The sequence below is a fragment of the Arthrobacter pullicola genome, from assembly GCF_014836875.1.
Taxonomy (GTDB): domain Bacteria; phylum Actinomycetota; class Actinomycetes; order Actinomycetales; family Micrococcaceae; genus Arthrobacter_B; species Arthrobacter_B pullicola.
Genome location: NZ_JACSQC010000005.1, coordinates 1 through 56078 on the forward strand (window position 1 = coordinate 1; position 56078 = coordinate 56078).

Annotated in this window: 54 protein-coding genes and 1 tRNA gene (1 of these 55 running past the window's edge); 20 read left to right on the forward strand and 35 right to left on the reverse strand. The window is 65.5% G+C overall.

Translation table 11 applies throughout. From position 1 onward, the window contains the following. The 3 genes from aceE to H9638_RS11195 all read left to right on the forward strand — a co-directional run. A partial coding sequence (gene aceE, locus H9638_RS11185; protein ID WP_191747321.1) for a pyruvate dehydrogenase (acetyl-transferring), homodimeric type occupies window positions 1–1902 on the forward strand: 1902 nt, incomplete at its 5' end. Window positions 1903–2534: 632 nt separating this feature from the next. Continuing rightward, window positions 2535–3443: a factor-independent urate hydroxylase gene (pucL, locus tag H9638_RS11190; RefSeq protein ID WP_191747323.1), complete on the forward strand. Its 909-nt coding sequence runs from the start codon at window positions 2535–2537 to the stop codon at window positions 3441–3443. A gap of 221 nt (window positions 3444–3664) precedes the next feature. After that, window positions 3665–5182, forward strand: a complete 1518-nt coding sequence (locus H9638_RS11195; RefSeq protein WP_191747864.1) for a nucleobase:cation symporter-2 family protein — start codon at window positions 3665–3667, stop codon at window positions 5180–5182. A 101-nt stretch (window positions 5183–5283) separates the two neighbouring features. Here H9638_RS11195 and H9638_RS11200 read toward each other — a convergent pair whose 3' ends face one another. Next, window positions 5284–6039 carry an IclR family transcriptional regulator gene (locus H9638_RS11200; protein ID WP_191747326.1) on the reverse strand — a complete coding sequence of 252 codons (756 nt, stop codon included), beginning with the start codon at window positions 6037–6039 and terminating at the stop codon, window positions 5284–5286. 215 nt (window positions 6040–6254) lie between these two features. Here H9638_RS11200 and H9638_RS11205 point away from each other — a divergent pair, with 215 nt between their 5' ends. From H9638_RS11205 to H9638_RS11245, 9 genes are all read left to right on the forward strand, one after another. Continuing rightward, window positions 6255–7667, forward strand: coding sequence for an NAD(P)-dependent malic enzyme (locus H9638_RS11205; RefSeq protein ID WP_191747329.1), 1413 nt, complete (start codon window positions 6255–6257; stop codon window positions 7665–7667). A gap of 3 nt (window positions 7668–7670) precedes the next feature. After that, window positions 7671–8945 (forward strand): DUF6986 family protein, encoded by a 1275-nt coding sequence (locus H9638_RS11210; protein WP_191747331.1) that lies wholly within the window; start codon window positions 7671–7673, stop codon window positions 8943–8945. 13 nt (window positions 8946–8958) lie between these two features. Continuing rightward, a complete protein-coding gene (locus tag H9638_RS11215; RefSeq protein WP_191747333.1) occupies window positions 8959–9771 on the forward strand; it encodes a bifunctional allantoicase/(S)-ureidoglycine aminohydrolase in 813 nt (270 codons plus the stop codon). A gap of 187 nt (window positions 9772–9958) precedes the next feature. Next, window positions 9959–10759 (forward strand): hydroxypyruvate isomerase family protein, encoded by an 801-nt coding sequence (locus tag H9638_RS11220; protein ID WP_191747335.1) that lies wholly within the window; start codon window positions 9959–9961, stop codon window positions 10757–10759. 43 nt (window positions 10760–10802) lie between these two features. Further along, window positions 10803–11681 (forward strand): 2-hydroxy-3-oxopropionate reductase, encoded by an 879-nt coding sequence (locus H9638_RS11225; protein WP_191747337.1) that lies wholly within the window; start codon window positions 10803–10805, stop codon window positions 11679–11681. Window positions 11682–11768: 87 nt separating this feature from the next. After that, a complete protein-coding gene (gene gcl, locus H9638_RS11230; protein WP_191747339.1) occupies window positions 11769–13547 on the forward strand; it encodes a glyoxylate carboligase in 1779 nt (592 codons plus the stop codon). Window positions 13548–13617: 70 nt separating this feature from the next. Next, window positions 13618–14802 (forward strand): glycerate kinase, encoded by a 1185-nt coding sequence (locus H9638_RS11235; RefSeq protein WP_191747341.1) that lies wholly within the window; start codon window positions 13618–13620, stop codon window positions 14800–14802. Window positions 14803–14848: 46 nt separating this feature from the next. Continuing rightward, on the forward strand, window positions 14849–15346 hold the full coding sequence (gene bcp, locus H9638_RS11240) for a thioredoxin-dependent thiol peroxidase (protein WP_191747343.1): 498 nt from the start codon (window positions 14849–14851) through the stop codon (window positions 15344–15346). 10 nt (window positions 15347–15356) lie between these two features. Then, window positions 15357–15635 carry a putative quinol monooxygenase gene (locus H9638_RS11245; protein ID WP_191747345.1) on the forward strand — a complete coding sequence of 93 codons (279 nt, stop codon included), beginning with the start codon at window positions 15357–15359 and terminating at the stop codon, window positions 15633–15635. Between the two features lie 45 nt (window positions 15636–15680). Here the strand turns inward: H9638_RS11245 and amt are convergent, their stop codons facing one another. The 6 genes from amt to H9638_RS11275 all read right to left on the reverse strand — a co-directional run bounded on the left by amt (window position 15681) and on the right by H9638_RS11275 (window position 20997). Next, window positions 15681–17267 (reverse strand): ammonium transporter, encoded by a 1587-nt coding sequence (gene amt, locus H9638_RS11250; protein ID WP_318241857.1) that lies wholly within the window; start codon window positions 17265–17267, stop codon window positions 15681–15683. Between the two features lie 344 nt (window positions 17268–17611). Then, entirely contained in the window at window positions 17612–18838 is a 1227-nt protein-coding gene (gene fdhA, locus H9638_RS11255; RefSeq protein ID WP_191747346.1) for a formaldehyde dehydrogenase, glutathione-independent, read from the reverse strand. 532 nt (window positions 18839–19370) lie between these two features. Further along, on the reverse strand, window positions 19371–19769 hold the full coding sequence (gene trxA, locus H9638_RS11260) for a thioredoxin (RefSeq protein WP_066296175.1): 399 nt from the start codon (window positions 19767–19769) through the stop codon (window positions 19371–19373). A gap of 66 nt (window positions 19770–19835) precedes the next feature. Then, complete coding sequence (locus H9638_RS11265) at window positions 19836–20282, reverse strand: MarR family winged helix-turn-helix transcriptional regulator (RefSeq protein WP_191747347.1); 447 nt, start codon at window positions 20280–20282, stop codon at window positions 19836–19838. 160 nt (window positions 20283–20442) lie between these two features. Beyond that, window positions 20443–20524, reverse strand: a tRNA-Tyr gene (locus H9638_RS11270). A gap of 92 nt (window positions 20525–20616) precedes the next feature. Further along, complete coding sequence (locus tag H9638_RS11275; RefSeq protein ID WP_191747348.1) at window positions 20617–20997, reverse strand: hypothetical protein; 381 nt, start codon at window positions 20995–20997, stop codon at window positions 20617–20619. 136 nt (window positions 20998–21133) lie between these two features. Between H9638_RS11275 and H9638_RS11280 the strand changes: the two genes are divergently transcribed. After that, entirely contained in the window at window positions 21134–21625 is a 492-nt protein-coding gene (locus H9638_RS11280) for a YajQ family cyclic di-GMP-binding protein (protein WP_191747349.1), read from the forward strand. 84 nt (window positions 21626–21709) lie between these two features. Here the strand turns inward: H9638_RS11280 and H9638_RS11285 are convergent, their stop codons facing one another. The 4 genes from H9638_RS11285 to H9638_RS11300 all read right to left on the reverse strand — a co-directional run bounded on the left by H9638_RS11285 (window position 21710) and on the right by H9638_RS11300 (window position 24997). Continuing rightward, window positions 21710–22393: a histidine phosphatase family protein gene (locus tag H9638_RS11285; protein ID WP_191747350.1), complete on the reverse strand. Its 684-nt coding sequence runs from the start codon at window positions 22391–22393 to the stop codon at window positions 21710–21712. A 32-nt stretch (window positions 22394–22425) separates the two neighbouring features. Further along, complete coding sequence (gene htpX / locus H9638_RS11290) at window positions 22426–23298, reverse strand: zinc metalloprotease HtpX (RefSeq protein WP_191747351.1); 873 nt, start codon at window positions 23296–23298, stop codon at window positions 22426–22428. A 148-nt stretch (window positions 23299–23446) separates the two neighbouring features. Then, the gene (locus tag H9638_RS11295; protein WP_191747352.1) at window positions 23447–24718 is read right to left on the reverse strand and encodes an MFS transporter; all 1272 of its coding nucleotides are present in this window, start codon (window positions 24716–24718) and stop codon (window positions 23447–23449) included. 81 nt (window positions 24719–24799) lie between these two features. Beyond that, on the reverse strand, window positions 24800–24997 hold the full coding sequence (locus tag H9638_RS11300) for a hypothetical protein (RefSeq protein WP_225217343.1): 198 nt from the start codon (window positions 24995–24997) through the stop codon (window positions 24800–24802). A gap of 118 nt (window positions 24998–25115) precedes the next feature. On the opposite strand from H9638_RS11300, the gene H9638_RS11305 reads away from it, so the two are divergent. Continuing rightward, on the forward strand, window positions 25116–25859 hold the full coding sequence (locus tag H9638_RS11305) for an MBL fold metallo-hydrolase (protein WP_191747354.1): 744 nt from the start codon (window positions 25116–25118) through the stop codon (window positions 25857–25859). 62 nt (window positions 25860–25921) lie between these two features. Here the strand turns inward: H9638_RS11305 and H9638_RS11310 are convergent, their stop codons facing one another. Continuing rightward, the gene (locus H9638_RS11310; protein WP_318241858.1) at window positions 25922–26644 is read right to left on the reverse strand and encodes an esterase/lipase family protein; all 723 of its coding nucleotides are present in this window, start codon (window positions 26642–26644) and stop codon (window positions 25922–25924) included. 17 nt (window positions 26645–26661) lie between these two features. After that, on the reverse strand, window positions 26662–27432 hold the full coding sequence (locus tag H9638_RS11315; protein ID WP_191747356.1) for an alpha/beta fold hydrolase: 771 nt from the start codon (window positions 27430–27432) through the stop codon (window positions 26662–26664). A gap of 107 nt (window positions 27433–27539) precedes the next feature. On the opposite strand from H9638_RS11315, the gene H9638_RS11320 reads away from it, so the two are divergent. Together H9638_RS11320 and H9638_RS11325 are read left to right on the forward strand one after the other, a co-directional pair. Further along, the gene (locus tag H9638_RS11320) at window positions 27540–28013 is read left to right on the forward strand and encodes a Fur family transcriptional regulator (protein ID WP_191747358.1); all 474 of its coding nucleotides are present in this window, start codon (window positions 27540–27542) and stop codon (window positions 28011–28013) included. A gap of 39 nt (window positions 28014–28052) precedes the next feature. Further along, the gene (locus H9638_RS11325; RefSeq protein WP_191747360.1) at window positions 28053–29543 is read left to right on the forward strand and encodes a catalase; all 1491 of its coding nucleotides are present in this window, start codon (window positions 28053–28055) and stop codon (window positions 29541–29543) included. A 58-nt stretch (window positions 29544–29601) separates the two neighbouring features. On the opposite strand, the gene H9638_RS11330 is transcribed toward H9638_RS11325, so the two are convergent. The 6 genes from H9638_RS11330 to H9638_RS11355 are packed head-to-tail and all read right to left on the reverse strand — an operon-like array spanning window position 29602 to window position 34831. Continuing rightward, window positions 29602–30492, reverse strand: coding sequence for a prenyltransferase (locus tag H9638_RS11330; RefSeq protein ID WP_191747362.1), 891 nt, complete (start codon window positions 30490–30492; stop codon window positions 29602–29604). Next, a complete protein-coding gene (locus tag H9638_RS11335; RefSeq protein WP_191747364.1) occupies window positions 30489–30824 on the reverse strand; it encodes a lycopene cyclase domain-containing protein in 336 nt (111 codons plus the stop codon). The genes H9638_RS11330 and H9638_RS11335 overlap by 4 nt, the downstream gene beginning before the upstream one ends. Continuing rightward, a complete protein-coding gene (locus tag H9638_RS11340) occupies window positions 30821–31186 on the reverse strand; it encodes a lycopene cyclase domain-containing protein (protein WP_191747366.1) in 366 nt (121 codons plus the stop codon). Before H9638_RS11340 ends, H9638_RS11335 begins: the two co-directional genes overlap by 4 nt. Continuing rightward, window positions 31186–32847 carry a phytoene desaturase family protein gene (gene crtI, locus H9638_RS11345; RefSeq protein ID WP_191747368.1) on the reverse strand — a complete coding sequence of 554 codons (1662 nt, stop codon included), beginning with the start codon at window positions 32845–32847 and terminating at the stop codon, window positions 31186–31188. The genes H9638_RS11340 and crtI overlap by 1 nt, the downstream gene beginning before the upstream one ends. Continuing rightward, window positions 32844–33761: a phytoene/squalene synthase family protein gene (locus H9638_RS11350; RefSeq protein ID WP_191747371.1), complete on the reverse strand. Its 918-nt coding sequence runs from the start codon at window positions 33759–33761 to the stop codon at window positions 32844–32846. Before H9638_RS11350 ends, crtI begins: the two co-directional genes overlap by 4 nt. A gap of 2 nt (window positions 33762–33763) precedes the next feature. Further along, the gene (locus tag H9638_RS11355; protein WP_191747373.1) at window positions 33764–34831 is read right to left on the reverse strand and encodes a polyprenyl synthetase family protein; all 1068 of its coding nucleotides are present in this window, start codon (window positions 34829–34831) and stop codon (window positions 33764–33766) included. A gap of 35 nt (window positions 34832–34866) precedes the next feature. On the opposite strand from H9638_RS11355, the gene idi reads away from it, so the two are divergent. Continuing rightward, entirely contained in the window at window positions 34867–35397 is a 531-nt protein-coding gene (gene idi / locus H9638_RS11360) for an isopentenyl-diphosphate Delta-isomerase (protein ID WP_191747375.1), read from the forward strand. On the opposite strand, the gene H9638_RS11365 is transcribed toward idi, so the two are convergent. Further along, window positions 35345–36118, reverse strand: a complete 774-nt coding sequence (locus tag H9638_RS11365; RefSeq protein WP_191747377.1) for a glycosyltransferase family 2 protein — start codon at window positions 36116–36118, stop codon at window positions 35345–35347. The genes idi and H9638_RS11365 overlap by 53 nt on opposite strands. Before the next feature lie 96 nt (window positions 36119–36214). On the opposite strand from H9638_RS11365, the gene H9638_RS11370 reads away from it, so the two are divergent. Beyond that, the gene (locus tag H9638_RS11370; protein WP_191747379.1) at window positions 36215–36847 is read left to right on the forward strand and encodes a hypothetical protein; all 633 of its coding nucleotides are present in this window, start codon (window positions 36215–36217) and stop codon (window positions 36845–36847) included. Here H9638_RS11370 and H9638_RS11375 read toward each other — a convergent pair. The 11 genes from H9638_RS11375 to exaC form a co-directional block, all read right to left on the reverse strand. After that, window positions 36806–37588, reverse strand: a complete 783-nt coding sequence (locus H9638_RS11375) for an ABC transporter permease (RefSeq protein ID WP_191747381.1) — start codon at window positions 37586–37588, stop codon at window positions 36806–36808. The two genes, H9638_RS11370 and H9638_RS11375, sit on opposite strands and share 42 nt — an antisense overlap. Then, on the reverse strand, window positions 37588–38400 hold the full coding sequence (locus H9638_RS11380; RefSeq protein ID WP_191747383.1) for an ABC transporter permease: 813 nt from the start codon (window positions 38398–38400) through the stop codon (window positions 37588–37590). Before H9638_RS11380 ends, H9638_RS11375 begins: the two co-directional genes overlap by 1 nt. Further along, window positions 38397–39233 carry an ABC transporter ATP-binding protein gene (locus H9638_RS11385; protein ID WP_191747385.1) on the reverse strand — a complete coding sequence of 279 codons (837 nt, stop codon included), beginning with the start codon at window positions 39231–39233 and terminating at the stop codon, window positions 38397–38399. Before H9638_RS11385 ends, H9638_RS11380 begins: the two co-directional genes overlap by 4 nt. Continuing rightward, window positions 39234–40304 carry an ABC transporter substrate-binding protein gene (locus H9638_RS11390; RefSeq protein ID WP_191747387.1) on the reverse strand — a complete coding sequence of 357 codons (1071 nt, stop codon included), beginning with the start codon at window positions 40302–40304 and terminating at the stop codon, window positions 39234–39236. 166 nt (window positions 40305–40470) lie between these two features. Then, window positions 40471–41655, reverse strand: a complete 1185-nt coding sequence (locus H9638_RS11395) for a TerC family protein (protein WP_191747389.1) — start codon at window positions 41653–41655, stop codon at window positions 40471–40473. Window positions 41656–41837: 182 nt separating this feature from the next. Then, window positions 41838–42458 (reverse strand): nucleotidyltransferase family protein, encoded by a 621-nt coding sequence (locus tag H9638_RS11400; protein ID WP_191747391.1) that lies wholly within the window; start codon window positions 42456–42458, stop codon window positions 41838–41840. A gap of 103 nt (window positions 42459–42561) precedes the next feature. Beyond that, window positions 42562–42861, reverse strand: a complete 300-nt coding sequence (locus H9638_RS11405) for a DUF4193 domain-containing protein (RefSeq protein WP_191747393.1) — start codon at window positions 42859–42861, stop codon at window positions 42562–42564. A 196-nt stretch (window positions 42862–43057) separates the two neighbouring features. Continuing rightward, window positions 43058–43432 (reverse strand): YtxH domain-containing protein, encoded by a 375-nt coding sequence (locus H9638_RS11410; RefSeq protein WP_191747396.1) that lies wholly within the window; start codon window positions 43430–43432, stop codon window positions 43058–43060. Between the two features lie 101 nt (window positions 43433–43533). Beyond that, window positions 43534–43944 (reverse strand): DUF779 domain-containing protein, encoded by a 411-nt coding sequence (locus H9638_RS11415; protein WP_191747398.1) that lies wholly within the window; start codon window positions 43942–43944, stop codon window positions 43534–43536. Next, entirely contained in the window at window positions 43944–44954 is a 1011-nt protein-coding gene (gene adhP, locus H9638_RS11420) for an alcohol dehydrogenase AdhP (protein ID WP_191747872.1), read from the reverse strand. The genes H9638_RS11415 and adhP overlap by 1 nt, the downstream gene beginning before the upstream one ends. 53 nt (window positions 44955–45007) lie before the next feature. Then, window positions 45008–46531 carry an acetaldehyde dehydrogenase ExaC gene (exaC, locus tag H9638_RS11425; protein ID WP_191747400.1) on the reverse strand — a complete coding sequence of 508 codons (1524 nt, stop codon included), beginning with the start codon at window positions 46529–46531 and terminating at the stop codon, window positions 45008–45010. Window positions 46532–46741: 210 nt separating this feature from the next. Between exaC and H9638_RS11430 the strand changes: the two genes are divergently transcribed. Continuing rightward, a complete protein-coding gene (locus tag H9638_RS11430; protein ID WP_191747402.1) occupies window positions 46742–48484 on the forward strand; it encodes a DHA2 family efflux MFS transporter permease subunit in 1743 nt (580 codons plus the stop codon). Here H9638_RS11430 and H9638_RS11435 read toward each other — a convergent pair. Further along, a complete protein-coding gene (locus tag H9638_RS11435) occupies window positions 48481–49722 on the reverse strand; it encodes a GAF domain-containing protein (protein WP_191747404.1) in 1242 nt (413 codons plus the stop codon). The genes H9638_RS11430 and H9638_RS11435 overlap by 4 nt on opposite strands. A 361-nt stretch (window positions 49723–50083) precedes the next feature. After that, a complete protein-coding gene (locus H9638_RS11440; protein WP_191747406.1) occupies window positions 50084–51511 on the reverse strand; it encodes an FAD-dependent oxidoreductase in 1428 nt (475 codons plus the stop codon). A 172-nt stretch (window positions 51512–51683) separates the two neighbouring features. Here H9638_RS11440 and rarD point away from each other — a divergent pair, with 172 nt between their 5' ends. Continuing rightward, window positions 51684–52769 (forward strand): EamA family transporter RarD, encoded by a 1086-nt coding sequence (rarD, locus tag H9638_RS11445; protein ID WP_191747408.1) that lies wholly within the window; start codon window positions 51684–51686, stop codon window positions 52767–52769. Between the two features lie 114 nt (window positions 52770–52883). Here rarD and H9638_RS11450 read toward each other — a convergent pair whose 3' ends face one another. After that, window positions 52884–54326 carry a CAP domain-containing protein gene (locus tag H9638_RS11450; RefSeq protein WP_191747409.1) on the reverse strand — a complete coding sequence of 481 codons (1443 nt, stop codon included), beginning with the start codon at window positions 54324–54326 and terminating at the stop codon, window positions 52884–52886. A gap of 233 nt (window positions 54327–54559) precedes the next feature. Continuing rightward, a protein-coding gene (locus H9638_RS11455) for an amidohydrolase (protein ID WP_191747411.1) crosses the window boundary here: on the reverse strand, window positions 54560–56078 show its 3' portion. It continues 128 nt past the right edge of the window; 1519 of the gene's 1647 nt are visible here — the last part of the coding sequence; its start codon lies beyond the right edge, outside the window; its stop codon occupies window positions 54560–54562.

Genomic DNA, 56078 nt, shown 5'->3' on the forward strand with positions numbered 1-56078 from the left:
CCGGTGCGCGGCAACGGCAAGATCATGCAGGAACTCGAAGCGTTCTTCCGCGGTGCCGGCTGGAACGTGATCAAGGTTGTCTGGGGCCGGGAGTGGGATTCCCTGCTGGAGAAGGACAACGACGGCGCGCTGGTGGACATCATGAACTCCACCCTCGACGGCGATTACCAGACGTACAAGGCCGAGTCCGGCGGGTTCGTGCGGGAGCACTTCTTCGGCAAGACCCCGCAGACCAAGGACATGGTCGCTGACCTTTCCGACCAGGACATTTGGAACCTCAAGCGCGGCGGGCATGATTACCGCAAGGTTTACGCCGCGTACAAGGCTGCCACTGAGTTCAAGGGCAAGCCCACGGTGATCCTGGCGCACACGGTCAAGGGCTACGGCCTGGGCACGCATTTCGAGGGCCGGAACGCGACGCACCAGATGAAGAAGCTGACCTTGGCGGATCTCAAGGCGTTCCGTGACCACCTGCGGATCCCGATTACGGATGAGCAGCTCGAAGCCGATCCGTACGCCCCGCCGTACTTCCACCCCGGTGCTGATTCGCCGGAGATCAAGTACCTGCTCGAGCGCCGCCGCGAGCTCGGCGGCAACGTTCCGGAGCGCCGCGAGAAGCACGCCCCGGTGAAACTGCCCTCGGCAGACTCCTACGCCGTCGCCAAGAAGGGTTCCGGCAAGCAGATGGCGGCCACCACCATGGCCTTCGTCCGGCTGCTCAAGGACCTCATGCGGGACAAGGACTTCGGTGACCGGCTGGTCCCCATCGTGCCGGACGAATCGCGCACCTTCGGCATGGATGCCTTCTTCCCGAGCGCGAAGATCTACAACCCTGACGGCCAGAACTATCTCTCCGTTGACCGCGACCTGATGCTGGCCTACAAGGAATCTCCCGCCGGAAAGCTGATCCACCCCGGAATCAACGAGGCTGGTGCCGTGGCGGCGTTCACCGCTGCCGGCACCTCCTACGCCACCCACGGCGAGCCGCTGGTTCCGGTCTACGTGTTCTACTCGATGTTCGGCTTCCAGCGCACGGGCGACTCCTTCTGGGCGGCTGCCGACCAGCTGACCCGGGGATTTGTCATCGGGGCCACCGCCGGCCGCACCACCCTGACCGGTGAAGGCCTGCAGCATGCGGACGGGCATTCCCCGATCCTGGCCTCCACCAACCCCGCGGTGAAGACCTACGACCCGGCCTACGGCTACGAGATCGGGCACATCATGCGCCACGGCCTCGAGGAGATGTATGGCGAGGGATCCGCGGACCGGAACCTGATGTACTACCTAACGGTCTACAACGAACCCATTATCCAGCCGGCCGAGCCGGAGAACCTGGACGTGGACGGACTGCTCCGGGGGATTTACCGGGTATCCGAATCGCCGGCAGAGGGGCCAAAGTGCCAGCTTCTGGCGTCCGGTGTCTCCGTTCCCTGGGCACTGGAAGCCCAGAAGCTGCTCGCTGAGGACTGGGGAGTTTCGGCAGACGTCTGGTCGGTGACGTCCTGGACCGAGCTGCGCCGCGACGGCCTGGCCGCCGAGGAAGAAGCCTTCCTGAACCCGGATGCCCAGCCGCGCGTGCCGTTCGTGACGCAGCAGCTTGCCGGCGCTGAAGGCCCCGTCATAGCCGTCACCGACTACATGAAGGCCGTTCCGGACCAGATCCGGCAGTTCGTGCCGAACGAGTTCGCCACGCTTGGGGCCGATGGGTTCGGCTTTTCGGATACCCGTGCCGCAGCCCGCCGATACTTCAAGAACGACACCCACTCCATGGTGGTCCGCGCCCTGCAGCTGCTCGCCGTCCGCGGATCGGTGGGATCCGATGTCCCCGCGTACGCTATGGACCGCTACAAACTCCTGGACGTAAATGCCGGGACCACCGGCGGTGCCGGCGGGGACGCGTAAACCCGAAAGGCCCTTGGTCTCCGCCGCCTCTGATTCCAGTGGCGGCGGAGACTAAGGGCTCTCCGTCGTATTACTCTCCGTCGTAATGACTGCAGGAACTACTTGGCCTCGTTTCGGCGGCCGAAAGGGCGCCACTTCAGCCAGTGGAAACGCTCACTCTTCCGCCTGGCCGGCAGGAAAAAGTCCGGATCAGCGCCCCCTCCTGCCGGGAAGTAAAACTCCTGTGCCGCCACGGACTTCCGTTCCAGCGGTTTCACTGTCTTCTCCGTTTCAGGGGACATCTTGACTCACTTCCTTCCATAAAGTGGAAAAAGATTCTTGTTATACGAAAAACAGTAATCCCCGTGACTTCGGGCGGTCAAGAGGTGCCAGCCCCTGGGATCGATTCCGGAAGACTGGCCAGAAAAACCTGCAGGGGGATTTACGTTGCAAGGTGCCTCGGGTACTGTGAAGGCTACTTCGTGACCCAGGTCACGTAACCTGGGAGCAGCAGGCAGGGTTGTAATGAGCTGACATCACCCGATGTCGGCTCATTTTTTATGAGCCGATCCAAACAGTGTGTAGCTAAAGCGCTTCACACTCATTTTCAGTATGAAAACTTATTTCCATATAGCGGAAGTTTGGAGAAGGTCATGAGCAGCAAAATCATCTTGGGAGACAACCAGTTCGGCAAGGCCGAAGTGCGGGTCGTCAAGATTTCGAGGGATACCGCCCGGCACGAAATCGAAGACCTGAACGTGACCTCCCAGCTGCGGGGGGATTTTTCCGCAGCTCATCTGGAGGGCGACAACGCCCACGTCGTGCCCACCGACACGCAGAAGAACACCATCTATGCCTTCGCCCGTGAGGGCATTGGCGCCCCGGAATCACTGCTCCTGCGCCTGGGTGACCACTTCACCTCCAGCTTCGACTGGGTCACCGGCGGCCGGTGGGAAGCGGAAGCGTACAGCTGGGACCGGATCCAGGCCCATGGAACGGGGCACGACCACTCCTTCGTGCGCAACGGCCAGGAGGTCCGTACCGCGGTCCTGGTCCGCGACGGCGAGACCAACCACCTCATCGCCGGACTGCGGGACCTCACCGTCCTGAAGTCGACGGAATCGGGCTTCACCGGTTATCCGAAGGACCGGTACACCACCCTGCAGGAAACCACCGACCGCATCCTCGCCACGGACATCGCCGCCCGCTGGCGCTTCAAGACCGGAACGGATTTCAGCAAGGTCGATTTCAATAAGAGCTACAACGACGTCCGGGCGCTGCTGTTGGAGGGTTTCACCGAGAAATACTCCCACGCCCTGCAGCAGACCCTGTTCGACATGGGAACCAAGGTCCTCGAGGCGCACTCCGACATCGACGAGATCAAGTTCTCCATGCCCAACAAGCACCACTTCCTGGTGGACCTCTCCCCGTTCGGCCTGGATAACCCCAACGAGGTTTTCTTCGCTGCGGACCGCCCCTACGGGCTGATCGAAGCCACCGTCAAGCGCGAAGACGCTGCCGGCGCGGAAAACGCATGGTCCGGCATCGCTGGATTCTGCTGACGCCGGACACCCGCCAGGCAGCTCAAGCCATTCCACGGCAGTAAAAGCAGTACAGGCAGTACACGCAATAAACAGTGCCGGAGGGCACAGTCACTCCGCACCCACTCCGGAAGGGTGCACCGCCGGCAACGGCGGTGCACCCTGCAGCCTCATTTTGTTAGCCAGACCACTTCAGAAGAGACGAAGACGTCTGCCATGAACCAAGGAAGTCTGCTATGACCATGAAAATCCGCCGCAACGGCGAAACGCTGCAGCGCCGCAGCCATCAGCACTCCAGCCGTCCTGAAGACGAACGGCTCCCCCTCGGAAATACCTTCGCCTACGGCCTCCAGCATGTCCTCACCATGTACGGCGGGATTATCGCCGTTCCGCTCATCATCGGCCAGGCCGCGGGGCTCTCCTCCGCTGACATTGGAATCCTGATCGCTGCCGCGCTCTTTATGGGCGGACTGGCAACCCTGCTGCAGACGCTCGGCCTCCCCTTCTTCGGCTCGCAGCTGCCCCTGGTACAAGGGGTATCCTTCGCCAGCGTGGCCACCATGGTCGCCATTGTGTCCGGCGGTGGCGGCCTCCCGGCCGTCTTCGGCGCCGTGATCGTCTCCGCCGCGATCGGTCTCCTGATCGCACCGGTGTTCTCCCGGATCGTCCGGTTCTTCCCGCCGGTGGTCACCGGAACTGTCATCACCACCATCGGGCTGACACTTATGCCCGTCGCCGCAAACTGGGCCATGGGTGGGAACAAGACGGCCGAAGACTACGGAAGCGTGTCCAACATCGGCCTCGCCGCCGTCACTCTTGTCCTGGTCCTGCTGCTCAGCAAGGTCGGCAGCGCCACGATCTCCCGGCTGTCCATCCTGCTGGCGATGGTGATCGGCACCCTCATTGCCGTCGCCGCCGGTGTCGCAGACTTCTCCAAGGTCGGTGAGGGCCCGATTGTGGCTTTTCCGACGCCGTTCCACCTGGGAGCGCCTACGTTTGAAATCGCCGCCATTATCTCGATGCTGATCGTGGTCCTGGTGATCCTCACCGAAACCATGGCGGACATCCTGGCTGTCGGCGAGATCGTGGAGACCAAGACGGACTCCAAGCGGATCGCCGCAGGGCTGCGGGCGGACATGGCCTCCAGCCTGGTGGCCCCGGTTTTTGGTTCCTTCACCCAGAGCGCCTTCGCCCAGAACGTGGGGCTGGTGGCAGTCACCAAAATCAAGAGCCGCTACGTGGTGGCTGCCGGCGGCGTCATCCTGGTCCTGCTGGGACTGCTGCCCATCATGGGCCGCCTCATCGCCGCCGTCCCCACCGCTGTACTGGGCGGGGCCGGAATCGTCCTGTTCGGAACGGTCGCAGCCAGCGGAATCCGCACCCTGGCCAAGGTCGAGTACAAGAACAACATGAACCTGATCATCGTGGCCACCTCCATCGGGTTCGGCATGCTCCCGATTGCCGCACCGACCTTCTACGATGCCTTCCCTGCCTGGTTCGGCACGATCTTCCACTCCGGCATCAGCTCATCGGCGCTCATGGCGATCGCCCTGAATCTGCTCTTCAACCACCTCAAGGCAGGGAACTCGGAAAACTCCTCGGTCTTCGCTGCCGGCACCGGCAGGGTCATCCGCGAGGAGGACCTGCGGTGCCTGGCCGAAGGAGACCGCTATGAGAACGGCCAGCTGATCGACTGCAACGGCAACGTCGTCCCTGTCGATCCGGAGGCACCCAAACCAGCCGGGACCGCCGGGACGTAAGTCCGTCCCGCGAAAACTGCCCACGAACCAGTTGAGGCCCTGACCGTATCGATCAGGGCCTCAACTCCACTGCACCGCCTCCGCGGCTCAGTGCCTGGTGCTCAGTGCTGGTTCAGTTCCGCGGAAATGGCCTGCGCAGCCTCCCGCAGCAGGGGAACGGCCCGCTTGGCGAAGGCTTCGTCAACGCGGGAGACCGGACCGGACACGGAAATCGCGGCAGGAGTCGGGGCGCCGGGGATTGCCATCGCGAAACACCGGACACCGATCTCCTGTTCCTCCTCATCAACGGAGTAACCGCGTTCGCGGATCAGATTCAGATCCGCGAGCAGTGACTCGACATCGCCGATGCTCTTCGGGGTCGGGGTGGGCAGGCCCTTGCGCGCAGCGATCCCGCGCACTGTGTCGTCGTCGAGCTCGGCCAGGATGGCCTTGCCCATTCCGGTTGCATGCATGTACCCGCGCCGGCCCACCTCGGTGAACATCCGCATGGAGTGCAGCGAGGGGACCTGGGCCACGTAGAGGACCATGTCGGAGTCCAGGACTGCCATGTTGGCGGTCTCCCCCAGCTGGTCCACCAGGGACTTCAGCTGGGGCCGGGCCAGGGCGCCGAGCTGTTTGTTCGCTCCTTCGCCCAGCCGGATCAGGCGGGGCCCCAGGGCGTAGCGGCGGTTCGGCAGCTGCCGGATGTAGCCAAGCGTGACCAGGGTGCGCAGCAGCCGGTGGATCGTGGGGAGGGGCAGGTCAGTGGAGGCTGAAAGTTCGCTGAGGGTTACGTCTCCCCCGGCATCGGTGATGAGCTCCAGCAGCTCGAATACGCGTTCAACAGACTGCACGCCGCCCGGGGCTTTTTCGCCCATAACGCAGAACTCCTACCAGTTAAGTTTTTCGACGCTTATCCACATCGTGAAATTACTCTATCGAGCTTCCCTGCGTAGCGCAGGTTTCCTGTGAACTTACTTCCCAAGTGGGTTGTATTTCCACAGAGTAGATAATAATGTCCATAATACGAAATAACCCAGAGATCCCGAGCAGACCAAGCCCTCATCGAGGGCTCACACATGGAGGAATCCCAATGGCAAATCCCGGCCCCGGCAACTCGATCACCCTGCGGGTGGAGGCACCCTCCGGCTTCACCGCCACCAGCGAACTGGCGGCTGCCGCTGCTGCCGCCGGCGCTGCCGTCACCGCCCTGGACGTCACCGAGTCCCGCCACGAAACCATCGTCGTCGACGTCACGTGCGACACCACCGGCGATGAGCACGCCCGCCAGGTGGAGGACGCCCTCAACCGCCTGGAAGGTGTCACCGTCCGCAACGTTTCGGACCGGACGTTCCTGATGCACCTCGGCGGCAAGCTCCAGGTAACACCGAAGGTCACACTGAACAACCGCGATGATCTTTCCCGTGCCTACACGCCCGGCGTTGCCCGGGTCTGCCTGGCCATCGCGGAAAATCCCGACGCCGCCCGCAACCTGACCATAAAGCGCAACACCATCGCCGTCGTCACCGATGGGTCCGCCGTCCTGGGCCTGGGCAACATCGGGCCGGCCGCGGCACTGCCGGTCATGGAAGGCAAGGCCGCCCTGTTCAAGCAGTTCGCCAATGTGGACGCCTGGCCGGTGTGCCTGGATACGCAGGACACCGAGGAGATCATCCGGATCGTCAAGGCGCTGGCACCCGTTTACGGCGGTGTGAACCTGGAGGACATCGCGGCGCCGCGCTGCTTCGAAATCGAAAACCGGCTCCGCGAGGAACTGGACATTCCCGTCTTCCATGACGATCAGCACGGAACCGCCATCGTCACGCTGGCCGCCCTGGTCAATGCGCTGCGGGTGGTTGGCAAGGAGCTCTCCGAAGTCCGGATTGTCGTCTCCGGCGTCGGCGCGGCGGGATCAGCCATCATTGCGCTGCTCAAAGCCCAGGGTGCACAGCACATCATTGCCGCGGGCCGCTCAGGGGCCATTCACTCCGGCGTCAGCTACGACGACGATCACCGGGCCTGGATCGCCGCGAACACCAATGAGGAAGGGTTCTCCGGCACCCTGCACGAGGCCCTGACCGGCGCAGACGTCTTCATTGGCGTGAGCGCACCCCACGTCATCGGCGAAGAGCAGGTCGCCGCCATGGCGGACAAGGCCATCGTTTTCGCCATGGCCAACCCCACCCCGGAGATCGACCCCGCCGTCGCCGCCCGGCACGCCGCCGTCGTCGCCACCGGACGCAGCGACTTCCCGAACCAGATCAATAATGTCCTGGCCTTCCCCGGATTCTTCCGCGGCCTGCTGGACGCCGGAGTTTCCGACATCACTCCGGAGATGCTGGTGGCCGCCGCCCAGGCGATCGCCGACCGGGTGGCCGATGACGAGCTCAACGCCAGCTACATCATTCCGAGCGTTTTCGACCCCCACGTCGCAGCCGACGTCGCCGCCGCCGTCGCCGGTGCAGCCCACTCTGCCCGCACCGCCGCTGAAGAACTGGTCGGCTGAGGCATGGCAAAACACCTCGCTTCCCTGACCCCCCAGGACCTAGACCGGATCAATGCGTCCCTCGAGGGCACGGACCGCTTCCTGGAACAGAACTACCCGGGCGACGACGGCACCCGCCAGCCGATCCACACCGTCTACGTACCCGCGGACCGGTTCACGCCGTCGTTCGCTGCTGACTGGGGAGCCCAGGCCGCGGCCGCGGTGGAAGACCGCGGCGGCCTGGAACGGCTCGGTGGACTGCTGGGCCTGGAACCGGAACTCGGAACCGCCGTGGCCTCCCGGGTTGCCCGGAAACTGGCCGAGGAGCCCATCGAGGACCTCCGCCTGGACTTCGAGGACGGCTACGGCGACCGCGGCGACGATGCCGAGGACGAGGACACGGTCGCGGCCGCCACGGCGGTGGCCGCAGCGGTGCAGGCCGGGACGGCACCGCCCTTCATCGGCATCCGGTTCAAGTGCTTCGAAGCACCCACCCGCGCCCGCGGGCTGCGGACCCTCGATCTGTTCGTTTCCACCCTGGCCCGCGCCGGGGAGCTCCCGGCCGGGCTGGTCCTCACGCTGCCCAAGGTCACCACTGTGGACCAGGTCAAGGCCATGGAAGACGCCGTCTCCCGCCTGGAGAAAATTCATTCCCTGCCCTCGGGCCGGCTGAAGTTCGAGGTCCAGGTGGAAACACCGCAGCTGATCCTCGGTGCGGACGGCACCTCGCCGGTCGCCCAGCTCCCGCACGCTGTCCCGGGGCGGATCAGTGCGCTGCACTACGGCACGTATGACTACTCGGCCTCGCTGCAGGTCGCCGCGGAATACCAGTCGATGGAACATCCCGTGGCGGACCTCGCCAAGGAGATCATGCAGCTGGCAGTGGCCGGCACGGGCATCCGGCTCTCCGATGGATCCACGAACGTTATCCCCGTCGGCGACAACACGGAGAACGCCTGGAAACTGCACGGCAGGCTGGTGCGCAGGTCACTGGAACGGGGTTACTACCAGGGCTGGGACCTGCACGCAGCCCAGCTGCCGAGCCGGTTCACTGCCACTTATGCCTTCTACCGCGAGGGCCTGCCCGCGGCCGCACTCCGCCTGCGCAACTACGTTGAGCAGACCGGAAGCGGTGTGATGGATGAACCTGCCACGGCACGTGCCCTGGCCGGATTCATTCTCCGGGGCGTCCAGTGCGGTGCCGTGAGCGCCGAAGAAGTCCTGTCCCAGGCCGGCGTCGGGCTGTCCCAGCTCACCACGCTGGCCCATCCACGGCTTGCCAGCCCGGCCGTCAATTAAGAGGAGCACCTTGATGAGCAATTATTTCTACCCGCAGGGCGGCCTGCCGCCCCAGACCCAGCTCCTGACCGACCGCGCCGTGGTCAAGGAGGCCTACACCGTCATCCCCAAGGGTGTGCTGCGCGACATTGTCACCTCCAACCTCCCGGGATGGGAGAACACCCGGTCCTGGATCCTCGCCCGTCCCATCGCCGGCTTCGCCACCACCTTCAGCCAGCTCATCGTTGAGGTGGGCCCCGGCGGAGGGTCGGACAAGCCGGAACCCGAAGCCGGCGTGGAGGGCGTTGTTTTCCTCACCCAGGGCCGGCTGACGCTGGTGCTCGACGGCGAGACCCACGAGCTGGAAGCAGGCGGCTACGCCTATCTCGCGGCCGGAGCAGACTGGAGCCTGCACAACTCCTCAGATGAAATCGCCAGCTTCCAGTGGATCCGCAAGGCCTACGAGCCCCTGGAAGGTTTCACCGCGAAGTCCTTCGTGACCAGTGACCAGGCGGTGGAACCCACCGCTATGCCGGGCACCGACGGTGCCTGGGCCACCACCCGCTTCGCGGACCCCAACGACCTGGCCCATGACATGCACGTCAATATCGTCACGTTCCGACCCGGTGCCTCCATACCGTTCGCTGAAACCCACGTGATGGAGCACGGCCTCTTTGTCCTGGAGGGGAAGGCCGTCTACCGCCTCAACGACGACTGGGTCGAGGTGGAGGCCGGGGACTTTATGTGGCTGCGTGCCTTCTGCCCGCAGGCCTGTTACGCGGGTGGCCCGGGGAACTTCCGCTACCTGCTCTACAAGGACGTCAACCGGCAGATCCGCCTGACCTAACCGCTCTGTGCCTTACTTCTGCACCCCGGCCGCCGCGGCCGGGGTGCAGCTGTTTTAAGCACCGGTGCAGGGGTTGACTCCACCGCCGCTCCATCCTAGGCTTTTCACATAGCAAGATATTGTTTCCATAATATGAAAACTATGAAATAGACACCGGGGGTACGCCCCTCCCTCCTGAAGGAACCCAATGACGTATTCCGTGAACTGCTCAATCCTTCTGACCGAACTGCCGCTGCTCGAACGCCCCGCCGCCGCCAAGGCCGCAGGTTTCGACGCCGTCGAGTTCTGGTGGCCCTTCGACACCTCGGTGCCCGCCGACTCCCAGGTCACGGAGTTCGAGAACGCCATCACCGACGCCGGCGTCCAGCTCACGGGCCTGAACTTCAACGCCGGCGACATGCCTGCCGGAGACCGCGGACTGGTGTCCTGGAAGGGCCGCTGCTCCGAATTCAAGGACAACATCGACGTCGTCGCGGGCATCGGCGAGCGCCTGGGCTGCACCTCCTTCAACGCGCTCTACGGCAACCGCCAGGAGGAATTCACTCCGGAGGAGCAGGACACGCTGGCCGTGAAGAACCTGGCCGCGGCTGCACAGGGCGTCGCCCGCATTGGCGGCACGGTCCTGTTGGAGCCGGTCAGCGGCGCCGCCCGCTATCCGCTCCTGACGGCAGCGGACGCGCTTGCGGTCATCGCCCGGGTCAAGGAGGAAACCGGCGCGGAGAACATCAAGCTTCTCGCGGACTTCTACCACCTGGCGGTCAACGGCGACGATGTTGCCGCCGTCATCGAAAACCACGCCAAGGACTTCGGGCACATCCAGATCGCGGACAGCCCCGGCCGCGGCGCTCCCGGAACCGGCGCGCTGCCCCTCGGCGAATGGATCGCCCGCAGCCGCGAACTCGGCTACACCGGCCCGATCGGCCTGGAGTACAAGGAGCCGGCACAGACCGCCTTCAGCTGGACCATCCGCCAGCCGGTCTCCAACTAACCCCTGCCTTCCGGCACCCACACACTTCAGCAAAGGAAACCTCATGAGCAACGTTGCAGTCATCGGACTCGGAATCATGGGCCTGCCCATGGCCATCAACCTCGTCAAGGCCGGTCACTCGGTCACCGGGTTCAACCGCAGCCAGGACAAGATCGACAAGCTCGTCGCCGAAGGCGGCAAGGGCGCCGGCAGTATTGCCGAGGCCGTGAAGGACGCCGACGTCGTCATCACCATGGTGCCGGACTCCCCCGACGTCGAGGGTGTTGTTTCCGGGCCGGACGGCGTTTTCGCCAACGCCAAGCAGGGCACCCTGTGGATCGATGCCAGCAGCATCCGCCCGGACGTCGCCAAGCGGCTTGCCGATGAGGCAAAGGCCGCGGGTATCCGGGCGCTCGACGCACCGGTCTCCGGCGGCGAGCAGGGTGCAATTGATGCGGCCCTGTCCATCATGGTCGGCGGAGAAGCCGCTGACTTCGAAGCCGCCCAGGACGTGCTGAACGCGGTCGGGAAAACCATCGTCCATGTGGGCCCGGCCGGCTCCGGCCAGACCGTCAAGGCTGCCAACCAGCTGATCGTCGCCGTCAACATCGAGGTCCTCGGCGAAGCCATCGCCTTCCTGGAGGCCTATGGCGTGGACACCGACGCCGCCCTCAAGGTCCTCGGCGGCGGTCTCGCCGGTTCCAAGGTCCTGGACCAGAAGGGACAGAAAATGCTGGACCGCAACTTCGAACCCGGTTTCCGGCTCGCCCTGCACCACAAGGACCTGGGCATCGTGACCTCCGCCGCCCGCGAGGCCAACGTCGCACTGCCGCTCGGCGCAATCGCCGCCCAGCTCGTGGCCGCCACGGTCAACCAGGGCGACGGCGGCCTGGACCACTCCGGCCTGTTCAAGCAGACCCTCAAGCTCAGCGGCCGCGAATAATCCCCGGCGTCCCCGCCCTCCCACCGGCTGCCCCGGGCCTTCCTGCCCGGCACACCAGCACCCAAGCAGACTTTCAAGGAGAACAGCATGACTAAGATGCGCACCGTAGACGCGGCTGTCGCCATCCTGGCCAAGGAGGGTGCCACCGAGGCGTTCGGCCTGCCAGGGGCAGCCATCAACCCCTTCTATGCCGCCATGCGGGAACACGGCGGCATCCGCCACACCCTGGCGCGCCATGTGGAAGGCGCCTCCCATATGGCGGACGGCTATTCCCGCGCACAGGACGGCAACATCGGCATCTGCATCGGCACCTCCGGCCCGGCCGGCACCGATATGATCACCGGACTCTACGCCGCCTGGGCGGATTCCATCCCGATGCTCTGCATCACCGGCCAGGCACCCGTGGCCAAGCTGCACAAGGAAGACTTCCAGGCCGTGGACATCGAATCCATCGCCAAGCCCGTCACCAAGATGGCCATGACCGTCCTGGAACCGGGCCAGGTGCCGGGCGCTTTCCAGAAGGCCTTCGCGCTGATGCGCTCCGGCCGGCCCGGGCCGGTGCTGCTGGATCTGCCGTTCGACGTGCAGATGGCGGAAATCGAGTTCGACATTGATGCCTATGAGCCGCTGCCCGTCGAGAAGCCGAAGGCTTCCCGCACCCAGCTGGAGAAGGCCCTGAACCTGCTCACCGCGTCGAGCCGGCCGCTGATCGTGGCCGGGGGCGGCGTCATCAATGCCCGGGCCTCCGAGCAGCTGGTGGAACTCGCGGAGCTGCTCAACATCCCGGTGATTCCGACCCTGATGGGCTGGGGCTCCATTCCGGATGACCATCCCCTGATGGCCGGCATGGTGGGGCTGCAGACGTCGCACCGCTACGGCAATGAGACCCTGCTGGCCTCAGACTTTGTGATCGGCATCGGCAACCGCTGGGCCAACCGCCACACCGGCGGCCTCGAGAAGTACACTGCCGGGCGCACCTTCGTGCACGTTGACATTGAGCCCACCCAGATTGGCCGGGTTTTCTCTCCGGACCTGGGCATTACCTCGGATGCCGGCGCTGCCCTGGACGGGCTGCTGGAGCTGGCCCGGGAACGGCAGCGGGACGGGAAGCTGCCGGATTACACGTCCTGGGTCGCCGAATGCGCGCAGCGCAAGGGCTCACTGCAGCGCAAGACGCACTTCGAGAACGTCCCCATCAAACCCCAGCGCGTCTACCAGGAAATGAACCGGTCCTTCGGCCGGGACACCACCTACGTGACAACCATCGGGCTCTCCCAGATCGCCGGCGCCCAGATGCTGCACGTCTACGGACCGCGCCGCTGGATCAACGCCGGACAGGCCGGCCCGCTTGGCTGGACCGGTCCGGCTGCCCTCGGCGTGGTCCGGGGGAAGCCGGACGAGACAGTGGTCGCCCTCTCCGGCGACTACGACTTCCAGTTCATGATCGAGGAGCTGGCGGTCGGAGCGCAGTTCAACCTGCCGTACATCCACGTGGTGGTGAACAACTCCTATCTGGGGCTGATCCGGCAGGCCCAGCGCGGGTTCAAGATGGAGCAGAACGTGTCCCTGGCGTTTGAGAACATCAACTCGCCGGAAACGGATGGCTACGGAGTGGACCACCTCAAGGTCGCCGAGGGTCTGGGCTGCAAGGCTATCCGGGTGAAGAACCCGGACGATCTGCCGGCAGCGTTCGAGAAGGCGAAGGCGCTGATGGGTGAGTTCCGGGTTCCGGTGGTGGTGGAAGTGATCCTCGAGAAGGTCACCAACATCTCCATGGGCACCGAGCTGGACAACGTGAACGAGTTCGAGGATCTGGCCGAACGCTCCCAGGACGCCCCGACTGCGATCGTGGCACTGCTGGACTAGCAGCTCCCGTCCCGGGGCGGCCCTGCGGGGCTGCCCCGGGACACCTGACTTTTTGAAAGGAAGTACCGGCATGCGCGTGGTCATAGCACCGGACAAGTTCAAGGGTTCGCTGACCGCTCCGGACGTGGTCGCGCACCTGGCCGCCGGCCTCCGCTCAGTGCCGCTGCCGGTGGGACAAACCTGGGAAATCGACGGCATTCCCGTTGCCGACGGCGGTGAAGGCACCTTGGATGCCGCCGTCGCGACCGGCTTTACCCGCCGCAGCGCCCTGGTCAGCGGGCCGACCGGGGAACCCCTGACCGCGGAGTTCGCGGTCCGCGGCGGAGAAGCAGTCATTGAGATGGCCACCGCTTCCGGGCTCGCCGTCCTTCCCGGGGGCGTCAAGGACGCACTGCGGTCCAGTTCCCGGGGAACCGGAGAGCTGATCCGGGCCGCCCTGGACTCCGGCTGCACCCGGATCATTCTTGGCGTCGGAGGCAGTGCCAACACCGATGGCGGGGCGGGGATCCTGCAGGGACTCGGTGCCCGTCTGCTGGACGCGGACGGCCGGGAACTCCCCGGCGGCGGAGCAGCCCTGGCCCGGCTCGCAGGCATCGACTCCTCTGCCTTGGACCCCCGGGTGCGGGAAGCACGCTTTGTCCTGGCCAGCGACGTGGACAATCCGCTGTTGGGACCGGACGGCGCCGCGGTGGTTTTTGGTCCGCAGAAGGGCGCTTGCGCGGAAGACGTCCAACTGCTCGATGCCGCCCTGGCGAACTTCGTGCAGGTTCTCGGTTCCCACTTCGGACCGCGGGCCCTGGATGCCGCCAACGCTCCCGGGGCAGGAGCCGCCGGGGGAGTCGGCTACGCGGCACTCGCGGTCCTCGCCGCTGACCGGAGGCCAGGCATCGACGTCGTCCTGGAATTCACCGGACTGGCAGACCGGTTGTCCGGTGCGGACCTGGTTATTACCGGCGAAGGCAGCCTCGATGAGCAGAGCCTGCTCGGCAAGACCCCCCTGGGGGTTGCCCGGGCAGCTGCCGCGGCGGGCGTGCCGGCCATCGCGGTCTGCGGACGCAGCACCCTGCTCGATCAGCAGCTCCGGGCGGCCGGATTCGACCGCGCCTATGCCCTGACCGATCTGGAACCCGACACGGATAAATGCATGGCCGGCGCCGGACCGCTCCTGGAACAGGTGGGGTCCGCCATCGCCGGACAGCTTATTGGCGGACCTTTTACGGGTGGATCCCGGCCGGAACCAGCCAAAACCCGCTGACAGCACCGTTCCCGAACTACCTACCGACCCCAACCAAAGGATCCTCATGGCCACGACACAGTCCCAGTCCCCGCTCCGCCTCTCCCCCGGCAGCGAAGCCCCCGGTTTCACACTGCCTGACGCCGCCGGCAGGCAGGTGTCCCTTGCCGATTACCGGGGCAGGAACGTCATCGTCTATTTCTATCCCAAGGCCGCGACGCCGGGGTGCACCACTGAAGCGTGCGACTTCCGCGACAACCTGGCCTCGCTGCAGGGTGCCGGCTACGAGGTCCTGGGCATCTCCCCCGACCCGCTGCAGGCTCTGGCTGACTTTGCTGAAGACCTCAGCCTCACCTTCCCGCTTCTTTCGGACGAGGACCATTCCGTTGCCCGTGCCTACGGGGCCTGGGGACCCAAGGTCATCAACGGACAGGAACTCGTGGGCGTGCTGCGCTCCACTGTTGTTATCGATGCCGAGGGCCGCGTCGCCCTTGCCCAGTACCAGGTCGACGCTGCAGGTCATGTAGCTGCCCTGCGTGAGGAACTGGCAGCCAAGGGCATCTAAAGTTGTCCCTATGACTGCACCTGTTGACCTGACCGCCGTTTTCATCCCCAATCCCGGAGAGTTCTTCCGCGTGAAGCTGGCTCTGGAAATCGCGATTGAACAAGTTCTTTCCGAGCCCGGCTGCCTTCGCTACGAAATCACTGAAGAATCCGAGGACCGGATTGTCCTGACCGAACAGTGGGCCTCCGAGGAGGACCTCGCCCGCCATGCCAAGGGTGCTGCCAAGCAGGACCTGGATGAATCCCTGAGTGCACTGCTCGCTGAGCCGGTTGCCCTCACGCGCGGCTAGCTTGACCCTCCCCGGAAGGCGGGAAACCCTTCCGGGGAGATGCCGCTACGGGCTGATCTCCAGCCGGTGGATGGAGTCAGGTTCCGCACCAAACCGGCGGAGCACCGCGGCCACCGCTTCCTCATGCTCGTCGTCCACGGCTGCGTAGACCCGCAGCCGGTCCTCGAAGTCCAGCTTCCGCACATCGGAACGGAACACCTCTGTGCGGACCCGACCGGTGTAAACCGTCGTCTCCATCAGTTCCAGTGAGCGGGCGCCCGCCATGAGCAGGGCATCGCGCAGACCATCGATCCGGTCGGTGTTCACAATTGCGCTGACCAGGTGCCGCGGCGGCGGAACCGCCCCGGCGGGCTGGCGTCCCGGCCCCGCACCCCGGCCGCTGGTCGTGGGACGGGCCGTAATCCCGCCCAGCGAATACCCAGCCTGCCCCTGCTGCACCCGGTCCAGCGAATCCTGCTCCGGACCGGGTTCGCGCAGTCCGATGGCCCGGCTGATCAGCGCCGCGATGAGCCAGCTGACCACGAAGGAAAACAGGACCACGCACACGATCGCCACGATCTGATGCCAAAGAAGATACCCGCCCCCGCCGGCGAACAATCCATCGTCGCTGACCGGGTTGACCGCACTGTCGGCAAAGAAACCGAGCAAAAAGGACCCGGTCACCCCGCCCACAAAGTGCACGGCAATGACGTCCAGCGCATCGTCATAGTGCAGCAGGTGCTTGAGCCGAACGGCGAAGCAGCACACACACCCGGCGATCAGCCCGATGATCAGTGCCGACCCCGTGTTGACGAATCCTGCACAGGGCGTGATGGTGGCCAGCCCGGCGACCGCCCCGGACACGGCACCGACCAGGGTGGAGTACCCGCTGGTCAACCGTTCCACGAGCAGCCATGTCAGCATCGCCGCTCCGCCGGCAACATGTGTGTTCACCAGCGCCTGCGCGGCTATGGCGTTCGCCTGCAGCCCGTCCCCGGCGTTGAATCCGAACCAGCCGAACCACAGGATTCCCGCTCCCACCAGCATCAGCGGCAGATTGTTGGGCGAGGTCTTCAGCTGCGGCCAGCCGCGGCGCCGGCCCACCACAAGCAGGACGGCGACGGCGGCAGCCCCCGCGGACGCATGCACCACCATGCCTCCGGCCCAGTCCTGGGCACCGAGCTGGACCAGCCAGCCTTTTGGATGCCAGAGCCAGCGGGCCACCTGCGGATACACCAGGATCGAAAAGGCCGTCAGGAACAGCGTCCAGCCCGCAAACCGCAGGCGTCCCGCCGTCGCGCCCGTGATCAGGGCCGGCGTGATGATCGCGAACATCATCTGATAGGCCACGAAGGCGAGCGCGGGAATGGTGACTCCGGCCGCCACAGTGTGGAACTGAGGTGTGTCCACGTTGATCAGCGCCCAGGCGTCGAACTCACCGAACACCGAGGTGCCCTTGTTGCTGAAGGCGAGTGTGTATCCCACCAGGACCCAGGTGAGCGTGATGACGCCGAGCGGGATGATGTTCTGCATCATCATGGTCAGCACGTTCCGCACCGGAACCATGCCGCCGTAGAAGAGCGCCAGCCCGGGTGTCATAAAGAGCACCAGGCCGGCGCAGACCAGAACCCACGCGGTATCCGCCGCGTTCACCGCGGGCCTCCCCTACCCCGGCCGGCCGGACTACGCACGGTGGAGTGCACTGCTTCCGTTCCGGTGTTATATCCGGAGACCGCTGCCTGAACTATTTTTGGGAAGTTCTTCGGAAGGCTACTGCCGCCTGCCAGGGGTGCGCGCATCTGGTCCCCGCTTCCAACTCGTACCGCATGAGTGGTGGGCCGCCGGATCCCATAGACCTGTCGGGGTATCCCGGCTAAACGAGTTTACGTGCGCGGCACCGGGCAATAGAAGGCAAAAGGACACAACCGGGGCACCGGAGGCCGACACGGTTCAGTGCCAGCCTCCGATGCCCCGATTTGCCCTGGCGACGGCTGCCGCTAGTTGGCGTTCGCGCCCGTCACCCCGTGCGGGTCGATCACGTACTTGCGGGCTGCACCTGAATCGAACTCCCGGTACGCTTCCGGTGCCGCGTCCAGGTTGATGGCAGTGGCGTTGACGGCCTTGGCGATCTGCACCTTGTCATTGAGGATGGCCATCATCAGGTCCCGGTTGTACTTCATGACCGGACACTGTCCGGTGGTGAAGGACAGGGACTTCGCCCAGCCGGTGCCAAGGCTCAGCGAGAGAGATCCGACCTTGGCTGCTTCGTCCACCCCACCGGGATCTCCCGTGACGTACAGGCCGGGGATACCCAGGGCACCGCCGGCCGCGGTGACGTCCATGAGCGAGTTGAGCACGGTAGCCGGAGCTTCCGTCCCCGAGCCGTGCCCATGGCCGCGGGCTTCGAAGCCCACAGCGTCCACACCGCAGTCCACCTCGGGAACCCCCAGGAGCTGCTCGATCTGGTCCTTGGGATCGCCCTTGGAGATGTCCACCGTCTCGCAGCCGAAGCTGCGGGCCTGCGCGAGCCGGTCCTCGTTGAGGTCGCCGACAATAACGACGGCGGCGCCGAGCAGCTGGGCCCCGGCCGCCGCTGCCAGTCCAACGGGACCGGCGCCGGCGATGTAAACCGTGGAACCGGTGCGTACACCGGCAGTGATGGCACCGTGATAGCCCGTGGGGAAAATGTCGGAGAGCATGGTCAGGTCCATGATCTTATCCATGGCCTGGTCCTTGTCCGGGAACTTCAGCAGGTTCCAGTCCGCGTACGGCACCAGCGCGTACTCGGCCTGTCCTCCGACCCATCCGCCCATGTCCACGTAGCCATAGGCGCTGCCGGGCCGGTCCGGATTCACGTTCAGGCAGACCCCGGTCTTGCGCTCCTTGCAGTTTTTGCACCGGCCGCAGGAAATGTTGAAGGGCACGGAGACCAGATCGCCGACCTTGATGAACTCCACCCCTGGCCCGGTCTCGACGACCTCCCCGGTGATCTCGTGGCCCAGAATCAGGTTAGGCGGCGCGGTGGTCCGGCCGCGGACCATGTGCTGGTCCGATCCGCAGATGTTGGTGGTTACTACTTTCAGGATGGCAGCGTGGGGAAGTTTCCGGCCCACGTTGGCCGGATTCACCCCCGGACCGTCCTTGAGTTCAAAAGTGGGATAGTCGATGTCCTGAACTTCCACGACGCCGGGTTCGATATATGCAATTGCTCGATTGCCGCTCATGTATCTTCCTCGCCTTGTTACCTGGGTCTTCATTGACTGGTTACGTCCGGGCAGGCAGCCGGAGGCCACCTGCTCCCCCGGGAGCTCAGAGCCTACAGCGGAAGCTGCACCACGGCTAGGAGTGAAAATTCCGGGCATCCCCGCCGCCCGGCGTTCCGTGGGGTTTTTGGGATCTGTTCCGTGGGCGGCGTTCCGTCGGGTTTTTCGTGGGATTTGTTCCAGGGGCGGTGTTCCGCTGTTGGCTACCGGCCGACACGACACGGGTTCCCACTCTTTGTCACCTGGTGTGGCTGGAGTGACCTCATCTGCCACAGGACACAACACAGAGTGGGAACGCGTGTCGGCCCACGCCCGATGTTCCCACCCAGAGTTACGGGAGTGACCGAAGATAACCCGCCAGCAACAGGAGCATCATTCAGCGGGAACGGCGGCCGTCGGAGCCGCCCAGATCGGACTGGCTTAACGCAAAAACGGGGAGCCCTCCAAAGTGGAGGGGCTCCCCGCCGTCAAAAGACCGGGTTGAGAGGCCTGGTTAGTTGACCTGACCATCCTGGCCGGCCGCAGCCTGGCCCTTTTCCTGGGCGGCGATCTGCTCGTGAACGGCCTTCATGTCCAGGCCCTTGACAGCCTCTACCAGTTCGCTGAACTGGTTGGCGTTGAGGGCGCCGGGCTGGGAGAAGACCAGGACCTTTTCGCGGAAGGCCATCAGCGTGGGGATCGAGGTGATTCCGGCGGCAGCGGCGAGGCCCTGCTCGGCTTCGGTGTCCACCTTCGCGAAGGTGATGTCCTCATGCTGCTGCGAGACGGCGTCGTAAACCGGTGCGAACTGCTTGCACGGACCGCACCAATCAGCCCAGAAGTCAACGAACACGATGTCGTTGTCTTCGATGGTCTCAGGGAACGTTGCCTCGGTGATGTCAATAGTTGCCATAGCTTCAACGCTATCGGTCCCCCGCGGGGATGTCTGCAATTGTTCGCTCAGCGGTGAAGCGCCTTGCTAGCCCACGGATGAAAAGCCCAGGCGGGTCACTTTTGCGATGACCGGCAGGGCCTGGCGCAGCTTATCCCGTTCCGATTCCGCCAGCTGGGCCAGCAGTCCGGCCATCAGGGAAGCGCGCCTGGCGGTTTCCACCAGCAGTTTTTGACCGCCGTCGGGGGTGAGGGTCACCCGGACTCCCCTGGAATCGTCCGGATCCTGGGTGCGCCGGACCAGTCCGGCATGTTCCAGCCGGATGATCTGCTCGGTGGCACTGGGTACCTTGACGCCGAGGTTGCGGGCAATGTCGCTGACCCGCATGCCGTCTCCCGAAACCATCCGCAGAGTGACCAGCTGGTTGCTGGTGAGGCCAAACTCGGTGTCCATGTGGCGCACAAGGAACACGGCTTCACGCAGTGCTTCGCGGAATTCTTCGGCCAGGGGATCCAGCGCCGTGTCCTCGTTCATGCTTAAGAAGACTAGACCGTCTAGCCAATTGCGGCGCCGGGACGTGCCCGGACGGGCAACTTTTCCGTCAACTTTTTAACCTGGACGGAATCAGCCCGCAGAAAGTTTCCGGACAGCGAAAAACCCGTCCCAGCCAGTGGCTGGAACGGGTTTTCTTCGGTGGCAGATGAGGGATTCGAACCCCCGTAGGCATTGCCAGCTGATTTACAGTCAGCCCCCTTTGGCCGCTCGGGTAATCTGCCGAAGGCCTTCTTGCGAAGACTTTGTCCGCGGTAACCGCGGGCAAGACAACTTTACAGAAAATTCTCCCCAGATACGAATCGGGCCTCCGGAGTCAGAGTCCGCGGGCAATCCGGGCGCTGATCTGGGCGTAAAAACGCTCCGCCTGATCGGCAGTGACACTGCCCCAGGCAACGGCGTTCGCAAGGTCCCGCCGCACCCCGGCCAGGCGCTCCTCACTGCCCGGAACCTGCACGGCACGCACGGCTGCAGCTGTGTCGGTGTGTGCTGCCGAGTCACCCTGGTTGCCGGCAGGAGCGGAAATGGCACCCGCCTGCAGGGTGCTGGCCTGGGCGGCTGACGCGCCAATTCCCGTGACGGAAACCGCGGCGAGGACGGAGGACGCCGCAGCGGTGCGGAAACGGACACCGTTGAACCAGGATGAAGTTGCAGGAGTTGGCACAGGCTGGGTGGGATCGGTGTTCTCCTTGTTCATGTCTTCACCTTTTCCCGGCCGAATGTGAGAGCGGTGCATGTCGGCTGGACGCGCGCTGTGAACGCAGGACTGCCCGCGGGCGCAGCCCACCTATTAGGCTGGTGGGCAGGAACAACCGAACTACCAAGGAGCCACCATGGCCAGTGAGTCGACATTCGACGTCGTCAGCAAGATCGACAAGCAGGAAGTCGCCAACGCCCTGAACCAGGCGCAGAAGGAAATCGCCCAGCGCTACGACTTCAAGGGCGTCGGCGCGGAGATCGATTTCAGCGGCGAGAAGATCCTGATGAAGGCCAACTCCGAAGACCGGGTCAAGGCCGTGCTGGACGTCTTCCAGTCCAAGCTCGTCAAGCGGGGCATTTCGCTGAAGTCCTTCGACGACGGCGAGCCGTACGCGTCCGGCAAGGAGTACCGGATCGAAGGCACCATGAAGGAAGGCATCGCCCAGGACCAGGCCAAGAAGATCAACAAGCTGATCCGCGACGAGGGCCCCAAGGGCGTCAAGTCCCAGATCCAGGGCGATGAGCTCCGCGTCAGCTCCAAGTCCCGCGATGACCTGCAGGCCACCATGGCACTGCTCAAGGGCGCGGACCTCGACGTCGACCTTCAGTTCATCAACTTCCGCTAGGCCTTCCACCGGAATAACGACGGCGGCGCTCCCCGATTGGTTTGAAGCCTCGGGAGCGCCGCCTTTGTTTGATTAGCGGGCGCGTTAGGGCGCCAGTTCGACGTCGTCCGCGGCGGGTCCGTCGGTGCCCGCATCCTGGAGCTCCGCACCGCCGACAGCCTGCCCCATCCAGGTCAGCAGCTCCCAGGAATGGCCGTGTGCCTCCGGCCGGGGACGGGATTCGAGCACCACGATGCCCGTATTGCTCAGGGCGTTGTGGATGATGAAGTCCGGTGCCACGTTGTGTGCCCGGGAGGTAGCCCAGGCCCGGATGATCGCCCCGTGGCTGAAAATAACCGGCACCTGGTGGCCGGAGCGGTGCAGTTCCGCCACCACCTCGTCGAAGCGGCCCAGGGTTTCTGCACCGTCCGGGCCGCCGGGCATGGAAACCGAGAGGTCCCCGTTCACCCAGGCATAAACGGTCTGCAGGTAGGAGCGGATGGACTCCGGGTCCCCGCGCATTTCCAGGTCTCCGGCGGAGATCTCCCGCAGCCCGTCCCGAACTTCAATCGGCTGGGCCAGTGCGTTCGCCAGTGGCTCCGCCGTGAGCTGCGTCCGGATGAGGTTGGACGCGTACACCGCGCTCACCTGCTCGTGTCCCAGTGCCTGCGGCAGCGCCGCCGCCTGGGCCAGTCCCAGTTCGGTGAGACCTGGGCCGGGTGCCTCCGTGTCCAGGAGCCGTTCAATGTTGGACGGCGTCTGGCCGTGCCGCACGAGGATCAAGCGCACCGGTTTACCTCCCCTACTTTGCTGCTTGCTGCTTAGGAACCCAGCGGGCGGCCGGCCATGTTCTCCAGCCGGCGGATCCGGTCCGCCATCGGCGGGTGGGTGGCCAGCAGGCCCCTCACGCCGTTGCGGAACGGGTTGGCAATCATCAGGTGGGAGGTGTTGACCAGTTTCTGGTCCGTGTTGGGCAGCGGAGCCTGCTGGGTTCCGGTCTCCAGCTTCCGCAGGGCCGAAGCCAGCGCCAGCGGGTCATCGGTCAGGGTCGCGCCGTCTTCATCGGCGTCGTACTCCCGGGTACGGCCGATCGCCGTCTGGATCAGCGTTGCGGCCAGCGGGGCCAGGATTGCCATGGCGATCATGGCCAGCGGGTTCTGGTTGCGGCGGTCGCCGCCGCCGAAGAGGAGCAGGAACTGGCCAAGCGAGGTAATCACGCCGGCAATCGCTGCGGCAACCGAGGAGGTGAGGATGTCCCGGTTGTAGACGTGCATGAGCTCGTGGCCCAGGACACCGCGCAGTTCCCGTTCATTCAGGAGCTGGAGGATGCCCTGCGTGCAGCAGACCGCAGCGTTCTTCGGGTTGCGTCCGGTGGCGAAGGCGTTGGGTGCCATCGTGGGCGAAATGTAGAGCCGCGGCATCGGCTGGTTGGCCTTCGCTGAAAGCTCGCGGACAATCCGGTACATTTCCGGTGCCTGCGCCTCGGTGACGGGTACGGCGTGCATGGCCCGGATGGCCAGCTTGTCGCTGTTCCAGTAGCTGTAGGCCGTGGTGGCGAGGCCGATAGCCAGGAAAATCCAGATAAACGACGAGTTGCCCGTGCCGCTGGAAAGCAGGCCGCCGATGACCAGCAGCACGGCGAAGAGCACCCCAAAAAGGGCTGCAGTCTTCAAACCGTTGAAATGTTGGTGCACGTGTACACGATCCTTCCTGGGCGGAAGGCCCCGCTGCCCCTCAGGCCAGCCGGTCCAAGACCTTCCGCGTTACGTTTCAGTACGTTTCTGTAGGGCTTTAACGCTCAAGCGTGCCACACTGTTCCGCGCCGCCACAGGGATGCCGTGCCTACGGAGCCGGGTTGCGGGCGTCGTAACGGGCGAACCCCGGCTGCACCTTGGCCAGGACGGCGACGGCGGCCACGCAGGCCAGTCCCCCGGCAACCGCTGCCCAGCCTTCACCCAGGAAAGAGGCGTCCAGGCCGGACACCAGGCCCCCCAGCCGCGGGCCACCGGCAACAACGACGACGAAAACGCCCTGCAGGCGTCCGCGCATGGCATCCGGGGTCGCGGATTGCAGGATGGTGGAGCGGAAGACGCCGCTGATCGAGTCGGCAACGCCGGCCACCCCCATCGCGAGCGCTGCCGGGAGCAGCCAGGGGGAGACGCCACCGCCGTCGTTCTCCCCAGCCATCACCACAACGGCACCGAACGCTGCCACGGAAAGTCCCCAGGCAACCACTGACCACATCACCGCCAGACCCTGCCGCCGGACCAGTCCCAGCGGCCCGGAAAAAAGCCCGGCAAGGAAGGACCCGGCAGCCACGGATGCGAGGAGGATGCCGACGGTTTCCGCACCGCCGCCGAGCATCAGCGCCCCGATCGCCGGCAGCAGGGCCCGCGGCTGGGCCAGCACCATCGCGGCCAGGTCCACAATGAACGTCATCCGGATGTTGGGGCGGGTACCCAGGAACGTAAAACCCTCCAAAACCGACTTCAGGCCGGCCTTCTGCACCTGCCCCTCCGGCGGCATGGGAGCAAGCCGGTACAGCGCCCACATGGCAGCGGTAAAGGTGACGACGTCGATCGTGTAGGTCCAGCCGTAGCCCACCTGCCCTACCAGCACGCCGGCGAGGAGCGGTCCGGCGGCCATGGCCAGCCCAAACGTGATCATGTTCAGCGCGTTGGCTGCCGGCAGAAGTTCCGGGCGGACCAGGCGCGGAATAATGGCGCTGCGGGCGGGATGGTTCAGGCCGGCGGCACCGGAGTTGACCGCTATCAGCGCGAACAGCAGCCACACGTTCCCCAGGCCGAGCCAGGCCTGCGCGGCGATGCCGATGGTGGTGGCCCACAGGATCACCGCGGAGAAGAGCGCCACCTTGCGCCGGTCGTAGGCGTCCACGACTGACCCGCCATACAGGCCGGCCAGGACCAGGGGCAGCAGTCCAACGACGCCGAGCATGCCGACGTAGAGGCTGGACTGGGTCAGGTCGTAGACTTCCAGGCTCACGGCGACCAGGGTCAGCTGGGTGCCCACGGCCGAAAGCGCCGTTCCCGTCCACAGCCGGCGGAATTCCGGGCTTTCGCGCAGCGGGGTCAGGTCAGCTAGCAGTCTTGGCACCAGAGCAGTCTAGGTGAGCTGGGGCCGCATCCCCGCCGGGTTACGTCCGGTGGAGCCGCCGGTATCCGGCGCGGCGCGTCTTTAGAGCCCGGAGGCGCCCCCGGCGTTGTCGCTGCCTTCCTTCGCCGTGGCCGGCCGCAGGCGCCGCAGCTCCGCGATACGCAACCGCAGGAAGATAATCGACAGCACCAGGGCCCACACCAGTAGAACGAACAGGGCCACAATTCCCAAGATGTAGAGAAGAAAGAAAAAAGCGCCGATTCCCTGCATTGCCATCATGTGTGTCCCCCGGTTGACGTGAATTCGTTTCTCGATGCTATCCCGGACCGTTCGAACGAAATACCAAGCATACTTACGGTAGCCTTGGGATCTGATCACCCACCGAAGGAGGCACCGCTTGCTGACCCGCAATGTCGCCGATGGCATCCACCTGGTTGAGCACGCCTTCACGAATGTTTATTTGGTTGAAGATGAGCGCAGCCTCATGATCGTGGACAGCGGCCTGCCTGCCGCCCAGCACGCGGTTTCCAGCGCCGTCAGGTCACTGGGCTATGGGCCGGGATCAGTCAGCGCCATTGTGCTAACCCACGGGCACTTTGACCACACGGGCACCGCTGCGAAGCTGCGTGCCGAGTTCCGGGCCCCGATCCTGGCCCATCCCGCGGACCACTACATTGCCGCCCACCCCTACCGGTACGCCCACGAGCGCAGCCGCTGGACGTACCCGCTGCGCTTCCCTGCCTCGCTGCGCTCACTTGGAGCCATGACGCTGGCAGGAGCCCTGCTGGTCCGGGGTGTTGCCGATGTTCAGGATCTTGGTCCGGAGAGTGGAACCGCCCTCCCCGGCACCCCGAACCTCCTGCACACTCCGGGGCATACTGCCGGGCACGTCGCCCTGCACTTCCCCGAGCGCGATGCCTTGATCTGCGGTGATTCCATCGTGACCTTCAACCCGTACACCGGGCACCGCGGACCGCAGATTGTTTCCGGTGCTGCGACGGCGGACAGCGGCGTCGCGCTTGCTTCACTGCAGGCCCTCGCAGATACCGGCGCCAAGACCCTCCTGACCGGCCACGGCGACCCGTGGACCGGGGGAGCGCAGGCCGCCGTCGAGCAGGCACTGGCCCGCGGGGCGTCGTAGCGGCCCGGCGTCCGCAACAGTCCAGGCCCGCAGCAGCCCGAAGCCGCTTCGGTCCCGCAGCCCTAAGCGGCTCCCCGCTCCAGCTCCTCGGCGACAATCCGGTGCAGCACAGGATCCCCCACCGGACGGAAATGGCCCATGGCCTCCAGGACGATGTTGCGCGCCCCCTCCAGCTGACTGCCGCCCGGTATGTGCGGGTCAAAGGACGCATAGACCGAGGTGATACGTGAGTTGGTCTCAAGGTTCGCCTGCAGCCTGCGCAGATGAAAGTCCCGCGGAGAAAAGGCACGGATGGAGCGGAGCGGAAAAAGCCGGGCATACGGCGAACCGGCAAAGGGGGTGTTGATGGCCACCAGGTGGCTGATCCGGTTCCCCTCGGGTCCCAGCAGCAGCTTCTTTCCGATGAGCCCGCCCTTGCTGTGCGCCACGATGGCAGCGTGTTCGATACCCCGATGCCGCAGATACGCCTCCACCCGCCGGGCCATCTCCTCCACAGTCCCCCGGTTGTAGCCCAGGGACCGGACCGCGTGCACGGGATGCCCGCGGCCGGCCAGATACTGTGCCAGCGGGCGCAGGAACTGCCAGTTCTCATAGACCCCGGGGATCAGCAGAACCGGTTCCCGCGGATCCACTCCGGCAGCGGGCTGCAGGAAGACGGCTGGATCCGACTGGAAGATGAACCCCTGGATCTGCCAACGGACCACGTACGCGTAGTCAGCGGCCCAGGCCGCCGCCAGCAGCAGCCGGCGGCGGACCCCCGCACCCACGGCCGGCGGGCGTTGCACCTCCTCAGCCTGCGGACTCAATCCCCAGCCTCCCCCACCCTGCGCACCCACGCCGCGGCTTCCGCCGGACGGTTCCACATCAGCACGTGCGGCGAGTCCGGAATTTCGCCCAGCAGCGTTCCGGGCCGGGCCCCTTCCAGCCGGGCCAGCCAGGACGGCGGAACAATGGGATCTTTGGCCCCGCGCACCACGCCAACGGGAGCCTGCACCATGGCAAGGCGTTCCTCCAGCCGGTGCTCCATCATCCGGCGCAGCGTGGCCAGGTACCAGCGCGGCCCGGCGCGGAGATAGTCAGTGAACACAATCCGGTTGACGTCCAGGGTTTCATGCAGCGTGTCCTGCGCCAGCCGAAGGGCCTGGAGAGCAGCATTGCGCTCGGCCCGGTTGACGGTGGGAGCCAGGAGCAGCACTGACGACACCAGGTCCGGCGCCAGGAGGGCAGCCTCCACCGTGACCTGGCAGCCCATGGAGTGCCCCACCAACCGGGCCCGGGCAATCCCGGCCCTCCGCAGGGCCTGGATCACGACGTCGGCGTAGCCCGCCATCGTCAGCGCCTCCGACGGGCGCGGCAGCCCGCCATGCCCGGGCAGCTCCACGCAGTGCACCCGGTGATCGGCAGACAGCTCGTGGGCCAGCCGCTCAAAATACCGTGCCGATGCACCGATCCCATGGATCAGGACCACCTCCGGGCCGGCGGCCCCGGAGGTGCGCAGGCCGACGTCGCACTCCCCCACCCGCAGGCGCTGCACCCGTGTCTGGCCCTGTGTTTCTGACCCCGCTCCGGGCATTCCTACTCCTTCCGGACGGCAGCCGGTGCCGCCAACACCACCACCCTAGCGCCAGCTTAGGCTGACCTTATTATGAATTAGTCAGAATAAGGGCGTATGCTCTAGTCATGACTTCCACAGCAGCCTCAGCGGCGGCCACTGACAAGTGGTCGGCCGAGTTGCGTGCACACGGACGCCGGGTCACCAAACAGCGCCTGGCAGTGCTGGAGGCCGTCGACTCCGCTCCGCATGCCGGAGCTGACGACGTCGCGGCCGCTGTCCGGGCCACCCTTCCGGACATCAGCCTGCAGTCCGTCTACGTAGTCCTGGCCGACCTCACCGACACCGGACTCCTCCGCAGGATCGAGCCGCCGCACTCGCCGGCGCGCTACGAAACCCGAGTGGATGACAACCACCATCACGCGATCTGCACCGGCTGCGGCCGGATCGAGGATGTGGACTGCGCCGTCGGGCACGCACCGTGCCTGACCCCCAGCGACACCCACGGCATGACCATCCAAATTGCCGACGTCCTGTACCAGGGCCTCTGCGCGGACTGCGCCGCGAAGGCCGGCGCGGACACCGCAGCCAAGACTTCCTGACCTATCGACTTACCAGTTCATCCACAAGAAAGAGAGAGAATGTCGAACTTCACCACTACCCAGACCGGCACTCCGGTTGCCAGTGACGCACACTCGCTGAGCAACGGTGCCGACGGCGCGATCGCACTCCACGACCGCTACCTGGTCGAGAAGCTGGCCCAGTTCAACCGGGAGCGCATCCCGGAGCGCATCGTGCACGCCAAGGGCGGCGGCGCGTTCGGCGAATTCACCGTCACCGAAGACGTTTCCAAGTACACCCGTGCGGCTGTCTTCCAGCCCGGCACCACCACCGAGACCGTGCAGCGGTTCTCCTCGGTTGCCGGTGAAATGGGCTCCCCGGACACCTGGCGCGATGTGCGCGGCTTCGCTCTGCGGTTCTACACCTCCGAGGGCAACTACGACATCGTCGGAAACAACACCCCGGTGTTCTTCATCCGCGACGGCATCAAGTTCCCCGACTTCATCCACTCGCAGAAGCGCCTCCCGGGTTCCGGCCTGCGTGACGCCGACATGCAGTGGGATTTCTGGACCAACTCCCCCGAGTCCGCACACCAGGTGACCTACCTGATGGGCGACCGCGGCATCCCGCGCTCCTGGCGTGAAATGCCCGGCTTCGGTTCGCACACCTACCAGTGGATCAACGCTGCAGGTGAGCGCTTCTGGGTGAAGTACCACTTCGTCTCCAACCAGGGCAACCACGAAATCACGGGTGCCGAGGCTGAAAAGATCGCCGGCGCGGATGCTGATTACTACCGCCGCGACCTGTACGAGAACATTGCCAACGGCAACTTCCCGTCCTGGGACCTGCACGTCCAGGTCATGCCGTACGAAGACGCGAAGACCTACCGGTTCAACCCGTTCGACCTGACCAAGGTCTGGCCGCACGCGGACTACCCGCTGATCAAGGTGGGCACCCACACGCTGAACCGCAACCCGGAGAACTTCTTCGCGCAGATCGAGCAGGTTGCCCTGTCTCCCGCGAACCTGGTCCCCGGCATCGACGCCAGCCCGGACAAGATGCTGATGGCCCGCATCTTCTCCTACCCGGATGCCCAGCGTTACCGCATGGGTGCCAACTACAACCAGCTGCCGGTGAACGCACCGAAGGCTCCGGTGCACAACTACTCTCAGGACGGCGCCCAGCGCCACTTCTTCAACTCCCCCGAGACTCCGGTTTACGCACCCAACACCCTGGGCGGCCCCGTGGCTGATCCGGCTCTTGCCGGCGAAGGCGGCTGGGAAAGCGACGGCGCGCTGGTGCGTTCCGCCGCTACCCTGCACCCCGAGGACAGCGACTTCGGCCAGGCCGGAACGCTGTACCGCGAGGTCTACGACGACGCCGCCAAGGAGCGTTTCCTGGAGACCATCACCGGTGCCGTCTCCGGTGTGCAGCGCCCGCACATCCGCGAAGCTGCCATCCAGTACTGGACCAATGTGGACGCCGATCTCGGTGCGAAGCTGCGTGCCAGCCTCGCAGCCGGCGAGACGACGGCCAACGAGCAGGCCGAGTACGTAGGCGTCGCGGAGTAATCTGCGCGCCTGACGCGAAAGCGGCCGGTCCCTTCGGGGGCCGGCCGCTTTGTCCTTGTTACCGGGAGGGCCAGTACCAGATCAGCAGCATGGTCACGAGGAACCCGGTGAGGAAATTCAGCTTCAGGAACCGCTTCCAGCCGGTGTTGGCCGTTTCCGAGCGTTCATCGGTGATCGCCAGGAACGGCAGCAGGTTCAGCAGATACGGCACCGCCAGCAGCGCACCCAGCAGTGCCGGCCACGGCGCCAGGAGCATCAGCAGCCCGGCAGCCAGATAGGCGGCGGCAGCGAACCAGACCACGGTCCTCGCCCCCAGGACGGTCGCGATAGAGGAGATCCCGCCTTCCCGGTCCGGCAGCACATCCTGCACGGCTCCGAAGGCCTGACTGGCCATCCCCCACAGGAAGAAAGCACCAAGCACCGCCCACAGCCCGGGGGTGAATTCCGCTCCCGCCAGCACCAGCGCGTAAAGCGCCGGGGAGACGAAGTGCGTACTGGAGGTCATCGAATCCAGGAAGGGCCGTTCCTTGAACCGGAGCCCGGGCGCACTGTAGGCAACGACGGCGAACACGCTCACCGCCAGCACCAGCCAGGACAGCGGGGAGCCCAGCAGGACCAGCGCCGCGAGGAACGGCACATTGGACACAACTGCGGCCAGCAGCGTGATCCGGTGGAAGCGCCGGTCAAGCAGTGCTCCCTCCACCCCGCCCTTGCGGGGATTGCGCAGGTCCGACTCGTAATCGAACACATCGTTGATGCCGTACATGGCCAAGTTGTACGGCACCAGGAAATACAGTGTGCCGACGATCCAGGCCAGGTCGATTTGTCCGGCCGTCAGCAGGTACGCGGCAGCAAACGGATAAGCCGTGTTGACCCAGGACAGCGGCCGGGAGGAAAGCAGCAGCATCCGCAGCGTGGACCCGGGCGCCCTGGTGGCTGGTGCACTCATGATTTTTCCTCCCGAAGGGGTTTACGGGACCCCAGCAGTTCCCACAGGGCCGGCAGCAGCAGCACCGCGGCCAGCGGATAAGCAAAGTCCTCCAGCGGAGCGAGCCCCAGGAAGGCTCCGGAGATCCGGTCCGGATTGTAGCCAAAGAGTCCGGCGGCAATCATCAGGTTGTCGAAGACGGCCGTCAGCAGCAGCAGGATGCCGGCAGTTCCGGCCAGCGCCGCGAGGAAAGCCGGGTTGGCGCGGTTCCTCCTGCGCCGGCGGATCAGCGCGGCGGTCAGCACCAGCGCGGCCGGGACCAGGAAGCACAGGTTCAAAAGCCAGTACGTCACCGCTGCACCTCGCTCGAGCGGCGCAGCCTGCCGCTGCGGGACCGGCCGGCCAGGTGCACAGCCAGGACCCGGATCAGGCCGAACAGCACCATGGTCAGATAGCAGAGGAAGGCGAGGAAAAACGCTTCCTCGAGCGGGAGGTGAGGCGCCAGTTCCACACCGAGCATGAACCTGGTTTCACCCCGGTAGAAAATATCCAGGCCAATCCCGAAGAGGTCCCAGACCAGGAAAAACACCAGGCCGGTGCCCAGCACCAGGGCGGCACGCCAGGGGGCGGCGAAAAAGAACAGCCGAAAGCGGTGGTCGAGCAGCATCATGCAGCCAATCGAGGCCAACAGACACAACAGGTAAAGCGCACCCACTAGGCTGCACCATCCACGGCGGCCGTAGTGCGGGCACCGGAAACCGGTTCGGGAAGTGCTTCCGTGCCGGTCTCACCGCGCAGCCGTTTCAGCACCAGTTCGGCGCTGATCAGGCACATCGGGAGTCCGATGCCGGGGAGGGTGGATCCGCCGGCGTAGAGAAGCCCGTCCACCTTCCGGCTGGCGTTGGATCCGCGGAAGAATGCGCTCTGTTTGAGCACATGTGCAGGGCCCAGGAGGGTCCCCCGCCACGAGTTGAAGTCGTTGGTGAAATCACCCGGGCCAACCGTGCGCCGCACCGTGATGCGTTCAGCGAGGTCCGGGATGTCCGCCCAGGCGGCGATCTGTTCAATCACGGAGTCGGCCAGCGCCTCAAGACCGGCGTCTCCGGAGCCGTCGATTCCACCGGTGCCGAGGGCGGGGTCCGAAGGAACGGGCACCAGGACAAACAGGTTTTCGTGTCCATCGGGTGCTGCGCTTTCGTCGGTGGCGCTCGGTTTGCAGATATAGAGCGAAGCCGGGTCCGGAACCTGGGTGTCCGCTCCGAAAATCTTCTCGAAGTTCGCCTCCCAGTCCTGGGTGAACAGCAGCGTGTGGTGCAGCAGCTGCGGCAGTTCTCCCTTCACGCCCAGGTGCAGCAGGATGCCTCCAGGGCCCGGAACCCTGCGTTCCCAGTACTTCTCCGGATAGGTCTGCAGTTCGGCCGACAGCATCGCCGTCTCGGTGTGGTGCAGGTCGGCGGCGGAAACAACCAGGTCTGCCTCCAGCAGCACGCTGGAGCCGGAGGCATCGGTGTACTGGACTCCCGTGGCCCGGGGTTTCCCGGGGCCCGGAGCGGTGCGGATTGAGGTGGCGTTGGCGTTCAGCAGCACCTTCACGCCCTGCGCTTCCGCCAGGCCGGACATCGCGGTGATGATCCGGGAGAAGCCGCCCTGCGGATAGAGCACTCCGTCGGCGAGATCCAAGTGGCTCATCAGGTGGTACATGCTCGGCGTGATGAACGGCGAGGAGCCCAGGAACACCGCGGGGTAGCCGAGGATCTGCCGCAGGCGCGGGTCGGTGAAGCGTTTCGCCACGAAGGCACTCAGCGGCTGCAGCAGCAGGCGTGCCAGCCGGGGGCCGCGGGCCAGCACATCCCGGCGAAGCAAGGGGGTAAAGGACGCGAAGGTGCTGTAGAGGAAGCGCTTCTTGGCCAGCCCGTAAACCTCGGACGCTGAGTCCAGGTAGGCGGCCAGCTTGGCTCCTGCGCCAGGTTCCAGTGACTCAAACAGTGCGAGGTTCTTTTCCCGCGTGGCCTGGATGTCCACCGGGTTCCGGTCCCCTTCGAAGTAAACGCGGTAGCCCGGGTCCAGCTGCACCAGGTCCAGCTGCTCTGCCGCACTGGTACCCAGCAGGCGGAAGAAATGGTCAAAAACCTCGGGCATCAGATACCAGGAGGGGCCGGTGTCGAACCGGAAACCGTCCGCCTCCCAGCTGCCGGTCCGGCCGCCGATGCTCCCGTTCTTCTCCAGCACGGTCACGTCCAGGCCTTCTCGGGCCAGCAGCGCGGCGGTGGCGATGCCGGTGATACCGGCTCCAATCACGACGGCGGTGCGGGGCTGGGCTCCGCGGTGCCTGGTCCGGTTAGGGGAGCTGCGGCGGGATGTTGCGGTGCGGATCATGGCGCCCTTTCGGCGTCGGGTGCGGATGGGGCCGGGGTAATGCGGCGCAGACCATGGGCAAGCACTGCTTCAGCTGCCAGGCGCACTTTTACGGGGTTGGGCACCCGGATCCTGGTGGTGCGCAGTGCTGCAGCCGGGGTGCGGCGCAGCCGGCGGGCCAGCTCCGCGAAAAGTTCCTGCGCCAGGGCGACGGCGGCACGGCATTCCCGGGGCAGTTCAGCAATTGCCGCCCCGGAGACCAGCAGGTCCGCTTCGATATCATCCAGGAGCCGGTGCTTGTCAGCTTCGGTGAATGCGGCCACGGTGATTCCCGGAAAGTAGCTGCGGCCCAGGGCTTCGAAGTCCTCTGCAAGGTCGCGGAGGAAGTTCACCTTCTGGAAGGCAGCCCCCAGCCGCTGAGCACCCGCGTTGAGGCGCTTCTCCTGGTCGGCGGGTACCTCCCGGCCGTCCAGGAAGCACCTCAGGCACATGAGGCCCACCACTTCGGCGGACCCATACACATAGTCTTCGAAGGTTGCCTGGGTGTGCTCCACCCGGTCCAGGTCTGCCCGCATCGAGCGGAAGAACGGTTCGGTCAGGTCCGTGCCGATCCCCGTTTGGCGTGCGGTCAGGGCAAAGGCATGAACCACCAGGTTCACGCTGTAGCCGGACCGCAGGGCCGCTGCGGTCTCCGCTTCCAGTCCGTCCAGCAGGCCCCGGATCTGGTCCGGCGGGATATCGGCGGCGGACGCGACGCCGTCCACAATCTCATCGGCCAGACGGACCAGCGCGTAGATCGTTTCGATCTGCCGGCGGGTCTGTGGGCTAAGCAGCCGCGAAGCCAGCCCAAACGACGTCGAGTAGGCCTTGATCATCACGGCGGCGGTTTCTGCCGCCGCCCGGTTGTACAGCCGCAGCCCGGACTCGTGCGCCATGCTTATCGGCTCCGGTTTACGGAGGAGGAGACGACGTCGTCGAGCATCGCGGCGAGCCCCGCCGGCACTTCCGCACAGTCCAAGTGGCTGCGTGCGCTGGCGGCATAGTCCGCCGCGAGGTTTTGGGCGTAGTCCCGGGCTCCGCAGTCCACGAGGATTTCCCTGGCCCGCTCGGCCTCGGCTGCTCCCATATCCGGGCGGCCGATGATGCCGGACAGCTCGGTCCAGCTGGGTGACTGGGCGGCATAGGCGATCAGCACGGTGCGCTTGCCTTCCCTCAGATCCCCCATGCTGGACTTGCCGGTGGCGCTTTCATTGCCGAAGACTCCCAGCAGGTCATCCACCACCTGGTAGGCGATTCCGGTATCCCGGCCGAACCGGCCCAGGGCGGCGACGGCGTCGGCCCCGGCTCCGGCCAGCACTGCACCGGCCCGCAGCGGAGCCTCGAAGGAGTACACGGCCGTCTTCAGCCGTTCCATGTCCAGGATGTCGCCCACCGGCGGAGCGCCCGGCTCAAAGGAGAAGTCGACGTCGATCAGTTCACCGGCCGCCGAAGCGAAGACTGCGTCATCCAAGATGCCCGCCAGCGTGTCCCGGGTGAAGGGATCGGTGGTGACGGAGTCCAGCATCCGGAACGCACCGCTCAGGGCAAGGTCTCCGGCAATGATTCCCACGGAGAGCCCGCGGTGCCGGGCAGCCTCCGGCGCTTCTCCGAAGGCTTCTGCACGCCTGCGGTACACCCCGGGTACGTTTTCCTGTCCGCGGCGGACGAAGTCGAGGTCGATTACGTCGTCATGCACCAGAAGTGCCGTGTGCAGCAGTTCGAAGGCTGCGCCCACCCGCGCCGCGGCAGTGATGTCCTGTCCGCCCAGGTGCGTGTAGGCGGTCATCACGATCCTCGGGCGCAGGCGTTTGCCGCCGGCAGTGGATTTTTCGAGCGTCTCCCAAAGGCTAAGGTAGCTGGGACTGATACGTCCCGCGCGCTCCTTGGCCGCGGCAAAAAACCCGTCCAGGACACGTTCCGCCTGCTGATGCGCAGTTATCTCGTCAAGCAAGTGTTCTGTATCCATGCATAAAGTAAACACTCTGATCGTTAGGGGAAGAAATGCCGCAACGCCGGGAGGAAGTCATTCTCGTCGATAACGAGGGCCGAAGGGTAGGTACTGAGGACAAATTTTCGGTACATACAACGGAGACTCCGCTCCACCTGGCCTTCTCCACGCACGTCTACTCACCGGACGGACGCATTCTCGTCACGCGCCGGGCACTGGGGAAACTGACCTGGCCCGGAGTCTGGACCAATTCGTTCTGCGGCCACCCGGGCCCGGGTGAAACCAACGAGGACGCCGTGGTTCGCCGCGCTGAGCGTGAGCTGGGCCTGCAGCTGCGGGACATCGCCGTCGCGCTTCCGGATTTCCGCTACCGCGCCGTGGATGCCTCCGGCATCGTCGAAAACGAGATCTGCCCGGTCTTCACAGCGGTGGCCGAGAAGGATCCGGTGCCGGCAGCCGATGAGGTCATGGACTGGACCTGGACGGATCCGGCCGAGCTGGTGCAGTCGGTGCGGCTGACACCGTGGGCATTCAGTCCGTGGCTGGTGCTGCAGCTTCCGCTGCTGTACCCCGAAAACGCCTGACCCAGCGCTCCCACGGCGCTTCCTGGCGCCAGTGCACGGCCAGGGTATGGAACGCCCGGGCGAACCGGCGGCGCAGGTTCGCCCCGCCGAGCACCGCCCGGGGAGCCATGCCCACCACCAGGGACCGTTCCCAGCCGCACCGGTAGTCCAGGCCGACGTGTGCACTCAGGCAGACGTCGTCGTGCTGTTCCGCGTCCTCCGTGTGGACTGCGTCACGGACGGCTTTCCACACCGCGGCCCGCAGCGCCAGGTTCGAGCCGAAGAGCGGACGGTGTGCCAGTGCCAGGCGCATCGCCTGATAATAGGAACCCAGGTACAGCCAGGTGATCACCGGGCCAATCCAGCCAGGGAACCCGTAGAACCGGCCCGGCCCACTGAGCACCGCCAGCTCCGGTTCCTCCGCGAAACGTGCGGCGATGCGTTCCACCCAATCGGGGGGCAGGACGCAGTCGGCGTCACAGCGCGCAATAATCTCCGCCTCAGCCGCGTCATAACCCGCTGCCGCGGCCACCGGGATGCCCGGGCCCATTTCGCGGACCACCCGGGCGCCGAAACGCGCGGCCACTTCGGCACTGTTGTCGGTGCTGTTGTTGTCCACCACCACAATTTCCGCCGGCTGCTGCGACTGCGCCGCGAGGGACGCCAGGCAGGCCTCCAGGGCCACGGCGTCATTCAGGCAGGGAATGACAACGCTGACGCCGGGGTGCTGAGGGGAAGGCATGCACGAGATTTTACGGGGAATCCGCTGGGAGCCGTGCAGGCCGCTGCGGAGAACGGATACTGTGCCTGCGGGTACGGGCTCGGATACCGTAAACGCATGATCGATTCCCTCCTCCGCCGCCCAGCCTCGAGCGCGGAGCTGGCCTCGGACGGGGTCCGCGCCCTGGGAGCGGTCAGCCTGCTTGCAGCCATGCTCTGGTACGGACCGGTGGAAGCAGCGCTGTTTGCCCTGGTCGCCTTGGGACTGCTGGTGTCCCGGTGCCTGCCTGCCGCCCCTCTGTTCTCCTTGCTGTACGGGCTGACGCTGCTGGCTGCCGCCTGGAGCAGCGTGCTGGACCTCTATGCCCGGATCAGCTGGTGGGACCTCGCCGTGCACTTCACGGCGACCGGTGCCATCGCCGTGATGGCCTGGTACCTGCTGGCTGCCTTCGGCGCGGTCACTGCCCGGCCCAGCGGCCGGCGGCTGCCCTTCTTCACGGTCACCGCCGTCGTCACCGCCCTGGGCCTGGCGCTCAGCGTGCTCTGGGAGTTCGCTGAATGGTGGGGGCATACCTTTGTGGATGACACCATCAACGTCGGATACCAGGACACCATGGGGGACCTCGCCGCCGGCGGCCTGGGCGCGGCGGCCTCCGGGTACCTGCTGGAGCGGATACTCCGCCGGTCCCCGGAGGACGCAGCACCTGCCTCAGGTGCCGCTGCGCCGCTGCACCGCCGCTTCCAGTGCTGAGACCAGCGTGTACAGCAGGATCGATGCCAGCGTAACAACGACGACGCCGGCCCAGACCTGGTCGTAGCGCGCCCGGGACACGGCCGAGACAATTCCGTACCCGATGCCCTGGCCGGTTGCGAGCCATTCCGCCAGCAGCGCCCCTGTGAGTGCCCCCGGAATCGACACCCGAAGGGCAGTGAAGAACGCCGGCGCGGAGGAGGGCAGGGCAACCTTGCGGAATGCATCCAAACGGGAGCCGCCGTACACCTGCACCACTTCCAGCATTGCCGGCGACGCCGACCGCAGGCCCAGCATGATGGTGACCAGCGCCGGGAAGAGCACCACGATCCCGCCCATGGCTGCGACAGTGGCTTCCTGCCGTCCGAAAATCAGGATGATCATGGGCGCCAGGGCTACCAGGGGCACGGAGCGCAGCAGCATGGCCATCGGCATCAGGGCCTGCTCGACGCCGCGGAACAGCGTGAAGATGCAGGCACCGGCGACGGCGGCAAGCATGCCTGCGGTGAACCCGAGGCCGGCGTCGAGCAGGGTCTGTCCCAGCTGCCCCATGATCAGCGCACGGTTCCCCGAAGCATCGCCATCCAGGAACAAATAGCTCCAGACATCCAACGGCCCCTTGCCGACATAGCTGGACACGTCGAAAACCTTCAGCAGCCCGATCCACAGGAGGCCGGCAGCGGCCAGGGAAAGCGCCAGGCCGGCCAGCCGCCGGACACCGGAGCGCAGCACCCCGCCCATCAGATGCCTCCCGCCCGGAAGGCCCACGGCGCAGCCAGCCGTGAAAGCATGCCGAGCGCGGCATATACCCCGCCGGCCAGGGCTGCGCAGGCGAAGGCGACGCCCCATACCCGCGCCACCTCGAGCGTCTGCTGCGCGTTAACCATCGCGGGCCCCAGCCCACGGTCCACTCCCCCGACATATTCCCCCAGAATCGCACCCAGGAGGGCCGCCGGTGCGGCAATTTTCAGTGCCGCAAGGACCGCCGGAACCGCGGCAATGATCCGCACTTTAACCAGCTGATGGATCCGCCGTCCGCCGAAGACCGCCACCACATCCAGGCTGGCGCGGTCAGCGGCTTTCAGCCCGGCCAGTGCGCTGACCATGGTGGTGAAGAAGACGGACAGGGCCGCCAGGGCAACGGCGGTCCCTGACGGCTCGCCCGAGCGCGGCGGCCCCAGGACGATAAAGATCACCGGTCCGACTGCGACGACAGGCAGGCAGTAGCTGACCACCGCCAGCTGGGTGGCGAGGCGTTCCACACGCGGGACCAGCAGCACCAGGAAAGCCAATGCCAGCGCCAGGGCGTTCCCCCAGGCATATCCTGCGCCTGCCTCCGCCAGTGTCACCGAGGCGTTGCGCCAATAGAACCCCCAGCCGTCCTCCCCCATCTGGGACAGGATCTGCCCCGGCGTCGGGATGGCTCCCGGCGCCCCCGCACCCGGTGAGCCGATACCGCGCAGGAACGTGGCTGCCCCAATCCACCACAGGGCAATGGCGGCAGCTGTGCCCAGCAGTCCCACGGCCCAGGGCGGCAGGTTGACCCGCGTCATGGCCGCTGCCCGCCGGAACCGAAAAGCAGGTCCGAAGCATGGTCATGCAGGGCATGGAATTCCGGGGTGCGCATCATGTCCGGAGTCCGCGGCCGCGGCAGGTCAACGGAAATGACCTCTTTCACCCGGCCCGGACGCGGGCTCATCACGGCCACGGTGTCGGACAGGAAAATCGCCTCGGAGATCCCGTGGGTAACCATCAGGGTAGTGGCGGGTTTCTCCGTCCAGATCCGCAGCAGTTCGAGGTTCAGCCGCTGCCGGGTCATGTCATCCAGCGCCCCGAACGGTTCATCCAGCAGGAGTACGGAGGGTTTGAGGACAAGGGCCCGGGCAATCGAGACGCGCTGCCGCATGCCGCCGGAGAGCTCGGCCGGCCGTGCCTTTTCGAATCCGTCCAGGCCCACCAGCCTGATCAGTTCCCGGATGTAGGCCTCGTCCGCCGGCCGGCCGGAAACTTCCAACGGCAGGCGGATGTTGGCATGGACACTGCGCCAGGGCAGCAGCGCCGAGTCCTGGAACGCAATTCCGAGTTCATTGCCGCGGCGCAGGTCCCCGGGGGTTTTGCCGTCGACCAGGACATCCCCGGTGGTGGGAGTCTCCAGTCCGGCCAGGATGCGCAAAACGGTGGATTTACCGCATCCCGAGGGGCCCAGCAGGGACAGGAATGATCCGCGGCCGGTGCTGAGGTTGGTCTCTTCCAAAGCCGTGACAGTACTCCTGCCGGAACGGAACGTCTTGCCCAGGTTCCGCAGCCGGATGCCGGTGCCCCCGCTGGCCACCGGCGGCAGCTGGGTGCCGGCAGAGGCCGCGGTGGCTGAGGGGTTGCCGGCCATCTACTTGAGCTCCGGGTTTTCTTCGTAGACCTCTGCCAGCAGGCTGAGATCGAAAATGTCCTCGGCCGCCAGATCGTATCCGGCCAGTTTCAGGATGGCCAGGTTGTCCTCGATCAGCGACTCGCTGATGGTGAACAGACCGTTGGCATCGGTTTCGGGAGAAACCACCAGCTTGGTGTTCTGTTCCTCGGCCTGCATCTTCTCCTTCGCCGGGTCCAGGTTCAGGTCCGCACCATAAACCTCGACGGCGAGCCGTGCCGATTCCTCCGCGTCCGCAACTGCATCTTTCCAGCCCCGCAGCGTGGCCACCAGGAACGCCTTGAGCTCCTCCCGGCGGGTCTCAATGCTCTCATCCGTGGCCACGAAACTCTCCGCGATGAACGGCAGCCCGTTGTCAGCAAACGGCAGCACCGCCGTCTTGTGGCCGGCCAGTTCCAGGGTCAGGACCTCATTGGTGAGATACCCAAAGAACCCGTCCACATCGCCGTTGACGAGCGGCTGCGGGTCGTACTGCACCGGAACCTTCTCCAAGGAGCCCGGATCGATGCCGTTGACCTCAAGCAGCGCGTCGAAGAGCGTTTCGTTGACGCCCGCCTGCACACCGATCCGCTTGCCCGCAAGGTCTGCGGGCGTGGTGATGGGAGCCCCGGTGAGAGAGACGATCACGAAGGGATTTTTCTGATACGTGGTGCCGATGATCTTCAGCGGCGCCTCTTCCTCCACAATGACAGGAGCCACCCCCATTGGGCTGGAGGTGCCAACGAGGGCACCCCCGGAGAGGACCATGGTTTCGGAGGATGTTCCGCCGGGGCCGCCGGCAATGAGGTTTACATCGGAAAAGCCTGCCTCGGCGTAATACCCGTTCGCGTCGGCAAAATACTCGCCCGCGAATTCTGCGTTCTTGATCCAGGACAGGTTCAGGTCCAGCGTGCCGTAGTCGGCGGCCTCGGTTCCGGCTTCTGCCCCAGATCCTCCGCAGGCGGTAACCAGCAGCAGGCTGGACGCGGCCAGAGTCGCGGCAAGGAACCGGAGGGGTGTGGAAGGCTTCGTCAATCGTGGTGTGCGGCTCATGGCTACCTGGACTTCCCATAGGTGCGGACGTGGTCAGCCCGAGCCTAGAAACGGATTGTTTCTGTGGCCGGCCAGGTGCGTTACGTTGCTGTAAACGGGTGTTTCGGCAGGTAAAAAAGGGCCGGCCGCAGCTGGAAAGCTGCGGCCGGCCCCATGCCTCTAGGCGTTAGTTGCTCGTGTAGCGGGCGTGTTCCTCATGTGCCCGGGCTACCTCGGAACGGATGTCCTCAATGTCCTTGACCTTGTTCCGGTATTTCATATCCATCTGCTCGATCTGGCGCTCTTCCTCGCAGAGAGCCGTGTAAATCCGCTCCCGCTCACCCTCATCAGCGGTGTAGGAAAGGTCCAGATAGGCGTTCGCGTGGCGGCGGGCATTGTTGACGGCGGTCAGGGCCTTGCCGGCCGGGCTCACCAGGGACGCAATGATCGTGACCACCAGGATGCCGATAATGACGCTCAGGGAGAGCCCTGTGCTGATTTCCACAACCTCGACGTGCTCGCCGTCGTTGATGAACCACAGAGTGTTCTCATGCAGGGCGTGGAGGACCAGCTTCACGCCGATGAACGCGAGAATCGCCGCGAGGCCGAAGGAGAGGTAGATGAGCCGGTCCAGCAGTCCGTCGATCAGGAAGTAAAGCTGGCGCAGGCCCATCAGGGAGAAGGCTGTGGCGGTGAAGACGATGAAAGTGCTCTGTGTCAGGCCGAAGATTGCCGGGATGGAGTCAAGCGCAAAGAGGATGTCCGTGCCGCCGATTGCCACCATCACCAGCAGCATCGGGGTCAGGACCTTTTTGCCGTTTTCCACGGTGAACAGCTTGTCGCCGTCGTAGTGGTCGGTGGTCGGCAGCACGCGCTTGGCGATCCGGATGATGAAGTTGTTCGCCTCATCGTGCTCGCCCTCGGGCTTGAGCAGGTTTCCGGCGGTGATCAGCAGGATCAGGCCGAAGATGTAGAAGATCCAGGAGAAGGAGTTGATCAGGGCTGCGCCCAGGAAGATGAAACCGGTGCGGGCGATCAGCGCGAAGACAATGCCGAAGAGCAGCACCTTCTGCTGGTCCTCACGCGGCACCCGGAAGCTGGCCATGATGATCAGGAAGACAAAGAGGTTGTCGACTGAGAGGGCTTTTTCCGTGATGTAGCCGGCAAAGTACTCGGTTCCGGCGGTGCCGCCCCCGAAGACCAGCACCAGGATGCCGAAGATGATTGCCAGGCCCACGTAGATGGCTGACCAGATGGCCGCCTCTTTGAGCGTGGGGATATGCGCCTTGCGGATATGGAAGAAATAATCGAAGGCCAGCAGGCCGAGGATGACGACAATCGTCACGCCCCAGACCAAGGGGGAAACAGTCATGGAGTGTCTGCTTTCGTAGGGTACGCCAAGGAACCGTAAGTCTCTCCGGTGACCTGCGGCCACCCACTGTCCCCGGCCGGGCATCGGTGCCCTACGTGTTGACGAGATACAGCGTGGAAGGATACTCCCCTACGAACGCTCCACTCTACCCGATGAACCAGGCCACCCTGGCGCTGCACGGCTTAGGCTCCCTCTTCGTTTCCGCCCGGTTCCAGCAGCGCCAGATCCGCCGGTGTATCGATATCGCGTCCATCCAGCTCGGAGCCGCAGTCCACCAGGTCCACGAGGCCGGGGTGCGCTGCCAGGAAAGCGCGCGCACCGGCGTCGCCCAGGGCGGTGGCGGCAGCGGCGCGGGCGAGCTGCGGGGCAAAAAGCACCGGGTGCCCCCGCCGCATCCCACCGCCGGGCAGACGGTAGCCGGCGCAGGAGACGCGGGCCGGAGCCGCATGCGCCAGCAGCCGGGCCACAGTAGCCGCCGTGAGGCCGGGCTGATCGGCCAGCGCCACCAGGACGGGATCCTGCGGCGCCAGGCGCAGTGCTTCTGCCACGCCGGCCCGGAACGACGAGCCCATCCCGGATTCCCAGTCAGGGTTGGTGAGCGGAAGGGTGCCGGAGAGGTCCGCCACCGACTTCACGCGCCGGGATTCCGCGCCCAGGACAACGATCACGCGCGAGCAGCCGCCATCGCGCAGCGCGGCGGCCAGATGTTCAATCAGGGGACGGCCGTTAAAGGGCAGCAGTGCCTTCGGGCCCAGGCCCAGCCTGGCCCCGGCTCCCGCTGCCAGGAGGACGGCATTTACCATGCAAGTGACAAAATCACACCGCTGCGTTAACCACAACCGCCGCGCCCGGAGCATCCGGGGCGGCGGCGGATTACCGGCGGCAGCCGGCAGGTGGGCAGAGGACTTAGCCCTCGCAGTCCTTGCAGTACTTGGTGCCGTTCTTCTCCACGGCGAACTGGGAACGGTGGCGCACCAGGAAACAGGAACCACAGGTGAACTCATCCTCCTGGGCCGGCACCACCCGAACCAGCAGTTCCTCCCCGGAAAGGTCAGCTCCGGGCAACTCGAACGCTTCGGCCGCTTCAGACTCGTCAACGTCCACAACCGCGGACTGCTTGTCAGTGCGCCGGGCCTGCAGCTCCTCAATGGAAGCCGTTCCGGTGTCCTCTTCCGCTTTTCGCGGCGCGTCATAATCCGTAGCCATCTACAGGCTCACTCTCCAATGTTGATCGGCGGGTCGATCCAGCTCCCCGATGGTAACTGCTCCACCACCCCACAGTGCCGCGAATGCGCAACATGAGCGAAATATTGGACCGAATTATCCGGGCACGCAGATGCCCGCCGGATCGCACCGGCGGGCATCTGCGGCTTGCAGTTCAGGAGAGCGTCAGCGGTTCAGGCTACGGGCGGCCTTCCGGCTGGGGATGAGCCGGGTCCATGGTGTGTTCCCCGCCCGAGGTGTGCGAACGGTCTGCCGGGTTCGCGGTTCCTGCAACGGAGGAGGCGCCGCTGCTGCCACCCTTGCTGCCGCCACCGGACACACTGTCCTTCGCCTGCGACGCAGCATCCTTGGCTGAGCCAGCGGCATCCTTGGCCACTTCGGTTACCTTCTCCTGGATCCCGGGGGCCTTCTGCTTGGCCCACTCGGTGCCCTGGTTTACGGTGTCCTGAACCTTGGGGTCGTTCCACAGGGACTTGATTTTCTCCCGGCCTGCCTTGGAACCGAGCAGGTAGCCAACGCCGATCCCCGCCAGAAATGTCATCTTCTTAACCATGGTGTTCCTCATTCCCGCCCTGTTAGAGGCATCATGATGTACCGTCAGTCCCGCAGCTCGGAGCCGCAAGGGAATTAAACAGCAACCTTACTACTTGACGGCTACCCCGGCACAACCAGCAGGCGGGAGCGGATCAGGAAGCGTTTCCCTTCCGGTGCCTCGAGGGAGAACCCACTCCCCCGGCCGGTCACGACGTCGACTGTCAGGTGCGTGTGTTTCCAGTACTCAAACTGTTCCGCTGACATCCAGAATCCGATTCCTTCCCCGTCCAGGTCAAAGGTGCCCAGCAGCACATCAGCCTCTGAGGTAATGAAGTCGCCGTCCGGATAGCACATGGGCGAGGACCCGTCGCAGCAGCCTCCGGACTGATGGAACATCAGCGCACCGTGCTGCAGCTTCAGCGTCCGCAGCAGATCCCTGGCCGCCGCCGTCAGCCCTACCCGGGAGGACCTCTCCCCGGGCAGGGCCGGCGCGGCATCCAGGACCGATACTGCTTCCTGGTGTGTGTCCATCAGTACTGGACGACCACGCGTCCATCCACCTTTCCGGCTTCAAGCTCTTCCAGCACCGTGTTGATTTCCTCCAGCCGGCGGGTGCTCACCTTCGGCTTGATGAGTCCGCGGTCGTAGAAGTCGATCGCTTCGATCATGTCCTGCCGGGTGCCCACGATCGAACCCCGGATGGTCAGTCCCTTCAGGACAATGTCGAAGATCGGCGCCGGAAAGTCCCCCGGCGGGAGGCCGTTGAACACGATGGTCCCGCCGCGCCGTGCGATGGCGATGGCCTGCCCGAACGCAGTGTGATGGACAGCGGTGACGAGAACCCCGTGTGCGCCGCCGATTTTTTCCTGCAGCACCACAGCTGGATCTTCCTCGCGTGCATTGACCGTCACTTCTGCACCGAATTCGCGGGCCAGAGCCAGCTTTTCCTCGGCAATATCGATTGCTGCGACCCGCAGCCCCATGGCCCTGGCGTACTGCACGGCGATGTGCCCCAGACCGCCGATTCCGGAGATAGCCACCCATTGGCCCGGCCGGGCCTCGGTTTCCTTGAGCCCCTTGTATACGGTGACTCCGGCGCAGAGTATGGGTGCGATCTCCACGGGATCGGCGCCCTCGGGGATACGTGCTGCAAAGCGTGCGTCCACCAGCATGTATTGTCCGAACGAGCCGTTGACGGAGTACCCGCCGTTCTGCTGCTGCTCGCAGAGCGTTTCCCAACCGGTGCGGCAGTATTCACAGACCCCGCAGGCGGACCAGAGCCAGGCGTTGCCAACCACGTCTCCCACCTTGATGTCGGTGACGCCCTCACCCACCGAAACAACTTCGCCAACTCCCTCGTGGCCGGGGATGAACGGCGGGGTGGGTTTTACCGGCCAGTCGCCGTGGGCCGCGTGGAGGTCGGTGTGGCAAACGCCGGTGGTGATCAGTTTGACCAGGGCCTGCCCCGGTCCGGGGGCAGGGATAGCTGTCTCCTGGACGTCAAGGGGCTTACCTAGGCCGTTGACTACTGCTGCCTGCATGGTTTCCATTGCTTTCCTGTTCTGTTCGAGGGGCTGGCGGTGTTGTTGAGGGTCTAGAAGAAGCCCTGCTTGGATTCGGCGTAGCTGACCAGGAGGTTTTTGGTCTGCTGGTAGTGGTCCAGCATCATTGCGTGGTTCTCGCGCCCGATTCCGGAGGATTTGTAGCCGCCGAACGCCGAGTGTGCAGGGTACGCGTGGTAGTTATTCACCCAAACCCTGCCCGCCTGGATATCCCGTCCTGCCCGGTAGGCGGTGTTGCCGTCCCTGGACCAAACGCCTGCACCGAGGCCGTAGAGGGTGTCATTGGCAATCGTCAGGGCCTCCCCGTAGTCGGAAAACCGCGTCACCGAAACCACCGGGCCGAAGATCTCTTCCTGAAAAATGCGCATGTTGTTGGTGCCCTCGAAGACGGTCGGCTCAACGTAGTAGCCTCCGGCGAGGTCACCGCCAAGGACGTTGCGCTGTCCGCCGGCCAGGACCTTCGCACCCTCCTGCCCAGCGATATCCATGTAGGAAAGGATTTTCTCCAGCTGGTCATTGGATGCCTGGGCGCCCACCATGGTGTTGGTGTCCAGCGGGTTGCCCTGGACCATCTGCGCCGTGCGGGCCAGGGCGTCTGACATAAAGCTGTCGTAGATCGATTCCTGGACCAGGGCACGGGACGGACAGGTGCAGACTTCGCCCTGGTTCAGCGCGAACATGTTGAAGCCTTCAAGCGCCTTGTCATAGAAGGCGTCATCGCGGGCCGCGACGTCGGCGAAGAAGATGTTCGGGCTCTTGCCGCCCAGTTCCAGCGTTACCGGGATGAGGTTCTGGCTGGCGTACTGCATGATCAGCCGGCCGGTGGTGGTCTCGCCGGTGAAAGCGATCTTGCGGATCCGCTTCGAGGACGCCAGCGGCTTGCCGGCCTCCACGCCGAAGCCGTTCACGACGTTCAGCACACCTGCGGGAAGCAGGTCGGCAATCAATTCCATCAGCACCAGGATCGAGGCCGGCGTCTGCTCCGCCGGCTTGAGCACGACGGCGTTGCCGGCCGCGAGCGCCGGTGCCAGCTTCCAGGTCGCCATGAGGATCGGGAAGTTCCAGGGGATGATCTGGCCCACCACGCCGAGCGGCTCGTGATAGTGGTAGGCGGTGGTGTTGTCATCGAGCTGGGAGAGGCTCCCCTCCTGTGCGCGGATGGCGCCGGCGAAGTAGCGGAAGTGGTCAACGGCCAGGGGCATGTCCGCCGCGAGGGTTTCCCGGACCGGCTTCCCGTTGTCCCAGGTCTCTGCGACAGCCAGCAGCTCCAGATTGTCCTCAATGCGGTCAGCGATCCGGTTGAGGATGTTGGCACGCTCCGCCACTGAGGTCTTGCCCCAGGACGGCGCTGCCTTGTGGGCGGCGTCAAGGGCCAGATCAATGTCCTCCGAGGTGCCGCGTGCCACCTCGCAGAAGACCTTCCCGGTCACGGGAGAAACGTTCTCAAAGTAGCCGCCCTTTACCGGGGCCACCCATTCTCCGCCGATCCAGTTTTCGTAGCGGGGCTTGAATGAGACGAGGGCATCGCTCTGCCCGGGCTGCGCGTATACGGTCATGACTGGTTCGCTCCTTTTCTTCAACGACGCCGGTGTCGTTTCCGTCGGTGCAGTGAACCGTACGCGTGCCTACGTTGCATCTACGTAGCAGCCGGGAAACCGCTCCAGGACGGTGTGGCCATGACGGACCCGGCGGGATTATTGTTGCCATGGGCAAGCTTTTGAATCATTCCGAATCTGCCCTCCGGACCCATCTCACAAGGACGGCATATGGCTTCCGAACCCGCAGCCGGCCGGGACGCTCAGCGCCCCAGCCGCTATCTCCGTTACCGCTGGTGGGGCCTGCTGGCCATCAGCCTCGGCGTTGCCATGATCATCATGGACGCCACCATCGTCTCGGTAGCGGTGCCCTCAATCGTCGCTGACCTGGGCATCTCCAGCACCCAGATTCAGTGGGTCCAGGAGATCTATACCCTGCTCTTCGCCGCACTGCTCCTTACCTGGGGCCGGATCGCGGACCGGGTGGGACGGCGGCGGGTGATGCTGATCGGCGTCATACTGTTCGTCGCGGCCAGCGTGCTGTGTGCCTTGGCCGAATCCGGTGGCCTGCTGATTCTTGGCCGGGCCCTCCAGGGCCTGGGCGGGTCCATGATCCTGCCGACAACCCTGGCCCTGCTGAACGCGAACTTCCACGGCCGCGAGCGCGGTATTGCCTTCGCGGTCTGGGGATCCACCATCGGCGGCATGGCTGCCATTGGCCCGCTGCTTGGCGGGTGGCTCACCGAAAATGCCAGCTGGCGCTGGGCCTTCGGCATCAACGTCCCGGTTGGGCTGCTGATCGTGGCGGGCCTGCTGCTCTTCGTTGCGGAATCCGCGGATACCGGTGCCCCGCAGCGCCTGGACCTCGGCGGCGCGGCCCTGTCCATCCTCGGTTTCGGCGCGCTGGTCTTCGGCCTGATTGAGGGCCGCACCTACGGCTGGTGGGAGGCCACGGAGGAGGCACCGTTCCAGGCCGGGCCCCTGTCCCCCGTTCCGCTGGCCTTCCTGCTGGCCGCGGTGGCCCTGGTGTGTTTCGTACTGCTCCAGCGTGCACGGACCGCTGCGGGCAAGGGTGTGATCCTGGACCTGTCCCTGTTCCGCATCCCGTCCTTCGCCAACGGCAACGTCACGGCACTGATCGTGAGCTTCGGCGAGTTCGGACTGATTCTCTCCCTGCCCCTGTGGTTTCAGAATGTCCTGGGCTTCAGCGCCTTTGAAGCCGGACTGGCCCTGCTGCCGCTGGCAATCGGCTCCTTCCTCGCCAGCGGCGGGGTTGCGGCCCTGGCCCGGAAATTCAGCCCCATCTTTGTGGTGCGGACGGGCCTGGCGCTGGAGATCCTCAGTATTGCCGCCCTGGCCCTGCTGATCCGGCCGGACAGCACGGCCTGGCTGACGTCTCCCATCCTGCTGATCTACGGGATGGGCGTGGGGCTGGCCACTGCGCAGCTGACCTCCGTCATCCTTGCCGAGGTCCCCCTGGCCAAGAGCGGCCAGGGCTCGGCCACCCAGAGCACCGCCCGCCAGACCGGCTCGGCCCTGGGCATCGCTGTGCTGGGGACCGCCTTCTTCACCACGCTCCGCACCGGGACCGAGGACCAAGTCGCCGGCGCCCTCGCCAACGCACCGCAGCTGAACGGGGCACTGGACTCGGTCAACGCCACGTCCGGCGGCAGCATCTCAACCCTGGCCGCCGACCCGCAGACCGCGTTCATAGCTGACGCCGCCCGGGAAGCGATGACGAACGGCGCTGCGCTGGCCGGCTGGATTGCCGCCGCTGCCCTGCTGATCGGTCTCCTGACCAGCCTGCGCATCAAGCCGGTCACCGAAGCGGTCGCCGACGCCCAGTCCTTTGGGCCGGCGGACGGCGGGGCCCCGGAACCCCGTGCCGCAATGCAGGGCACACTACGGGGCACGGGACAGGGTGCAGCGAAGGATTCGGCCCCGGTGGCGGACCGGCCGGAACCGATGGCCTAGGCCAGGTCCTGCTCAATCCGCTGCAGTCCGGCCACAACTCCCGCCCGGCGGGGTGAGCGGGCAGGCAGCAGCTGCAGGGCCAGGCGCCAGGCTTCGCCGTCGTCTGCTGCTTCCGGGAGGCGCAGGTACTGCAGCAGCGTCTCGATGCCCGCGTCTGCGAGCACTGCTTCCCGGAGGACGGAGCTGAGGCTGCGCCGCAGCTCCGTTATTCCGGGCGCCTGGGAGTGCGGGAGGACTTCCCCGCGGTAAATGTTGAGGGCGAGCCGGTGGGCGCCGCGTTCCAGGCAGGAGCGGACCTGGCCGGCGTCGACCATCAGTTCACGGGGCAGCCGGTACGGGCGGGACTGCGGCACCATGTCAGCACCTGCCGGAGTTTCCCGGGCCAGCAGCTTGCGCAGCCGCAGCATCTCGGCGCGGACCGTGCCCACCGAGGACTGTTCCGGATAGGCCAGGACCGCCAGTTCCTCGGCGGTCAGTCCGCGGGGGTGCAGGGCCAGCAGTGCCATCAGCTCCGAGTGCCGGGGGCTCAGCTGCTGGCGGGATCCGCCCACGCACAGGACGGCGGAATCCGTGCCCAGGATCTGCAGGCTGTCCTGGTAAAGGCTTGGCCGGGGGCTGGCGGCAGGTGCGCGGGGCCGGCGGGGAGCCCGGACCTGGAGGCGTTCAACATGCAGCTGCGCCTGCGCCGCCGCCACCGTTGCCTGCACCAGGGCAAGGGTATGCACGGCAACGGCCTCCTCCTTGCCCGTGATGTCCACAACGCCCAGGACTGCCCCGGAATCCGGATCGTGCACGGGTACAGCCGTGCAGGACCAGGGATGCACCTGAACGCTGAAATGTTCAGCTCCCGCGATCTGCACGCTCCGTCCGGTCACCAGGGCCGTGCCCGGCGCGCTGGTGCCGATCGAGTTCTCCGACCAGTCGGCTCCCGGCAGGAACATCATGCCCTCTGCCCGGCGGCGCAGCTCCGGGTCCCCGTCGACCCAGAGCAGCCTGCCCAGCTGGTCCCCCACGGCAACCAGCAGACCGCTTTCCCTCCCGGGTTCCACCAGCAGGCGCTGGATTACGGGCATGATCGAGGCCAGGGGGTGAGAGGCACGGTAGGCCTGGAGATCTCCGTCGCCGAACACCAGGGCGGGCCGGGCATCGTCGGGATTTGGATGGTGCTGCAGGGACCGCTGCCAGGACTCTTTGACGCCGGGACGGAGGGTATCCAGGACTGCGCCCTGCGCCCGCATACTTTCATGCGCCCGCCACGCCTCCCGCTGGAGGGATTCCGCCGTCCGGGGTCCACGCTCCCGCACGCCACTTCGACTGTGCTGCACCGTCCTGCCTATCCGCGCTGATAAGGAGACCGCCTGCGCCGGAACCTGGCGAACCCGGCATACTGCCGGCCCGGTTCCGGACAGCCTGTGGCTGCGTGTCCATGGTGACACGGGAAACCGCCAGGTTCCAGAGCAAATCCCCACGGGCCGCTTCGGCGGGGTATCCCTGGCCGGCAGCTGGAGTGCAGCCGGAAACGGCCGAAGCCAGGGCCGCTGGGCGGCGCCTGGCTTCGGCCGTTTGACTCTGCTTCCGGGTTTTGCTGCCGGTTGGACGCTACCGCGCGCCCTGCCGGCTGACCCGGATCATTTCTTCGCGGTCCACAACCTTCACGCGTTCGCGGACCAGGTCGCCGACTCCGGGATCGCCGTGCACGTAGCTGGCACCCAGCGACATCTCGTGCGCATCGAGCTGCTTCCACCCCTGCCAGGTGGTGTACTCGACGCCGCGCTCTTCGAGGAGGCGGATGATCGCGTCGGGTTCCGGCTCTTCTGCCGCGGGAAGTGTCCGGCGGTCTTCCAGCAGGTAGCCGATGGTTTCCAGGGCATCGCCCTTGGTGTGCCCGATCAGCCCCACCGGTCCGCGCTTGATCCAGCCGGTCGCGTAGATACCGGGGACAGGCTGCCCGTCAGCATCCACCACCCGGCCACCTTCGTTCGGGATCACTCCGCGGCGGGCGTCGTAGCCTACCTCGGGCAGTTCGGAGCCGAAATAACCCACTGCCCGGTAAACGGCCTGGACGGGGTAATCCACGTATTCGCCGGTGCCGCGCGCGTTGCCGGTGCCGTCGAGCTCAGTGCGCTCCATCTTGATGCCGGCAACCTTGCCCGGAGTGGCGGGATCGTCGTGGATTTCCACCGGGGAATGCAGGAAGTGCAGGTGCAGGCGGCGCGAAGCACCGGTGTCCTGTTCCTCAACCAGCCAGTTGGTCAGGGTGTTGACCATGGTCTTGGTCTGGTTGTTCGTGCGGATCTGCTCATCGGAGGCTTCATCGAATTCGAAGTCCTCCGGGTACAGGACGATGTCCACGTCGCGGGAGTGTGAGAGTTCACGCAGTTCCAGCGGAGTGAACTTCACCTGGGCCGGCCCGCGGCGCCCGAACACGTGGACGTCAGTGACCGGGGACTTCTTGAGCCCCTCATAGACGTTGGACGGAATTTCCGTGGTGAGCAGGTCATCGGCGTGTTTGGAAAGGATGCGCGCGACGTCGAGGGCCACGTTTCCGTTGCCAATCACCGCGATTTCCTTGGCATCCAGGGGCCAGTCACGCGGCACGTCCGGATTTCCGTCATACCAGGAAACAAAGTCGGCTCCGCCGAAGGAGCCAGCAAGCTCGACGCCGGGAATGTTCAGCGGGGCATCCTTGAGGGCGCCCGTGGCAAAGATGACGGCGTCATAGAAGTGCCGGAAATCGCTGAGCGTGAGGTCGCGGCCGTAGTTCACGTTCCCGAGGAAACGGATGTCCCCGCGGTCCAGAACCTTCTCCAGTGCCTTGACGATTCCCTTGATGCGGGGGTGGTCGGGCGCGACGCCGTAGCGGATCAGGCCGTACGGGGTGGGGTACTGGTCGAAGAGGTCAATGCTGACGTCGAAGTCACGGTCGGCTTTGGTCAGGATGTCTGCCGCATAAACGCCGGCCGGACCAGCACCGATAATTGCCACCCGCATGGGACGCTGCGAGCTGTCCGGGGCTGAGTTAGACACGTATAGTCCTTCTTCTCTGGAGTTCTCTGCATCTCAGGGAGCAAGTCACTGAGCAGCTTACGGACGCAAATGGCGCACAGTTTCCTATTCTAATTGCCCCGCAGCACAGCGTCTAAACGGTTCGGGTGCAGGCCCATGGAATATGCGCAGGGCGTAGTGCGTTGCACCGCACATGCCCAATGAGCAACCTCCCGGCAGCACCCCTGCCTACGCCGCCTCAAGTGCCGCCGCTCCGGTTCCACCGGGAGCTCCGCCGCAGGGCACCGCTGCAGAAGCATCTGCCGCAGCCCCGGACGGACCGGATGGCAGCACCCCGGCTGCGGGTCCCGGGCCGGAAAGGGACGGCAGGATCAGTGGATCCGGCCTGCTCTTTGGTATTGGCGCCTATGGCATCTGGGGATTCCTGCCGCTGTACTTCCTGCTGCTGGAACCCGCTGGGCCGGTGGAGATCGTCGCTTCACGCGTCGTCTTCTCCCTGGTGTTCTGCGCCTTCCTGCTGACAGTGATGCGCTCCTGGCGCCGGGCACTGACCGCGGTGCGGGATCTGCGCATGCTGGGCACCCTGTCCCTGGCCGCTGTCCTCATTGCGGTGAACTGGCTGGTCTTCTCCTGGGCCGTGCTCAACGGCCATGCCCTTGAGGCCGCGCTTGGCTACTTCATCAATCCGCTGGTATCGGTACTGCTGGGCGTGTTCCTGTTGAAGGAACGGCTCCGGCCGCTTCAGTGGGCCGCCATCTCGGCGGGATTCATCGCCGTCCTGGTCCTGGCATTCGCCTACGGCAGCGTTCCCTGGGTGGCGTTGACCCTGGCGTTCAGTTTCGGCTTCTACGGCCTGGTCAAGAAGGGTGTAGGCGGAAAGGTCGATGCCGTTTCCAGCCTGTCAATTGAAACGGCGGTGCTGACGCCGCTCGCCGTCGTCGTCCTGGCAGTGATGGCTGCCAACGGCTCCGGGACGCTGTTCAGCTTCGGGCCTGCGCATTTCTGGCTGCTGGCGGCCTCGGGGATAGCCACTGCCGTTCCCCTGATCTTCTTCGGCGCGGCGGCCAGCCGGCTGCCGCTTACCATGGTCGGAATGCTTCAGTATCTGGCGCCGGTCCTGCAGTTCATCATGGCCCTTGTTGTCTTCCAGGAGGCCATGCCGCCCGAACGCTGGGCGGGATTTGGGCTCGTCTGGCTGGCACTGGGCCTGCTCAGCATCGACATGATGGGCTCCCCGCGCCGCGCCCGGATCCGCCGGACGGCGGCAAGCACGGTGTAGCAGGCCGCAGGCTGTCCCGGCCGGCCCCTTCGAACCGCAACGGCGTAGAAGGCGTACAAACGGCGAAAGCGCAGGACCGGATGGTCCTGCGCTTTCCCGCCTGCCTCCTGGCTGCTAAGCCGTTTCTGCCCTGCGGCCCCGCAGGACCATCAGAGCAGCTGCGCCGGCCAGGATCATAGCCACACCTGTTCCAGCGAACACCGCCTGGCCCGTGGAAAAACCGGTCGCGGCCAGCTCTGCAGGTGCACCGGGACCTGCAGCAGTGGCTACACCGAGCACGTTCACCTCGGCCTGCACCGTGAAGGCCTGCCATCCTGCCAGGGCCCCGTTCGGTTCATACAGGGCTACCCGGTGGTCCCCGGCTTCCAGGCCGGCCGGGATGTCGATCCGCAGTATGCCGTTCGCATCAACGGTGAAGACTCCTGCCTTCACGGGCGTCGAGTGCAGGAAGACCTGGTATTCGTGGCCCGGGGTGAGGCCGGAAACCGTAAGGGCGCTGCCGCTGGTTCTGGTTTCGAAGCTGCCGCGCGCCTCGGGGGTCAGCACGGCAGGGTCACTGGTCTGCAGCTCAACCCGCTCGCCTGCGGTGGACGCTGCCGGCTGGTTTCCTGCAGGCTCAGCCGGGATTTCGGTAGCAGCAGGTTCCGCGGTTGGCTCAGTTTCTTCGGTTGCAACAGGTTCCGGAGTTTCCGGGGCCGGGGTCTCCACCGGGGCAGGTGCCTGCGACGGCTCCTCCGGAGCAGGAGCGGGCGATTCAACCGGGGCCGGTGGATCCGTAACCGGTGCCTCCGGGGTTTCGCTGGGAGCAGCGGGCTGAGCCGGGTTGGCAGGCTCGGCCGGCGCCTCGGTCGGCACCGGCTCCGGCTCCACGTCCGCAGACGGGTTGCCCGGCGCGGGCTCCGGAGCAGGAGCCGACGGTTCTGCCGATGGTTCCACTGCCGGGACCGTTTCCGCAGGCGGGCGGGTCGGTTCAGGCTCGGGGAGCACTGTGGACTCCGGCTCGGGGGCCGGCGTCTGCGCGGGGGTGGTTTCTGCGGGCAGGGTCTCAGCCGGCGGGGCAGGTACGGCGGTGTTGGCATACTGACCGAAGTTGACGGTGGCCAGGTACACACCCTTGTTCGGCCCTTCCGTCAGCTGGACGACGCCGATGCCGATGTCCGTATCCGCAGCACCAAGCATGTTCCCGCGGTGCAGCTCAGAATTGACCCACCACTGGAAGGCCTGGTCAACGCTCATGTTCCAGGCGATGTTTTCGGAGTATCCCAGGGCGCCCGCCGGGTACTGGGCGGCATAGTCCGGGTTGTGCAGGAACGTGCCGGCACCGTGGACGTTGGCGGTCTGCGCGGACCGCATGGTCCAGTCCTGGGCCACGGCGGCTATTCCGCTGTTCCAGGCCAGTGGCTTGAGTGCCTGCTGCGCACGGTAGTCGTTGATCAGGGTGTGAAGCCTGCTGGCCGCCACGCCGTCCAATGATGTGGCCGACGCCGCGGGCAGCGCCACAGCGGTGGCCCCCAGAGCCAGCATCAGGGCAGCAAACGCCCCTGCGAGTTTCCTCATTCGCATTGTGTAAATCCTTATGCCTCGAGACCCGCGGTTATCCACCGTGGAGGCCTTTGCTGCGCGTCCATCCCCAGCGAACGCGACACACCGCATGCGTGCGGTGCTTGACAAGCAATCTAACGCAGACCTCACAGATTCACAACAATCCCATTAACACCACTGGTAACAGGAGAACCAAGGATGCGCCCGGGGAGAGGCACGCCGGTCAACCGCTGCCTCCGGAAACGCGCCTACCCGAGGAAGCCCGCGGCGTCGTAGAGCATCTCTCCTCCGACGACGGTGGCCACCACCTCCGTTTCACGGATGCGGGAAGGGTCAACCTGGAACAGGTCCTCAGAGAGGACCGTGAAATCAGCGAGCATTCCGTGCCGCAGCGCCCCCTTGTCCTGTTCCTGGCCGACGGCGTAAGCCGAACCGAAGGTGTAGGCGCGGACGGCTTCGGCGACGGTGAGCCGTTCCCCGGCTCCCAGGATCCGCCCGGAAGCCGTGCGCCGGTTGACCATGTCGTGGATGGAGACCAGCGGATTTCCGTCAGAGACAGGCGAGTCGGTGGATCCGGGGAGGACCATACCTGCGTTCAGCAGCGACTTCATCCGGTAGATCAATGGTGCCAGGGCGGGTTCGACAGCATCCATCATTCCGTCGCCGAAGTCGGAGATGAAGGTGCCCTGGGGAACTGCCGTGAGTCCAAGGGCGGCTGCCCGGGCCACCTGGGCATCCGAGGCCAGCGCGAAGTGCTCAATCCGGTGCCGCGCCCCCGGCCGCGGAAGGATGCGCTGGGCTTCCTCGACTGCATCCATCACATGGTCGATGGCCGCGTCACCGATGGCGTGGGTGGCTACAGTCCAGCCGGCTGCGTGCGCTCCGGTAATCATGGCCCGGAGCTCCTCCGCGTCATACTGCATCACACCGTGGTTGTGCGGTTCACCGTGGTAACAGTGGTGCATCGCAGCGGACCGTCCGATGAATGAACCATCGGCGACGATCTTGACCGGACCAACACGCAGCCGGTCATCCCCCAGCCCGGTGCGGATCCCCAGATCGAGCCCGAACAGGTTTCGGCCCTTCATACCTTCCACTGCGTGCAAAGTGGTGCAGTAGGGCATCAGGGTCACGCGCGTGCGCAGGGTCCCCTCCTCCACTGCCTGCTGGTAGGAGTGGAAATCCAGGGGCGTGTTGCCGACCATGCGGTGATCGCCGACGCCGGGTTCCGTCACCGATGTGAGGCCGTACCGCAGTGTCTGACGGCCGGCCAGGCCGAGGTTCCGCTGCACCTCGCCCAGGTCCATGGGCCGGACCAGATCGTAGATCAGCACCATGGCGCGCTCCTGAAGCAGCCCGCTGGCGCGGCCTTCGCCGTCCCGGTCCACGTGGCCTCCCGCGAAGTCCGGGACCCCCAGCCGGCCGGGATAGCCGGCCAGCTCAAAGGCGCGGGTGCTGGCCGTGCCCATATGCCCGGAGACGTGTTCCAGAAATACCGGACGCCCGCCGGCTGCCTGGTGCAGGGCCTCGGCATCGGGATGAGACTCGAGGAAGTTCTGGTCATAGCCGGATCCCCGGACCCAGCCGCCGGCCGGCAGGGTCCGGGCATGTTCGGCTACGGCGGCGTAGATGTCTGCGAGGCTGCGCACTTTGCCCGGCCGCAGGTCCAGGGCCGCAAGCCGGGCACCGGTCAGTGACAAATGAAAGTGCGCGTCATGGAAGCCCGGGAACACCGCTGCTCCGCGCAGGTCGATTACCTCCGCTGCC

What these genes read in the sequence shown, in the direction of transcription:
- pucL (WP_191747323.1), top strand. Translation starts at nt 2,535, where the DNA reads ATGAGCAGCAAAATCATCTTGGGAGACAACCAGTTCGGCAAGGCCGAA.
- H9638_RS11195 (WP_191747864.1), top strand. Translation starts at nt 3,665, where the DNA reads ATGAAAATCCGCCGCAACGGCGAAACGCTGCAGCGCCGCAGCCATCAG.
- H9638_RS11200 (WP_191747326.1), bottom strand. Translation starts at nt 6,039, where the DNA reads ATGGGCGAAAAAGCCCCGGGCGGCGTGCAGTCTGTTGAACGCGTATTC.
- H9638_RS11205 (WP_191747329.1), top strand. Translation starts at nt 6,255, where the DNA reads ATGGCAAATCCCGGCCCCGGCAACTCGATCACCCTGCGGGTGGAGGCA.
- H9638_RS11210 (WP_191747331.1), top strand. Translation starts at nt 7,671, where the DNA reads ATGGCAAAACACCTCGCTTCCCTGACCCCCCAGGACCTAGACCGGATC.
- H9638_RS11215 (WP_191747333.1), top strand. Translation starts at nt 8,959, where the DNA reads ATGAGCAATTATTTCTACCCGCAGGGCGGCCTGCCGCCCCAGACCCAG.
- H9638_RS11220 (WP_191747335.1), top strand. Translation starts at nt 9,959, where the DNA reads ATGACGTATTCCGTGAACTGCTCAATCCTTCTGACCGAACTGCCGCTG.
- H9638_RS11225 (WP_191747337.1), top strand. Translation starts at nt 10,803, where the DNA reads ATGAGCAACGTTGCAGTCATCGGACTCGGAATCATGGGCCTGCCCATG.
- gcl (WP_191747339.1), top strand. Translation starts at nt 11,769, where the DNA reads ATGACTAAGATGCGCACCGTAGACGCGGCTGTCGCCATCCTGGCCAAG.
- H9638_RS11235 (WP_191747341.1), top strand. Translation starts at nt 13,618, where the DNA reads ATGCGCGTGGTCATAGCACCGGACAAGTTCAAGGGTTCGCTGACCGCT.
- bcp (WP_191747343.1), top strand. Translation starts at nt 14,849, where the DNA reads ATGGCCACGACACAGTCCCAGTCCCCGCTCCGCCTCTCCCCCGGCAGC.
- H9638_RS11245 (WP_191747345.1), top strand. Translation starts at nt 15,357, where the DNA reads ATGACTGCACCTGTTGACCTGACCGCCGTTTTCATCCCCAATCCCGGA.
- fdhA (WP_191747346.1), bottom strand. Translation starts at nt 18,838, where the DNA reads ATGAGCGGCAATCGAGCAATTGCATATATCGAACCCGGCGTCGTGGAA.
- trxA (WP_066296175.1), bottom strand. Translation starts at nt 19,769, where the DNA reads ATGGCAACTATTGACATCACCGAGGCAACGTTCCCTGAGACCATCGAA.
- H9638_RS11265 (WP_191747347.1), bottom strand. Translation starts at nt 20,282, where the DNA reads ATGAACGAGGACACGGCGCTGGATCCCCTGGCCGAAGAATTCCGCGAA.
- H9638_RS11275 (WP_191747348.1), bottom strand. Translation starts at nt 20,997, where the DNA reads ATGAACAAGGAGAACACCGATCCCACCCAGCCTGTGCCAACTCCTGCA.
- H9638_RS11280 (WP_191747349.1), top strand. Translation starts at nt 21,134, where the DNA reads ATGGCCAGTGAGTCGACATTCGACGTCGTCAGCAAGATCGACAAGCAG.
- H9638_RS11300 (WP_225217343.1), bottom strand. Translation starts at nt 24,997, where the DNA reads ATGATGGCAATGCAGGGAATCGGCGCTTTTTTCTTTCTTCTCTACATC.
- H9638_RS11315 (WP_191747356.1), bottom strand. Translation starts at nt 27,432, where the DNA reads ATGCCCGGAGCGGGGTCAGAAACACAGGGCCAGACACGGGTGCAGCGC.
- H9638_RS11320 (WP_191747358.1), top strand. Translation starts at nt 27,540, where the DNA reads ATGACTTCCACAGCAGCCTCAGCGGCGGCCACTGACAAGTGGTCGGCC.
- H9638_RS11325 (WP_191747360.1), top strand. Translation starts at nt 28,053, where the DNA reads ATGTCGAACTTCACCACTACCCAGACCGGCACTCCGGTTGCCAGTGAC.
- H9638_RS11330 (WP_191747362.1), bottom strand. Translation starts at nt 30,492, where the DNA reads ATGAGTGCACCAGCCACCAGGGCGCCCGGGTCCACGCTGCGGATGCTG.
- crtI (WP_191747368.1), bottom strand. Translation starts at nt 32,847, where the DNA reads ATGATCCGCACCGCAACATCCCGCCGCAGCTCCCCTAACCGGACCAGG.
- H9638_RS11350 (WP_191747371.1), bottom strand. Translation starts at nt 33,761, where the DNA reads ATGGCGCACGAGTCCGGGCTGCGGCTGTACAACCGGGCGGCGGCAGAA.
- H9638_RS11355 (WP_191747373.1), bottom strand. Translation starts at nt 34,831, where the DNA reads ATGGATACAGAACACTTGCTTGACGAGATAACTGCGCATCAGCAGGCG.
- idi (WP_191747375.1), top strand. Translation starts at nt 34,867, where the DNA reads ATGCCGCAACGCCGGGAGGAAGTCATTCTCGTCGATAACGAGGGCCGA.
- H9638_RS11365 (WP_191747377.1), bottom strand. Translation starts at nt 36,118, where the DNA reads ATGCCTTCCCCTCAGCACCCCGGCGTCAGCGTTGTCATTCCCTGCCTG.
- H9638_RS11370 (WP_191747379.1), top strand. Translation starts at nt 36,215, where the DNA reads ATGATCGATTCCCTCCTCCGCCGCCCAGCCTCGAGCGCGGAGCTGGCC.
- H9638_RS11375 (WP_191747381.1), bottom strand. Translation starts at nt 37,588, where the DNA reads ATGGGCGGGGTGCTGCGCTCCGGTGTCCGGCGGCTGGCCGGCCTGGCG.
- H9638_RS11380 (WP_191747383.1), bottom strand. Translation starts at nt 38,400, where the DNA reads ATGACGCGGGTCAACCTGCCGCCCTGGGCCGTGGGACTGCTGGGCACA.
- H9638_RS11385 (WP_191747385.1), bottom strand. Translation starts at nt 39,233, where the DNA reads ATGGCCGGCAACCCCTCAGCCACCGCGGCCTCTGCCGGCACCCAGCTG.
- H9638_RS11390 (WP_191747387.1), bottom strand. Translation starts at nt 40,304, where the DNA reads ATGAGCCGCACACCACGATTGACGAAGCCTTCCACACCCCTCCGGTTC.
- H9638_RS11395 (WP_191747389.1), bottom strand. Translation starts at nt 41,655, where the DNA reads ATGACTGTTTCCCCCTTGGTCTGGGGCGTGACGATTGTCGTCATCCTC.
- H9638_RS11400 (WP_191747391.1), bottom strand. Translation starts at nt 42,458, where the DNA reads ATGGTAAATGCCGTCCTCCTGGCAGCGGGAGCCGGGGCCAGGCTGGGC.
- H9638_RS11405 (WP_191747393.1), bottom strand. Translation starts at nt 42,861, where the DNA reads ATGGCTACGGATTATGACGCGCCGCGAAAAGCGGAAGAGGACACCGGA.
- H9638_RS11410 (WP_191747396.1), bottom strand. Translation starts at nt 43,432, where the DNA reads ATGGTTAAGAAGATGACATTTCTGGCGGGGATCGGCGTTGGCTACCTG.
- H9638_RS11415 (WP_191747398.1), bottom strand. Translation starts at nt 43,944, where the DNA reads ATGGACACACACCAGGAAGCAGTATCGGTCCTGGATGCCGCGCCGGCC.
- adhP (WP_191747872.1), bottom strand. Translation starts at nt 44,954, where the DNA reads ATGCAGGCAGCAGTAGTCAACGGCCTAGGTAAGCCCCTTGACGTCCAG.
- exaC (WP_191747400.1), bottom strand. Translation starts at nt 46,531, where the DNA reads ATGACCGTATACGCGCAGCCCGGGCAGAGCGATGCCCTCGTCTCATTC.
- H9638_RS11430 (WP_191747402.1), top strand. Translation starts at nt 46,742, where the DNA reads ATGGCTTCCGAACCCGCAGCCGGCCGGGACGCTCAGCGCCCCAGCCGC.
- H9638_RS11435 (WP_191747404.1), bottom strand. Translation starts at nt 49,722, where the DNA reads ATGCGGGCGCAGGGCGCAGTCCTGGATACCCTCCGTCCCGGCGTCAAA.
- rarD (WP_191747408.1), top strand. Translation starts at nt 51,684, where the DNA reads ATGCCCAATGAGCAACCTCCCGGCAGCACCCCTGCCTACGCCGCCTCA.
- H9638_RS11450 (WP_191747409.1), bottom strand. Translation starts at nt 54,326, where the DNA reads ATGAGGAAACTCGCAGGGGCGTTTGCTGCCCTGATGCTGGCTCTGGGG.